Annotated in this window: 45 protein-coding genes (2 of these 45 cut by a window edge); 14 read left to right on the top strand and 31 right to left on the bottom strand. The window is 64.2% G+C overall.

All coding sequences use genetic code 11. The features are described 5' to 3' along the window. Window positions 1–312 carry the 5' portion of a hypothetical protein gene (locus ACZ9H4_RS27730; RefSeq protein WP_476121879.1) on the bottom strand. The gene continues 228 nt to the left of window position 1, outside the view, so 312 of the gene's 540 nt are visible here — the first part of the coding sequence; it begins with the start codon at window positions 310–312; its stop codon lies off the left edge, out of view. 244 nt (window positions 313–556) lie between these two features. Here ACZ9H4_RS27730 and ACZ9H4_RS27725 point away from each other — a divergent pair, with 244 nt between their 5' ends. Together ACZ9H4_RS27725 and ACZ9H4_RS27720 are read left to right on the top strand one after the other, a co-directional pair. Then, window positions 557–919, top strand: a complete 363-nt coding sequence (locus ACZ9H4_RS27725; RefSeq protein ID WP_408146971.1) for an MbcA/ParS/Xre antitoxin family protein — start codon at window positions 557–559, stop codon at window positions 917–919. Further along, on the top strand, window positions 916–1617 hold the full coding sequence (locus ACZ9H4_RS27720; protein WP_408146830.1) for an RES family NAD+ phosphorylase: 702 nt from the start codon (window positions 916–918) through the stop codon (window positions 1615–1617). Before ACZ9H4_RS27725 ends, ACZ9H4_RS27720 begins: the two co-directional genes overlap by 4 nt. Before the next feature lie 46 nt (window positions 1618–1663). Here ACZ9H4_RS27720 and ACZ9H4_RS27715 read toward each other — a convergent pair whose 3' ends face one another. The 4 genes from ACZ9H4_RS27715 to ACZ9H4_RS27700 all read right to left on the bottom strand — a co-directional run bounded on the left by ACZ9H4_RS27715 (window position 1664) and on the right by ACZ9H4_RS27700 (window position 6340). After that, window positions 1664–2401: a metallophosphoesterase gene (locus ACZ9H4_RS27715; RefSeq protein WP_408146828.1), complete on the bottom strand. Its 738-nt coding sequence runs from the start codon at window positions 2399–2401 to the stop codon at window positions 1664–1666. A 146-nt stretch (window positions 2402–2547) separates the two neighbouring features. Then, on the bottom strand, window positions 2548–3981 hold the full coding sequence (locus tag ACZ9H4_RS27710; protein ID WP_408327589.1) for a c-type cytochrome: 1434 nt from the start codon (window positions 3979–3981) through the stop codon (window positions 2548–2550). 18 nt (window positions 3982–3999) lie between these two features. Beyond that, a complete protein-coding gene (locus tag ACZ9H4_RS27705) occupies window positions 4000–5601 on the bottom strand; it encodes a GMC family oxidoreductase (RefSeq protein WP_476121876.1) in 1602 nt (533 codons plus the stop codon). A 103-nt stretch (window positions 5602–5704) separates the two neighbouring features. Continuing rightward, complete coding sequence (locus tag ACZ9H4_RS27700) at window positions 5705–6340, bottom strand: sugar dehydrogenase complex small subunit (protein ID WP_408146822.1); 636 nt, start codon at window positions 6338–6340, stop codon at window positions 5705–5707. Between the two features lie 384 nt (window positions 6341–6724). On the opposite strand from ACZ9H4_RS27700, the gene ACZ9H4_RS27695 reads away from it, so the two are divergent. The 8 genes from ACZ9H4_RS27695 to treY all read left to right on the top strand — a co-directional run bounded on the left by ACZ9H4_RS27695 (window position 6725) and on the right by treY (window position 26504). After that, on the top strand, window positions 6725–7387 hold the full coding sequence (locus ACZ9H4_RS27695) for a DUF1345 domain-containing protein (protein ID WP_408155721.1): 663 nt from the start codon (window positions 6725–6727) through the stop codon (window positions 7385–7387). Window positions 7388–7842: 455 nt separating this feature from the next. Further along, window positions 7843–11295 (top strand): maltotransferase domain-containing protein, encoded by a 3453-nt coding sequence (locus tag ACZ9H4_RS27690; RefSeq protein WP_476121874.1) that lies wholly within the window; start codon window positions 7843–7845, stop codon window positions 11293–11295. Next, window positions 11292–14759 carry a maltose alpha-D-glucosyltransferase gene (gene treS / locus ACZ9H4_RS27685; protein ID WP_408146816.1) on the top strand — a complete coding sequence of 1156 codons (3468 nt, stop codon included), beginning with the start codon at window positions 11292–11294 and terminating at the stop codon, window positions 14757–14759. Before ACZ9H4_RS27690 ends, treS begins: the two co-directional genes overlap by 4 nt. Continuing rightward, window positions 14752–16962, top strand: coding sequence for a 1,4-alpha-glucan branching protein GlgB (gene glgB / locus ACZ9H4_RS27680; RefSeq protein ID WP_408327581.1), 2211 nt, complete (start codon window positions 14752–14754; stop codon window positions 16960–16962). The genes treS and glgB overlap by 8 nt, the downstream gene beginning before the upstream one ends. A 118-nt stretch (window positions 16963–17080) precedes the next feature. Continuing rightward, window positions 17081–19300 (top strand): glycogen debranching protein GlgX, encoded by a 2220-nt coding sequence (glgX, locus tag ACZ9H4_RS27675; RefSeq protein WP_408146811.1) that lies wholly within the window; start codon window positions 17081–17083, stop codon window positions 19298–19300. Between the two features lie 168 nt (window positions 19301–19468). Then, entirely contained in the window at window positions 19469–21421 is a 1953-nt protein-coding gene (treZ, locus tag ACZ9H4_RS27670; RefSeq protein ID WP_476121871.1) for a malto-oligosyltrehalose trehalohydrolase, read from the top strand. Continuing rightward, window positions 21418–23643 (top strand): 4-alpha-glucanotransferase, encoded by a 2226-nt coding sequence (gene malQ, locus ACZ9H4_RS27665; protein WP_408327575.1) that lies wholly within the window; start codon window positions 21418–21420, stop codon window positions 23641–23643. The genes treZ and malQ overlap by 4 nt, the downstream gene beginning before the upstream one ends. Beyond that, window positions 23640–26504, top strand: a complete 2865-nt coding sequence (treY, locus tag ACZ9H4_RS27660) for a malto-oligosyltrehalose synthase (RefSeq protein ID WP_476121869.1) — start codon at window positions 23640–23642, stop codon at window positions 26502–26504. Before malQ ends, treY begins: the two co-directional genes overlap by 4 nt. 137 nt (window positions 26505–26641) lie before the next feature. Here the strand turns inward: treY and ACZ9H4_RS27655 are convergent, their stop codons facing one another. Together ACZ9H4_RS27655 and ACZ9H4_RS27650 are read right to left on the bottom strand one after the other, a co-directional pair. Next, window positions 26642–27985 (bottom strand): hemolysin family protein, encoded by a 1344-nt coding sequence (locus ACZ9H4_RS27655; RefSeq protein ID WP_408150375.1) that lies wholly within the window; start codon window positions 27983–27985, stop codon window positions 26642–26644. A 90-nt stretch (window positions 27986–28075) separates the two neighbouring features. After that, window positions 28076–28885 carry a sensor histidine kinase gene (locus ACZ9H4_RS27650; RefSeq protein ID WP_408150377.1) on the bottom strand — a complete coding sequence of 270 codons (810 nt, stop codon included), beginning with the start codon at window positions 28883–28885 and terminating at the stop codon, window positions 28076–28078. A 187-nt stretch (window positions 28886–29072) separates the two neighbouring features. Between ACZ9H4_RS27650 and ACZ9H4_RS27645 the strand changes: the two genes are divergently transcribed. Further along, window positions 29073–29414: an FKBP-type peptidyl-prolyl cis-trans isomerase gene (locus ACZ9H4_RS27645; protein WP_027803023.1), complete on the top strand. Its 342-nt coding sequence runs from the start codon at window positions 29073–29075 to the stop codon at window positions 29412–29414. Window positions 29415–29461: 47 nt separating this feature from the next. Beyond that, window positions 29462–30241 carry a helix-turn-helix domain-containing protein gene (locus tag ACZ9H4_RS27640; RefSeq protein ID WP_476121864.1) on the top strand — a complete coding sequence of 260 codons (780 nt, stop codon included), beginning with the start codon at window positions 29462–29464 and terminating at the stop codon, window positions 30239–30241. A 73-nt stretch (window positions 30242–30314) separates the two neighbouring features. On the opposite strand, the gene ACZ9H4_RS27635 is transcribed toward ACZ9H4_RS27640, so the two are convergent. The 24 genes from ACZ9H4_RS27635 to ACZ9H4_RS27520 form a co-directional block, all read right to left on the bottom strand. After that, on the bottom strand, window positions 30315–31505 hold the full coding sequence (locus tag ACZ9H4_RS27635) for an O-succinylhomoserine sulfhydrylase (RefSeq protein WP_408150381.1): 1191 nt from the start codon (window positions 31503–31505) through the stop codon (window positions 30315–30317). A gap of 302 nt (window positions 31506–31807) precedes the next feature. After that, entirely contained in the window at window positions 31808–33358 is a 1551-nt protein-coding gene (gene purF / locus ACZ9H4_RS27630; protein ID WP_408150382.1) for an amidophosphoribosyltransferase, read from the bottom strand. A gap of 176 nt (window positions 33359–33534) precedes the next feature. Further along, on the bottom strand, window positions 33535–34029 hold the full coding sequence (locus ACZ9H4_RS27625) for a CvpA family protein (RefSeq protein ID WP_121320202.1): 495 nt from the start codon (window positions 34027–34029) through the stop codon (window positions 33535–33537). A 7-nt stretch (window positions 34030–34036) separates the two neighbouring features. Then, entirely contained in the window at window positions 34037–34945 is a 909-nt protein-coding gene (locus ACZ9H4_RS27620) for an SPOR domain-containing protein (RefSeq protein ID WP_408150383.1), read from the bottom strand. Between the two features lie 29 nt (window positions 34946–34974). Further along, window positions 34975–36285, bottom strand: a complete 1311-nt coding sequence (folC, locus tag ACZ9H4_RS27615; protein WP_408150384.1) for a bifunctional tetrahydrofolate synthase/dihydrofolate synthase — start codon at window positions 36283–36285, stop codon at window positions 34975–34977. 283 nt (window positions 36286–36568) lie between these two features. Then, on the bottom strand, window positions 36569–37441 hold the full coding sequence (gene accD, locus ACZ9H4_RS27610; protein WP_042328998.1) for an acetyl-CoA carboxylase, carboxyltransferase subunit beta: 873 nt from the start codon (window positions 37439–37441) through the stop codon (window positions 36569–36571). A 78-nt stretch (window positions 37442–37519) separates the two neighbouring features. After that, entirely contained in the window at window positions 37520–38332 is an 813-nt protein-coding gene (gene trpA, locus ACZ9H4_RS27605; RefSeq protein ID WP_476121860.1) for a tryptophan synthase subunit alpha, read from the bottom strand. A 45-nt stretch (window positions 38333–38377) separates the two neighbouring features. Next, on the bottom strand, window positions 38378–39292 hold the full coding sequence (locus ACZ9H4_RS27600) for a DNA-methyltransferase (protein WP_476121858.1): 915 nt from the start codon (window positions 39290–39292) through the stop codon (window positions 38378–38380). An 11-nt stretch (window positions 39293–39303) separates the two neighbouring features. Further along, window positions 39304–40497 carry a tryptophan synthase subunit beta gene (trpB, locus tag ACZ9H4_RS27595; RefSeq protein ID WP_408150391.1) on the bottom strand — a complete coding sequence of 398 codons (1194 nt, stop codon included), beginning with the start codon at window positions 40495–40497 and terminating at the stop codon, window positions 39304–39306. Between the two features lie 59 nt (window positions 40498–40556). Then, window positions 40557–41282, bottom strand: a complete 726-nt coding sequence (locus ACZ9H4_RS27590) for a phosphoribosylanthranilate isomerase (protein WP_476121856.1) — start codon at window positions 41280–41282, stop codon at window positions 40557–40559. Beyond that, on the bottom strand, window positions 41279–42091 hold the full coding sequence (gene truA / locus ACZ9H4_RS27585) for a tRNA pseudouridine(38-40) synthase TruA (RefSeq protein WP_408328907.1): 813 nt from the start codon (window positions 42089–42091) through the stop codon (window positions 41279–41281). Before truA ends, ACZ9H4_RS27590 begins: the two co-directional genes overlap by 4 nt. Next, window positions 42088–44610, bottom strand: coding sequence for a motility hub landmark protein FimV (locus ACZ9H4_RS27580; protein WP_476121854.1), 2523 nt, complete (start codon window positions 44608–44610; stop codon window positions 42088–42090). The genes truA and ACZ9H4_RS27580 overlap by 4 nt, the downstream gene beginning before the upstream one ends. A 139-nt stretch (window positions 44611–44749) precedes the next feature. Then, window positions 44750–45871: an aspartate-semialdehyde dehydrogenase gene (gene asd, locus ACZ9H4_RS27575; protein ID WP_476121852.1), complete on the bottom strand. Its 1122-nt coding sequence runs from the start codon at window positions 45869–45871 to the stop codon at window positions 44750–44752. Window positions 45872–46220: 349 nt separating this feature from the next. Beyond that, complete coding sequence (gene leuB, locus ACZ9H4_RS27570) at window positions 46221–47288, bottom strand: 3-isopropylmalate dehydrogenase (protein WP_476121850.1); 1068 nt, start codon at window positions 47286–47288, stop codon at window positions 46221–46223. An 80-nt stretch (window positions 47289–47368) separates the two neighbouring features. Beyond that, window positions 47369–48022 (bottom strand): 3-isopropylmalate dehydratase small subunit, encoded by a 654-nt coding sequence (gene leuD / locus ACZ9H4_RS27565; RefSeq protein WP_408150402.1) that lies wholly within the window; start codon window positions 48020–48022, stop codon window positions 47369–47371. A gap of 86 nt (window positions 48023–48108) precedes the next feature. Beyond that, window positions 48109–48267 carry an entericidin A/B family lipoprotein gene (locus ACZ9H4_RS27560; protein ID WP_121320181.1) on the bottom strand — a complete coding sequence of 53 codons (159 nt, stop codon included), beginning with the start codon at window positions 48265–48267 and terminating at the stop codon, window positions 48109–48111. Window positions 48268–48272: 5 nt separating this feature from the next. Continuing rightward, the gene (leuC, locus tag ACZ9H4_RS27555; RefSeq protein WP_476121847.1) at window positions 48273–49682 is read right to left on the bottom strand and encodes a 3-isopropylmalate dehydratase large subunit; all 1410 of its coding nucleotides are present in this window, start codon (window positions 49680–49682) and stop codon (window positions 48273–48275) included. Between the two features lie 298 nt (window positions 49683–49980). Then, on the bottom strand, window positions 49981–51282 hold the full coding sequence (gene gltA / locus ACZ9H4_RS27550) for a citrate synthase (RefSeq protein ID WP_168664842.1): 1302 nt from the start codon (window positions 51280–51282) through the stop codon (window positions 49981–49983). Between the two features lie 83 nt (window positions 51283–51365). Further along, entirely contained in the window at window positions 51366–51638 is a 273-nt protein-coding gene (locus ACZ9H4_RS27545; RefSeq protein ID WP_042329019.1) for an FAD assembly factor SdhE, read from the bottom strand. A 1-nt stretch (window position 51639) separates the two neighbouring features. Then, window positions 51640–52344 (bottom strand): succinate dehydrogenase iron-sulfur subunit, encoded by a 705-nt coding sequence (locus ACZ9H4_RS27540; protein ID WP_408150849.1) that lies wholly within the window; start codon window positions 52342–52344, stop codon window positions 51640–51642. Between the two features lie 24 nt (window positions 52345–52368). Next, window positions 52369–54144 carry a succinate dehydrogenase flavoprotein subunit gene (gene sdhA / locus ACZ9H4_RS27535; RefSeq protein WP_408150847.1) on the bottom strand — a complete coding sequence of 592 codons (1776 nt, stop codon included), beginning with the start codon at window positions 54142–54144 and terminating at the stop codon, window positions 52369–52371. A 4-nt stretch (window positions 54145–54148) separates the two neighbouring features. Then, a complete protein-coding gene (gene sdhD / locus ACZ9H4_RS27530) occupies window positions 54149–54517 on the bottom strand; it encodes a succinate dehydrogenase, hydrophobic membrane anchor protein (protein ID WP_408150845.1) in 369 nt (122 codons plus the stop codon). A 3-nt stretch (window positions 54518–54520) separates the two neighbouring features. Beyond that, window positions 54521–54937 (bottom strand): succinate dehydrogenase, cytochrome b556 subunit, encoded by a 417-nt coding sequence (sdhC, locus tag ACZ9H4_RS27525; RefSeq protein WP_408150843.1) that lies wholly within the window; start codon window positions 54935–54937, stop codon window positions 54521–54523. A gap of 156 nt (window positions 54938–55093) precedes the next feature. Then, window positions 55094–55894 (bottom strand): GntR family transcriptional regulator, encoded by an 801-nt coding sequence (locus ACZ9H4_RS27520; RefSeq protein ID WP_408150841.1) that lies wholly within the window; start codon window positions 55892–55894, stop codon window positions 55094–55096. A 583-nt stretch (window positions 55895–56477) separates the two neighbouring features. Here ACZ9H4_RS27520 and ACZ9H4_RS27515 point away from each other — a divergent pair. After that, the gene (locus ACZ9H4_RS27515) at window positions 56478–57461 is read left to right on the top strand and encodes a malate dehydrogenase (protein ID WP_075304867.1); all 984 of its coding nucleotides are present in this window, start codon (window positions 56478–56480) and stop codon (window positions 57459–57461) included. A gap of 180 nt (window positions 57462–57641) precedes the next feature. Continuing rightward, window positions 57642–57671: the 5' portion of an HpcH/HpaI aldolase/citrate lyase family protein gene (locus ACZ9H4_RS27510; RefSeq protein ID WP_408150839.1), read on the top strand. 987 nt of this gene lie beyond the right edge of the window; 30 of the gene's 1017 nt are visible here — the first part of the coding sequence; it begins with the start codon at window positions 57642–57644; its stop codon lies off the right edge, out of view.

Here is a 57671-nt window from a genome sequence, read left to right as displayed (position 1 = left end):
ATGGGGCTTTTTAGCCTGCACCGTCACGATGGCTTTCGTGCCGGATTTGCACGCGGCCGATACTTTGGGGCAGCCCTTGACGTTGCCCTTCGCCGCGACCTTCTTCACTCCGCCATGCGCCGCGGCTCCGCCTGCCGACGCCACACGCGGCGCCTTATGCCCCGCAGCGCTCACCGCGTGCCTTGAACCCGTCTTTGCCTCGACCTTCGAACCCGCCTTGAGCTTGCCCGCCGCCCCCTTCTTTTTCTCCGGCTTCGCGGCATGCCTGCTCGCTTCGGGCGGATTCCAGACTTCCGTGTAACCCGCAGCCATAGCCGCCTCCGATACACACCAAACGGCGAGCGCCGCTGCTACTGCTCGAACCCACATCTGCTGCTTCTCCTGATCTTCGACTGCATAACGAGTCGGGATTATATTCTCTTGCAAAAATCCACATTTGGACTAATATCAATATTCAGTACACGTAGGGACTTACCCCCATATGGCTCACGCTGCCCGCCTCAACTCGCCCGAAGAGCCGATTCGCCGGCCCGTTTCGGCACCCACGTTCCCGCAGATGTCGGCGGCGGGTCTGCGCGCGTTTTTCAACATCGCGCGCGACTGGGACCTGAACGCCGACGAGCAGATCGTGCTGCTCGGCTCGCCGGGCCGCTCCACCTTCTTCAAATGGAAAGCGGCGCCAGAGACGGCGCGCCTCGGGCGCGACACGCTCGAGCGTCTGTCGCTGCTGCTCGGCATCTACAAGGCGCTGCAAATCCTGCTGCCGCAACCCAGCGCCGCCGACGCCTGGATCAAACGCCCCAACAGCGCGCCGCCGTTCGGCGGCCGCCGCGCGCTGGACCGCATGCTGGCGGGCAACATCAGCGATCTCGTGGCCGTGCGCCAGTATCTCGACGCAATGCGAGGCGGCTGGGCGTGACACAACCGCATTGGCAGGACCGCTGGCCACCCGCGCCGCTCGACTGGTCGCCCGCGTATCGTGTGATTCCGACGCGTTTTCCGGCCGTGAATCTGTTCGACCGGGTCGCCTCCCCCGAAGATTTCGACGCGCTGTACGCGCTCGAAGCAATGACTAACGACCGGCTGCGCACCGAAGTCGGCGAACTCGATCTGGTGCCGCGCGAAGAGCGCCGCTTCGGCCCGGGCTATGGCCCGATCATGGCCGCGTTGACGCATCTGAACCCGCTCGGCAGCCGCTTCTCCGACGGCACGTACGGCGTGTTCTACTGCGCCCGTTCGCGCGCCACCGCGATCGCCGAAACGCGCTATCACACGGGGAAATTTCTGCAAGCAACCGCCGAGCCGCCGATGCGGCAGCAGATGCGCCTCTACACGGTAGCGGCGCAAGGCAGCGTGGTCGATCTGCGCAACGATGCGTCACTCGATCTCGCCGTGCTCTCGCCGGACGATTATCTGGCCGGGCAGTCGCTCGGCCGCGCCGTGCGCGAGGCGGGTGCGCCGGGCATCGTGTATCCGTCGGTGCGAGACAGTGATGGCGAGTGCCTTGCCGCGTTCCGGACCACGCTGCTGCGCGACTGCCATCACGCGGCGTATCTGGAATACAACTGGAACGGCACGAGCGTGGATATGGTGTTCGAACTCAGCCAGGTCGGCTGACTGGCCGAATGGGTCGGGGCGAAGCCCCGCGGCCAACGCGCACGGATCAGGGCAGCGCCAGCGCGGCCGCCCCCTCGGCGCGCGCTTCCTCGACCGAAATCGACCAGCGCAGCAGAGCCTGCGGCTGCACGATCGTCAGCTTGCCGCCGGGGCCGAACGCGCCGGTGTCGATGAACACCTGCGAGCCGATCTGCGTGATGTCGCGCATCGGCGTGTGGCCGCAATAGGTCAGCGAGAGCCCGCGTTGCCGCAGCGGATCGGCGTTGCCTACCGCGAGCTCGCGTCCCCAGAGCAATTGCTGGCGGGTGTCGGCCGAAAAATTCCCGGCGTCGAGCTCGGCGTCGGTGCCGAAAAATTCGGCGTGCAGAATGTTGAAGCGCTCCTTGCCGCTGCCCACCACGCGCACGAGCGGCAGCGGCCGCAGCCGTTCCGCATAGTGCTGCAAGCGTTCGTCGGACAGATTCGCCGCCCACGCGCCGCCGATTCCATACCACCACTGACGCCGCAAACGCCCTTCTGCGACAGCGCAGAGCGTGTCTTCGTGATTGCCGAGCACGGCGAAAAACCACGGCTTCTCAAGCAGTGCCAGCGCCTGCTCGGAATGTTCGCCGCGATCGACCAGATCGCCGACCGAAAAGAGCCGGTCGCGCGCCGGATCGAACGCGATGAGGCGCAGCAGATAGCGCAACGCGTCGACGCAGCCGTGCAGATCGCCGACCACGAAGTCGCGGCCGCTCGCATTGGCTGCATGATGCTGAACTGGGTTGACGAGTACGGTGGACATTTGCTCATGATAATGCTGCATCCGCGAGTGCGTATGCGGGGTGCCTATCGTATCCTGGCGCCTCAGTGAGCAAAAATGACGTAAATCGACGCAAAAGCGGCGCATTTCCGGGCTTCCTTACCGGAAACGCACCAATCCGGCGCAGTCTATTGCGGGCGGGACGGCGGACGCAGGCTGGCGACCTGCTCGGCCGTCACTGTCGACTGGGGATTGCCGAACTGCCGCGTCACGTAGTTGGCGATCGCGGCCACCTGCGCGTCGGTCAACTGGTTGCCGAAAGCGGGCATCAGGACGTCCGCATGCTTCGTCGTGCGTCTGACGCCGTGCAGAATTACCTGCGCCAGATTGTCGGCGCCGCTCGCGCCGACCGTCGAATTGTGGATCAGCGACGGATACGCCCCCGGCGCACTCGCGCCTACGCCTTGCCCCGTCCAGCTGTGGCAGCTCGCGCAATTGGCGACGAAGAGCTGCGCCCCGTTCACTCCCTTTATCGCGGCGCCGCGCAGCGCACTGACGTCGTCGGCGGGATTGCCCCATTGGTGGCGCGGGCGCGCTTCGCCGCCGCTGACCGGTGGCACCGAGCGCAGATAGATGACGATCGAGCGCAGATCGACCCGCGACAGATACTGCGTGCTGTCGGCCACCACTTCGCCCATCGGACCGGCCGCATTCGCGCGGTCTGGTGCGGCGCCGGTCGAGAGATAGGCAATCAGTTCGTCATCGCGCCATTCGCCCACGCCGCTGATTTTGTCCGGCGTGATGTTGAACGCGTGCCAACCGGCCTGCACCGCGCCCGAGAAGCGCGCGCTCGATTTCAGCCCTTGCATGAAATTGCGCGGCGTGTGGCACTCCTCGCAATGCGCGAGGCCTTGCACCAGATACGCGCCGCGATTCCACTCGGCGCTTTGCTTCGGATTGGGAACGAAGCGGCCTTCGGTGAAATTGAACAGATTCCAGAACGCCATCAGCCAGCGTTGGTTGAACGGGAATTTCAGACTGTTCGCCGGCGGCGTGAAGTGGATCGGGGTGAGCGTGTTGAGGTAGGCGCGAATCGCCAGCAGGTCCTGTTCGGTGACGCGCGTGTACTCCGCATAGGGGAACGCCGGGTACAGCCGTTCGCCGCCCTTGCCGATGCCCTCGTGCATCGCGCGCAGAAAATCGGCGTCGCTCCATCGGCCGATGCCGGTGTCGGGGTCCGGCGTGATGTTCGGCGTCACGATGATGCCGAACGGCGTGTCGATCGGCAGCCCGCCCGCGAACGGACGCGACGGGTCCGCCGTGTGGCAGGCCGCGCAATCGCCGGCGCGCGCCAGGTAGGCACCGCGCTTGACCAGATCGATGCCGCCCGACACCACGGGTGTCGCGAGGGCAGGGGCCGGTTGCGACGCGTCGTCGGCGCGGGCCTGCATGATCGGCAATTCGTCTGCGGGCCGCGCTTTCGGCGCGTGCGCCTCATGCCACGCGACACCCAGTGCGAACAGCGAAAACGCCGCCGCCAGCATCGCACCATTGATGCGGCGACGCCGCGCACGCTGCACGTGCGCATCTTCGGGCGGCGCGCGAGAGGTGCTCTTCGTCATGGCGGCTCCCCGATCGGCTCAGATTTCGCGCTTGAGCTTGTCGGCCAGCTTCAGCGACAAGGCCGCGATCGTCAGCGTGCAATTCACCGACGCGGCGCTCGGCATCACGCCGCTGCTCGCGATGAACAGATTCGAGTGATCGTGCGTGCGGCAGTCCGCATCCACGACCGAATCCGCCGGATCGTCGCCCATGATCGTGGTGCCCATGATGTGGCTGTGGGGCACGAGAGAATCGTCGAACGTGATCTCAGTGCCGCCGAACAGCGCCGCGATCTGCCCATACAGGTCGCGCGTGTTGGCGGCGCTCTTCTTCACGTAATCGCTGATCGAGTAGTAGATCTCGGGCTGCGGGATGCCGAGCGCATCCTTGTGATCCGCCGACGGCACGACGCGATTGTGCGGCTCCGCCAGATGCTCGTGGAAGCTGCCGATGCTCAGCGTGCGTGCCGCGCGGTCACGAATCTGCCGGTCGAGTTCCGCGCCGGTGAGGCCTTTTTTCAGCAGCTCGGCGGTCACGCCGAGAGTCGGCACGCCATTCGACAGATGCAGCTTCTTCGCCGCGTAATCGGAGCGGAACGCGCCGTCGCGGAAGTTGACGATCGACGTCATCTCCATCGGGCCGCGGCCCGGCCACAGCGGTTCGTTGGCGAGGAAGCTCACGCTCGCGCCCGGATGGTCCATCAGGTTGCGGCCCACCTGGTCGGCGCTATTGCCGACGCCGCGCGGGAATTTGTCGGAGGTCGACATCAGCATCAGCTTCGGCGTTTCGATAGCGTTGGCGGCGAGCACGAACAGCTTGCCGCTCACGCGTGTGCTGTTGCCGCTCGGGTCCTTGTAGTGGACCGCCGTAATGAGCCCCTTGTTGTCCGCTTCGACGCGGTACACCACCGCTTCGGGAATCAGTTTCGCGCCGGCCTGCTCGGCCTTTTCCACGTGTATCACGCCGTTGTACATCGCGGCGATCGGGCAGATCGGCATGCAGTTGTTGTTGCCGCAGCAGATCGGCCGCGCATCGTATGGACGGCTGTTGCGCGCCATCGGCTCCGGCACGACCTTGAAGCCCTGCGCATTGAGCACGTCGCTAAAACGCTGATCCATGTAGGACAGCGGCAATGCGTTCATCGGATAAGGCTTCGAGCGCGGCGAGCCGAGATCGATCGCGCTGTCCGGCCCAGACACGCCCAGTTGCACCTCGGCCTGCGCATACCACGGCTCCAGCGTTTCATAGGGATACGGCCAGTCGCGTCCCACGCCATACAGCTTGTGCAACTGGAAGTCCGACGGCAGCAGCCGCCACGCGGCGGCGGCCCAGTGCCAGGTCGTGCCGCCGACCAACCGCACATACTGCGCGGCATACGGATGGTCGCCCTTCTGGATCAGATAATTGTTGGCGGGCGCGTACTCGGGATGCGGTGCGTAAGGTGTCGACGGATACGGCGTCGAGAAGTCCCACTTGGCCGGCGAGTTGCGGAAATTCTCGACGATCTGCCAGCGCGGAATGCGCGGCCCGGCTTCGAGCAGAATCACCGATGCGCCCGCCAGCGCCAGCTGATGCGCGACCAGTCCGCCTGCGACACCCGAGCCGACCACGACGATATCGGCGGATTGTGAGTTTGCCATCGCTGCCCTCTTTGCTGGCTTATTGTTGCTGGCTATGGCGCGTACCGGCGCCGCGTCGAACGGCTCGACCGAACGATGCGGCGCGCGCAAGCGCGCATGTCATTCAGCCGCTCAACGGCTTGCGTGTCCAGTAGAACGGCACGTCGCGGCAATAGGAGGGAACGGTCAGCACGTCCTTGACGGGGTCGAACATCAGCGCTTTCTCATACGCGATCACCTCGACACGCGGCAGGTCGCCGACGAGGCCCAGATACCACGCGCGCATGATCGCGCCGACCGATTCCGCGAGCGCCGGCTGCTCGGCCTGCAACGCCTGGGTGACGATGTCGGACGGCACGCCGCCATGACCTTGCAGCCACGTGTTGAGCGCGGCGACGTGCTGCGTGAACTGGCTGTCTGATCTCCCGAGCGCGCCGTAGACACGTTGGCCTAGCACAGCATCGAAGCCGGGGCGGCCGGTGAGACGTTGCGACAATGCGAGGAAGGCGTCGAGTCCGCCGCCTGCGGGCGGCGCGTCGGCGAGCGCCGGCGCGATCCACGAGAACGAACCCAATGAGCGGCCCGCGCCGCCAAACGCGAGCGCCGCCGAAGCGGCGCAGGCGCCGAGGACCCATGCTCTGCGCGAGGCCGAATACGAACAGTGAAGCGACGGTGACGGCGAAGACAAAGCGGATGACGATAACCCGGCGGGATGCGTCACGGCCTCGTGCGCATCGGTATCCTCAGGAACATCTGTCATGGGGACTCCCAGATGGTGAGTCATTTTTCAACGTGCAACGCTGCGCCAGTGTGACGCCGTTCGCGCGTTGCCTCGATTGTGCGCTTCCCCAACCCTGATCTTCCGACGCCGCTCAAACGGTCTTGTGTGCGCGCATGAAGCCATGCAAGCCACCTCGCCTCGCGCCGGTGACACCTCGTGACAGGTGATTCGCCTGCACGGTGCGGTGCTCGCTATGCGGCACATTCGCGGCCTGCGTTGCGCGACGCTCCCTGCCGGTTGCCTTTCAACTGAAAGCGGCACGCAAGGCCGCTGCGAGAGACTATAGCCGCGACCGACCGATTCGCCAAATGCTCGCCGGCACGCGAGTAGAATCCGCGACACCACGCCCTGGCCCCTGACTCCATGCTCACAAAATACTATCCGCAGGTTCTTCGCAATCGACCCAGAACGGTGATCGGCCTCGTCATCGGCATCGTGGTCGCGCTGATGGTGCCCATCCACACGAGTTCGACGGCGCGCGCGCTGATCGGCTGGGACGCCGCGGTCTGGAGTTACCTATTGATGATCTGGGTGCACATGGCCTTCGCCGACGAACATCGGGTCCGCGAATCCGCGGTACGCGATGACGAAAACGCTGGCGTCGTGCTGTTCGTCATCTGTCTGGCGACCATCGCGAGTATCGCGGCGATCGTGATGGAGCTGGCGTCGGCCAAAGGAACCGCCGGGTCGTCGAGCGCATGGCACTACCTGCTGACCGGTCTCACGCTGATCGGCGCGTGGTTTCTGATTCCAACCATTTTCACGCAGCACTACGCACGGCTCTATTACGACACCGATGCCAAGGAAACCGCGCTGCTGTTTCCCGATCACAAGCTCCAACCGAACTACTGGGACTTCCTGTATTTCTCGTTCACCATCGCCGTGGCATCGCAAACGTCCGACGTCGTGTTGCGCTCGCGTACGATTCGCCGCACCGCGCTCGCACAATCGATTCTGTCGTTTTATTTCAATGTGGCCGTACTAGGCTTGTGCGTGAATATCGCCGCGGGCCTGCTCGGCTCATAACGTGGGCTATGCGGCCTATGCGGCCCACCCGCACCCGCCCGCCGCCGCAAATTCGCCTTTTGCGGTAATCGCGCGGCCTGTCCTGCGCGCTGTGTAAAACCCGCCCGGCGCCCGACCGTTTTACACGCGAAGCGCGCGCCGCCACGCTTTCGCCGTGTCCTGTTCCCCGGCGCGCCTTCCTTCCAGGCGCGCGAATACCCCCCCCGATCCCAGCCTGCGCCGACTGGCACATCGTTTGCTCGGTCCTCCGAATAGTTCGGACCCGCCTCATGCGACCGGCCTCTGGCGTCAAAGCACCTTCGACTGGCAAGCGGCGTGACGATCTTTGCACTACATTGACCAGTACGCGCCCTCGCTTTTGCACCGCGCGGCATCCGGCTCTGGAAGCCCAATGAGCGCTGTGATCGCATGCCACTTGCATCCACACCGCAGCAGGACGAATCTGGAAACGACCGATGGAATCTCCAAACGGGTACGCGCCGCGGATTTACTTTTTTCATTCACTCCTGGTTGGGCCGCTCGATGCATGGCCCACGCAGTTCGCTCACGCAGCCGCGCTGGGCTTCGATCACGCGGTGATCGGCAGTCTCTTCGAGCCCGGACAGGCCGGCCACGGACAGGTGGTCGGCAACCACGCCCGGCTGCACCCGGTATTCGAGGCCGCGCAGCCGGCCACCGACGCGATCCGCACGCTCGCGGACGCCGCGCGCCAGAACGGCCTGACGCTGCTGGTCGATCTGGTGATCGACCGGATGGCCGCCGATGGCGCGCTGTACGCCGAACATGCAGGCTGGTTTCATGCATTCGAGTCAGACGAGGCGCGGCTCGATCCGCGCCACGTGCATCGCGAGGACAACGTCGCGTATGCGAACTTCGGCGACGCGGGCAGCCGCGCCGCGCTGGTCGACTGGTGGACGCAACAGTTGCTGGCGCTCGCCGACGCCGGTGTCGGCGGCTTCCGGTTCGATTCGCCGCATCGCGTGCCGGCGGCCGTCTGGCGGCAACTCGGCGACGCGCTGCGCCAGAAGCATCCCGACGTGCGTTTCCTCGCCGCGACGCCCGGTCTCGCGCGCGGCGATCTGCTCGGCCTCGCCGACGCGGGCTTCGACAGCGTGTTCTCGTCGGTGCGCTGGTGGGATTTCCGCTCGAGCTGGATGGTCGAGGAGCACGCGGCGCTCGCGCGCGCCGGCGCGCCGATTGCCTTCCCCGAGGCGCCGTACGGCACGCGGCTCGCCGCCGAGTTGAGCGACGTCCACGATGCCGCAATCGTCGAACGGGCTTACCGGCGTGCACTCTTCACGTCGGCCGCACTCGGCACCGGCTGGATGATGCCGATGGGCTTCGAATACGGCATCACGGAGCCGATGTCGCAAACGCGCGGCGACGCTTCGCAATTCGCGCTCGCCGTGCAGGCGAAGAAATTCGATCTCACCGAACGGGTCACGCGCGCGAACGAACTCGCTCGCACGACGAAGACGCTGCACGCCAACGGTGAATTGCGCCCGCTAAGCGGGCCAGGCGCGCCCGCCGCCCTGGTGTTGCGCGCCGACCAGCCGGATCTGCGCGACGCCGCCGAAGCGATCCTGATCGCCATCAATCCCGAACTCGGCGCGCCGCTGCGCGTCGATCCGGCGCGCTTCCTCGCGGGCGTGCCGGGCAACTTCACGCGCTTCGTGCCGCTGGATACGGCGGGGCACACCGAGCCCGCCGGCTTGACGCCGTTCACGCTCGCGCCCGGCGCCGTGCGCCTGTTCCGCGCGGTGAGCGAAAAGCCGATCCGCCTCGCGCCGCCCATCGACAAGGCGAACAGCAAGCGCAGCGGACGCAAGACCGTGCTCGAAGCGCTCGACGCGCCGCGCGTGGCGATCGAGAGCGTCACGCCCTCGGTCGACCACGGCCGCTTTCCCGCCAAGCGCACGGTGGGCGAGCGCGCCGAAATCAGCGCCGCGATTTTCGCCGAAGGTCACGACAAGATCGCCGCCGCCGTGATCTGGCGCGCCGCCGACGAAACCGCCTGGCACGAAGTGCTGATGGCCCCGGCGCAGCCCGCGGGCCTCGACATCTGGAAAGCGCGCATTCCGCTCGAACGGCTGGGCCGTCACGAATTCACGGTGGTCGCGTGGCGCGACGACTTCGCGTCACTCGTCGAGCACATCCAGAAGAAGCTGAAGGCGGGCCAGACCGTCGAGCTCGAACTCGACGAAGCCACGCACCTGTTCGCGCTGGTGCTCGCCGAAGTGGAGACGACCGAAGGCGCGGTCAAGGAACCGCTCGAACACATCGTCAAGCTCTTCACCAAGGCCGACGTCGACACGAAGCTCGCGCTGATTCTCGCGCCGACCACCGCGAAGGCGATGACCGCCGCGCGCCACCGGCCGTTCCTGAGCCGCGATCCGGTGATCTACAAGATCGACGCGGACCGCACCGCCGCGAGCTTCGCGAGCTGGTACGAGATCTTCCCGCGCTCGATGAGCGACGACGAATCGCGCCACGGCACCTTCGCGGACGTGACGACGAAACTGCCGCGCATCCGCGAGATGGGTTTCGACGTGCTGTATTTCCCGCCGATCCACCCGATCGGCCTCGCGAATCGCAAGGGCCGCAACAACACGCTGACCGCGCAGCCGGGCGACGTCGGCAGTCCGTATGCGATCGGCGCGGCCGAAGGCGGCCACACCGCCGTGCATCCGCAACTGGGCACGCTCGACGACTTCAAGGCGATGCTCGCCGCCGCGCACGCGCACGGCCTCGAAATCGCGCTCGACTTCGCGATCCAGTGCTCGCCCGATCACCCCTGGCTCAAGGAGCATCCGACGTGGTTCGCGTGGCGCCCGGACGGCACCTTGCGTTACGCGGAGAATCCGCCGAAGAAGTACCAGGACATCGTCAATCCCGACTTCTACGCGCACGACGCCAAGCCCGACCTGTGGCTCGCGCTGCGCGACGTGATCCTGTTCTGGATCGAAGCGGGCGTGAAGATTTTCCGCGTCGACAATCCGCACACCAAGCCGCTGCCGTTCTGGGAATGGATGATCGGCGACGTGCGCGCGCGCTATCCCGAGACGATCTTCCTCGCCGAAGCGTTCACGCGGCCGCGCATGATGAACCGGCTCGGCAAGATCGGCTTCTCGCAGTCGTACACGTACTTCACGTGGCGAGAATCGAAGCGCGATTTCATCGAGTACATGAACGAACTCACGAAAACCGATGCGCGCGATTTCTACCGGCCGAACTTCTTCGTCAATACGCCGGACATCAACCCGCGGCATCTGCAGTCGCAAGGACGTTCGGGCTTTCTGATTCGCGCGGCGCTCGCGTCGACGCTGGCGGGCCTGTGGGGCGTGTATAGCGGCTTCGAGTTGTGCGAAGCCGCCGCGTTGCCGAACAGCGAGGAGTATCTCGACTCCGAGAAATACCAGCTGCGCGCATGGGACTGGAACCGGCCCGGCAACATCACCGGCGAGATCACCGCGTTGAACCGGATTCGCCGTGCCAACCCGGCGCTGCAAACGCATCTCGGCCTGACATTCCTCACCGCGCACAACGACCACATCCTGCTGTTCGAGAAAGCGACCGAGGCACGCGACAACGTGATCGTCGTCGCGATCAACCTCGATGCGTTCAACGAACAGGGCGCGGACATCGAACTGTCGTGGGACACGTTCCAGCGCTGGCATCTGCACGATCATGGCGCGCTGGAAGTCACCGACCAGATGACCGGTGCGCGCTTCGAATGGCATGGCCGCTGGCAGCACGTGCAACTCGGCTCGGGCCAGCCGTTTTCGATCTGGCGCATCGCGCCGCTCGGCGGCCTGCCCGCCGAGCGGCCTGATGACGCCGACAGCGACCCCGACAGCGCCCATCACGCAGACGCTGGCAACCCAACCCCAACGGAAGGTGCGACATGAAGCGTGACGACTCAGCCCAATCCACGGTGCAGGCGCCAGTCGGCACGGCCCCGGCCCACACGGCCAGGCCGCGTTCGCAGCGGCGCGGCAAACCCGCGGCCCTGAGCGACGATCCGCTCTGGTATAAGGACGCGATCATCTACCAGGTGCACATCAAGTCGTTTTTCGATGCGAACAACGACGGCGTGGGCGACTTCCCCGGTTTGATCGCGAAGCTCGACTACATCGCCGAACTCGGCGTGAACGCAATCTGGCTGCTGCCGTTCTATCCATCGCCACGGCGTGACGATGGCTACGACATCGCCGATTACCGCAACGTGCATCCCGACTACGGCCAGCTTTCGGACGTGAGGCGCTTCATCCAGGAAGCGCACGCGCGCGGCATCCGCGTGATTACCGAACTGGTGATCAACCACACGTCGGATCAGCACCCGTGGTTTCAGCGCGCGCGCCGCGCGAAGCCGGGTTCGAATCACCGCAACTACTACGTGTGGTCCGACACCGATCAGAAATACCAGGAAACGCGCATCATCTTCATCGACTCGGAGCCGTCGAACTGGACCCATGATCCGGTCGCGGGCGCCTATTACTGGCACCGCTTCTATTCGCACCAGCCCGATCTGAACTTCGACAATCCGGCGGTGCTCAAGGAGGTGCTGCAGGTGATGCGGTTCTGGCTCGACATGGGCATCGACGGGCTGCGACTCGACGCGGTGCCGTATCTGGTCGAGCGCGAAGGCACCAACAACGAGAACCTGCCGGAAACGCACGCGGTGCTGAAGAAGATTCGCGCGACCATCGATGCCGAGTATCCGAACCGGATGCTGCTCGCCGAGGCGAACCAGTGGCCGGAAGACGTGAAGGAGTATTTCGGCGACGAAGACGAATGCCACATGGCCTTCCACTTCCCGCTGATGCCGCGCATCTACATGTCGATTGCGAGCGAGGACCGCTTCCCGATCACCGACATCATGCGGCAAACGCCGGACTTGGCCGCGTCGAACCAGTGGGCGATCTTCCTGCGCAATCACGACGAACTGACGCTGGAGATGGTCACCGACTCCGAGCGCGACTATTTGTGGAACACCTATGCGAGCGACCGCCGCGCGCGGCTAAATCTCGGCATTCGCCGCCGTCTCGCGCCGTTGATGGAGCGCGACCGCCGCCGCATCGAACTGATCAATTCGCTGCTGCTGTCGATGCCCGGCACGCCCGTGATCTACTACGGCGACGAACTCGGCATGGGCGACAACATCCACCTCGGCGACCGCGACGGCGTGCGCACGCCGATGCAGTGGTCGTCGGACCGCAACGGCGGTTTTTCGCGCGCCGATCCGGAGCAACTGGTGCTGCCGCCGGTGATGGGTTCGCTGTACGGCTTCGACGCGGTGAACGTCGAAGCGCAAAGCCGCGATCCGCATTCGCTGCTGAACTGGACGCGCCGCATGCTCGCCACGCGGCGCGCGAAGCAGACCTTCGGGCGCGGCACGATCCGTTTCCTGAAGCCGGAAAACCGCAAGATTCTCGCGTATCTGCGCGAGATACCGGGCGAGCCGCCGATCCTCTGCGTGGCGAATCTGTCGCGCGCGCCGCAGGCGGTCGAACTCGATCTGTCCGAGTTCAACGGCGCGGTGCCGATCGAAATGACCGCGGACTCCGTGTTCCCCGCGATCGGCCAGCTGACCTATCTGCTGACCTTCCCGCCGTACGGCTTCCTGTGGTTCATGCTGTGTGCGGGCGGCCAGCGTCCGACGTGGGCGCAGGCGCATTCGGAGCCGCTGCCGGAATTCGTCACGATCGTGATCCGCGAGGGTCAGGCCGGCCCGACGCCGGAGAACGTGCGCCTGCTCGAATCGGAAGTGCTGCCTTCATGGCTGTCCCGGCGCCGCTGGTTCGCGTCGAAGGATCAGAAGATGCACGCGGTGCGGCTCGCCGCGTTGACCACGATCCCGAACGGCGGCTTCGCGTTCACCGAAATCGAAGTGGACGTGGGCGACCACACCGAACGCTACGTGGTGCCGATCGCGATCACGTGGGGCGGCGAAACCACCACGCCGCTTTTCATGCAGCTCGCGTTGGCGCGCGTGCGGCGCGGCCGCAACGTCGGCCATCTGACGGACGCGTTCGCGCTGCCGATCTTTGCGCACAACGTGATGCGCAAACTGCGTGAACGCGCAGTGGTGCCGACCGTGCAGAAGAGCGAGATCAAGTTCCTGCCCACAGAACGTTTCGCCGAACTGGACAGCGTCGGCGAGCGGCCGGAGATTCGCTGGCTCGCGGCCGAGCAGAGCAACAGCTCGCTGATCATCGCCGATGCCGCCGTGCTCAAGCTGGTGCGCCGGCTCGTCAGCGGGATTCATCCGGAAGCGGAAATCAGCCGCTATCTGACCCAGCTCGGCTATGCGAACACCGCGCCGCTGTATGGCGAAGTGGTGCGCGTGGATCCCGAGGGCGTGCCGCATACGCTCGCGATCCTGCAAGGCTTCATCGACAATCAGGGCGATGCGTGGAACTGGTCGCTCGACTATCTGCGCCGCTCGGTGGACGAGCTTGCGATCGTCGTCGATACGGAAGCGGAGACGGCGCCGGACCGCGCCAACGAAGTGATCCTGGTGGAAGGCTATAGCGAGCTGGCCGGCATCATCGGCAGGCGGCTCGGCGAACTGCACGTCGCACTCGCGTCGCCGACCGACGATCCGGCGTTCGCGCCGGAACCGGCCGACGCCGCGCAAGTGAAGGCGTGGGTCGACGGCACGCAGACGATGCTCGCCGCCGCGCTCGATCTGCTCGCGCCGCGCATCGAACAGATGAGCGATCCGGACACCAAAGCGTTGGCGCAGAGCCTGATCGACCGCCGCGCCGCGCTCGTCGAAGCAGTGGACAAACTGGTCTCCGCCGACGCCGGCGCCTTGCGCATCCGCATTCACGGTGACTTCCACCTGGGCCAGGTGCTGGTCGCGCAGGGCGACGCGTATCTGATCGACTTCGAAGGCGAGCCCGCGCGTTCGCTCGAGGAGCGTCGGCAGAAGTCGAGTCCGCTGCGCGACGTCGCCGGTTTGATGCGCTCGCTGTCGTATGCGAGCGCGGCGGCGCAGTCCACCACGGAAGCCGCGCCGCAGCAGACCGCGGATCGCAAGCGTGCGCTGTTCGACCGCTTCCGCGCGCATGCGACCGATGCCTTCCTCGTCCAGTACCGCGCGGCGGTCGCGGATGCCCCCACCCCGCTGGTGGCGCCCGAAGCCGAACAGGCGCTGCTCGATCTGTTCCTGATCGAGAAAGCCGCTTACGAAATCCGCTACGAGGCGGCCAACCGCCCGACGTGGCTCAACTTGCCCGTACGCGGTCTCGCCGCGCTCACGAGCCGTCTGCTCGGCGACACCGGCACCCCCGTTCATCACGATCCATCCACCCAGGCGCCAGGCGCCGCCACACCGCCTACTCCGGCCGAGGGCGATTATGAGTGAGCATGATCCGGCCGCTGGCCTCCAACCGCTCGACATCGACGCGCTCGTCGAAGCGCGCCACCCCGATCCGTTCTCGCAGCTCGGGCTGCATTCGACGGACGCGGGTCCGGTGGTGCGTGCGCTGTTGCCGAATGCCGCGCACGTTACCGTGATTGCGCGCGCCGACGGCGCGATCCTCGGCGAGCTCGAACAGTTGCGACCCGGGCTGTTCGCCGGCCGCGTCACGTCGGCGGCGCCGTATCGCTTGCGGATCGACTGGCACGGCGTGGTGCAGGAAGTCGAGGACACCTACTCGTTCGGCCCGGTGCTCGGCGACGAACCGCTGGGCCGCCTCGCCCACGGCGACCCGTACGCGGTGCTCGAATGTCTCGGCGCGCGGCCGATGGAAGTGGACGGCGTGCCCGGCGTGCGCTTCGCCGTGTGGGCGCCGAATGCGCGGCGCGTGTCGGTGGTGGGCGACTTCAACGCGTGGGACGGACGCCGTCATCCGATGCGCTTGCGTCATCAGGCCGGCGTGTGGGAGTTGTTCGTGCCGCGCGTCGGCGCGGGCACGCGCTACAAATACGAGTTGCTGTCGCGCGACGGCCATCCGCTGCCGCTGAAGGCCGATCCGTGCGCGATGCAAACGGAAAAGCCCCCGGGCACGGCGTCGGTGGTCGCGCATGTCGACGAGGTCGAGCAGTTTCCGTGGACCGATCACGCGTGGATTCAGTCGCGCGCCGGGAAGCAGACCGCGCGCGCGCCGCTCTCGATCTACGAGGTGCACGCGGAATCGTGGCTGCGTGTCGCCGAAGAAGGTCAGCGCGGCCTCGATTGGGACGAACTCGCGGAGCGGCTGATTCCCTACGTGAAGAGCATGGGCTTCACGCATGTGGAATTCATGCCGATCGCGGAACATCCGTTCGGCGGCTCGTGGGGCTATCAGCCGCTCGGACAGTTCGCGCCGTCCGCGCGCTTCGGCAAGCCCGAGCAGTTCGCGCGCTTCGTCGACCGCGCGCACGAAGCCGGACTCGGCGTGATTCTCGACTGGGTGCCCGCGCACTTTCCGAACGACGCGCATGGCCTGATCGACTTCGACGGCACGCCGCTCTACGAGCACGCCGACCCGCGCGAAGGCTATCACCAGGACTGGAACACGATGATCTACAACCTCGGCCGCAACGAGGTGAGCGCGTTCCTGGTCGCGTCGGGGCTGGCGTGGTTAAAGCGCTATCACGTCGACGGCTTGCGCGTGGATGCGGTGGCGTCGATGCTGTATCGCGATTACTCGCGCGCGGCCGGCGAGTGGGTGCCGAACATTTACGGCGGCCGCGAAAACCTCGAATCGATCGCGTTTCTGAAGCGCCTGAATCACGAAGTCGGCTACGTGCCGGGCGTGCCCGGCGCGATCACGATCGCAGAGGAATCGACCGCGTGGCCGGGCGTGACGGCGCGCGTCGAAGACGGCGGCCTCGGCTTCCAGTTCAAGTGGAACATGGGCTGGATGCACGACACGCTGCACTACATGCAAGAAGACCCGGTCTATCGCCAATACCATCACCACAACATGACGTTCGGGATGGTGTACGCGTACTCGGAGCGCTTCGTGCTGCCGCTGTCGCACGACGAAGTGGTGCACGGCAAAGGGTCGCTGCTCGGCAAGATGCCCGGCGACAGGTGGCAGAAGTTCGCCAACCTGCGCGCGTACTTCGGCTTCATGTGGACGCATCCGGGCAAGAAGCTGCTGTTCATGGGCGGCGAATTCGGCCAGCTGGCGGAGTTCGATCACGACACGTCGCCGCATTGGCATCTGCTCGACGATCCGCATCATCACGGCGTGCAGCTGCTGGTACGCGATCTGAACCACCTGTACCGCAACGAGTCCGCGCTGCATCTGCTGGACAGCGAACCGGGCGGCTTCGGCTGGCTGATCGGCGACGACAGCGGCAACAGCGTGTTCGCCTACCGGCGCACCGACGGCGCGGGCCAGGAACTCGTGGTGGTCTGCAACATGACGCCGGTGCCGCGCGTCGGCTATCGCCTCGGCATGCCGCGCGAGGGACGCTGGGCGGAAGTGCTAAACACGGATGCCGGCGTGTACGGCGGCTCGAACATGGGCAACGGCGGGCTGATTCATACCGACGCCATCGCCAGCCACGGCTGGCCGCATTCCGCTTCGCTCGTCTTGCCGCCGCTCGCGACGATCGTGTTGCGCGCGGAGTGAACGACCTGCCGTAAGCGGGCGCGCGGCGTGTGCGGGTGTTGCACCCGCTTTGCGCCGCTCGCCCGTTGCATGAAGACCCAGGCTGGCGTTCATAAATCAGAACAGAGAAAGGGGAATCATGTCGCATGCAATGCCCGACCGGCTTCTGCCCGGCTCGCCGTATCCGCTCGGTGCGAGTTGGGATGGCCTCGGCGTCAACTTTGCAGTGTTCTCGGCGAATGCACAAAAAATCGAGCTCTGCCTGTTCGACCCCACCGGCCGCAAGGAAATCCGTCGCTTCACCCTGCCCGAATGCACCGACGAGGTCTGGCACGGCTACCTGCCAAATGCGCATCCGGGCACCGCTTACGGCTTTCGCGCGCATGGGCCGTATCAGCCGCACCAGGGACATCGCTTCAACCCGCACAAGCTGCTGCTCGATCCGTATGCGCGCAAACTGGTCGGCCAGTTTCGCTGGTCGGATGCGCTGTTCGGTTATCGCGTGCACTCGAATCGCGCCGACCTTTCCATCGACCGGCGCGATTCGGCGCCGGCCATGCCGAAATGCGTCGTGATCGACGAGGCGTTCGACTGGTCGCACGACAAACGCCCAAACGTGCCGTGGGGCGAAACCATCATCTACGAAACGCACGTGCGCGGCGCGTCGATGCTGCGCGCCGATTTGCGTCAGCACGAACGCGGCACGTTCGCGGCGCTGGCGTCGCCGGAGTTCATCGAGCATCTGCTGAAGCTCGGCGTGACCGCGGTCGAGTTGCTGCCGGTCCACGCGTTTCTCAACGATCGCTTCCTCGTGGAGCGCGGCCTGCGCAACTACTGGGGCTACAACAGCGCCGCGTTCTTCGCGCCGGAGCCGTCGTATCTGAGCACGCACCGGCTCGACGAAATGCGCATTGCCGTGCGCCAGTTGCACGCGGCCGGCATCGAGGTGATTCTCGACGTGGTCTACAACCACACCTGCGAAGGCAACGAGATGGGCCCGACCGTGTCGTGGCGCGGCCTCGACAATGCCAGCTATTACCGCCTGATTCCAGGCGACGAGCGCCACCATATCAACGACACCGGTTGCGGCAATACGATGAACCTGCCGCATCCGCGCGTGCTGCAGATGGTGATGGACTCGCTGCGGTACTGGTCGACGGCATTCAATATCGACGGCTTCCGCTTCGATCTCGGCGTAACGCTCGGGCGTGAGCAGCACGGCTTCGATCCCGGCTCGGGTTTTTTCGACGCGTTGCGCCAGGACCCGATCCTGTCGCAACGCAAGCTGATTTCCGAGCCGTGGGACATCGGCCCCGGCGGCTATCAGCTCGGCAACCATCCGCCGGGCTTCGGCGAATGGAACGATCGTTTTCGCGACACCGTGCGCCGTTTCTGGCGCGGCGACGCCGGCTTGCGCCCCGATCTCGCCGCGCGTCTGACCGGGTCGGCCGATCTCTTTAACCGGCGCTTCAGGAAACCGTGGGCGTCGGTCAACTTCGTCACGTCGCACGACGGCTTCACGCTAGCGGACGTCACCGCCTACGAGCAGAAGCACAACGAAGCGAATCGCGAAGACAACAACGACGGCCACAACGAGAATTGCAGCCGCAACTGGGGCGCGGAGGGCCCGACCGACGACCCCGCGATTCTCGACATGCGCAAACGCGTGGCCCGCTCGCTGATCGCCACGGTGCTGATGGCGCTCGGCACGCCGATGGTGCTGGCCGGCGACGAATCGCTGCGCACGCAGAACGGCAACAACAATGCGTACTGCCAGGATAACGAAATATCATGGCTCGACTGGGAGCGCGCGGCGTCGGCGGACGGCCGCCAGATGAGCGATTTCGTCGCGCGCGTGATCGCGCTGCGCAAACATCATCCGCTGCTACGCGAAACGCGTTTTCTGTTCGGCGACCGCGAAGTGTTGCCGGGCCTGTTCGATGTCGGCTGGTTCGACGAGCACGGCGATCCGCTCACCATCGAAGCGTGGCAGGACCCCGAAGGCCGCGCATTCACATTGCGTCGCGCCGGACCAGGTTTGAACGGCGAAACCGAAGTATTGTTGATGATGCTCAACGCAAATGAGGAAACACTGCGGTTTCAGCCACCCGCTCCACATCTGGAATGGCACGTGCTGTTAGACACTGCTGAACCGGATAGCGCGCCACATCGGCTGGCGGTGGCCGAGGTCGAGGTGGCCGCGCACGGGCTCGTGATGCTGGCCGCGCAACCGGTCGGCGAAGCGGATTGGCAGGCGGGCTGGAAAGCCGGCGCGCAGCATGGGCCGCGGCTCCTGACGGCATTGCCGCCCGATCCGGGCGCGCATCCGCCCAGCAGCGATACGTCGCCGAGCACTTGACGCCGGGCACTTGAGTAACGACGCGATGGCAGCCGCATCGCGGCACGAACAGCAGGCAGGACGGCACGCTCTGTCACGCGTGCGGTTTTGCGAACGCGCTCCGCGCGCACGACGCCAGGCGCCAGGCGCGTAGCGCGGTTCGACAGCACATTCGAATGGTGAAGAATCATGTCCGAAAGTCCGATTGATCCTCACGCGCATCATCACGCGCATTGCCTGCCGTTCAGCGCGCAGTTGCTCGGCGCGACGGGTTCGAAGCCGTGCACGCGGTTTCGTTTCTGGGCGCCGTCGTGCAAGAGCGTGCAGGTCGCGATCGAAAACGGTCCGGCGCAAGGCGCGCACGAGATGACGGCCGCCGGCAACGGCTGGTTCGAAGCCACCGTGGAGGGCGGTGCAGGCACGCTGTACCGTTTCCGGCTCGACGGCGAGCAGGCGGTGCCTGATCCAGCGTCGCGCTTTCAGCCGCAGGACGTGCACGGTCCGAGCGAAGTCATCGATCCGCGCGCATACCGCTGGGAACACACGAACTGGCATGGGCGGCCATGGGAAGAAACCGTGCTGTACGAGCTGCACGTGGGCGCGATGGGCGGCTATGCGGGCGTGCAGAAGCGCTTGCCGGCGCTCGTCGCGCTCGGCGTCACGGCAATCGAGCTGATGCCGTTGAACGATTTCCCCGGCAAGCACAACTGGGGTTATGACGGCGTGCTGCCCTATGCGCCCGATTCCGCGTACGGCCGCCCCGAAGAACTGAAAGCGCTGATCGACACCGCGCACGGTCTGGGCCTGATGGTTTTTCTCGACGTGGTCTATAACCACTTCGGCCCGGACGGCAATTATCTGCACGCGTATGCACGCTCGTTTTTCCGCGAGGGCACGCATACGCCGTGGGGTCCGGCGATCGATTTCAGCCGCAGTGAAGTGAGTGACTTCTTCACGGACAACGCTGTCTACTGGATCAACGAATACCGGATCGACGGTCTGCGCTTCGACGCGGTGCACGCGATCGACAATCACGCATGGCTGCGCGAGCTGTCCGAGCATATTCGCACGAAGGTGCAGCATGGCCGGCATGTGCATCTGGTGCTGGAAAACGAGCACAACAGCGCGAGTCTGCTGGAAACGCATTTCGACGCGCAATGGAACGACGACGCGCACAACACGCTGCACGTGCTGCTGACCGGCGAAACGGAAGGCTACTACCACGCCTACGAAGATCAGCCGATCCGCCGTCTTGCGCGCGTGCTGTCGGAGGGCTTCGCGTATCAGGGTGACCCGTCGCCGATTCACGACGGCAAATTGCGCGGCGAAGCGAGCGGGCATTTGCCGCCCACGTCGTTCGTGATGTTTCTGCAGAACCACGATCAGATCGGCAACCGCGCGTTCGGCGAGCGGCTTCGCAAGCTGACCTCGGACGACGCGTTGCGCGCCGCCACCGGCCTGTTGCTGCTGTCGCCGCAAATCCCGCTGCTCTTCATGGACGAGGAATATGGCTCGACGCAGCCGTTCCTGTTCTTCACCGACTACACCGGTGAACTCGCCGACGCCGTGCGCGAAGGACGCCGCCGCGAATTCGCGCGCTTCTCGTCGTTCAGCGATGAAAAGCGGCGCGCGCAGATTCCCGACCCGAACGATGTGAAGACGTTCGCCGCATCTTCGCCGCCTGCGCTTGCCGAAGCGCCTGCGCAAGGCGATACCGATGCCGATGCCGATGCCGATGCCGATGCCGATGCGAAAGACCGTCTCGACTGGATGCATTTCTATAAATCCGCGCTCGCCGTACGCGCCAAGCTGATCACGCCGCGCCTGAAACACAGCAAGGCGCTCGGCGCGAGCGTGCTGGGCACGGCGAACGGCGCCGATGCGAACGCGCTGGTCGCCCGCTGGAAACTGGGCGACGGCGAGACCTTGTCGATCGCGCTGAATCTGTCGAAGGAAAACGTCGCGTTCGAGCACGTCCCCGCCGGCAAGGTCATTTTCGAAACGCCGCCGCGCGTGCGCGAGCAGATCGACGCCGGCGTGCTGCCGGCGCACGCGTTCGTTGCATGGCTGAGCGGCGACGTCAGCGACTACGCCATCGGCCACGATGCCCGCGTCGCGGGTCAACAGGAGCGCCACGCGTGACTACCCGACGCCCCGGCGACACGATCGCCACCCTCGCCACTCGCGCCGGTTTCGAGGTCGAATGGCAGGACGCGCACCAGAAGACACAGCATGTACCCGAGAAGACCCTCGCGGTGCTGCTCGAACAGATGGGTCTGCCGTGCGGCAACGCGACGCAAATCCGCCACAGCACCGCTGCTTTGGAGGCCGAATCGTCGGGCCGCAAAATGCCGCCGCTGATGACCGCCGAGGTCGGGCGCGGCATCGCGCTGCACATCGCGGCGGTCAAATCGGGCAGCCACTACCGGATCGAACTCGAAAGCGGCTCGATCATCGACGGCCGTTTTACCGCGCCCAAAGGCGAAGAGGCCCTGCTCGCGCCGATCGACGAACCCGGCTATCACACGCTCGTGATCAACGAGCAACGCGTGACGCTGGCCATCGCACCCTCGCGCTGCTACACCGTCGACGACGCGTGGCGCACGCTGCATCCCGACGGTGCCACACCGACGCCGCCGTTGTGGGGTATCGCCGCGCAACTGTATGGCTTGCGGCGCAGCGGTGACGGCGGCATCGGCGACTATTCGGCGCTCGCGCGTGTCGCCGTCGACAGCGCGCAGCGTGGCGCGCATGCGCTCGCCGTCAGTCCGACGCACGCGATGTTCAGCGCTGAGCCGAATCGCTTCAGCCCCTATTCGCCGTCGTCGCGCTTGTGGCTGAACGTCACGCATATCGACCCCGCCGCGGTGTTCGGCACGGACGCCATGCGCGCGGCGCTCGACGCCGCGCAGGCCGGCGACGCCTGGTCGGCGCTCGAAGGTCTGCCGCTGATCGACTGGCCGGGCGCGGTCACGCTGAAGCTGAAGCTGCTGCGCGCGCTCTACGAACAATTCAGCACGCACGACCGCACACAGGACACGCCACGCGCGCTCGAATTCCACGGCTTCTGCGAGCGCGCCGGACGCGCACTCGAAGACCACGCGCGTTTCGAAGCGCTGCAAGCGGCGCAACTCGCGCAAGGCGGCAACGGCCATTGGCGCAACTGGCCCGAAGCGTTGCGCGATCCGCGCAGCCCGGAAGTGGAAGCGTTCGCCGACGCCAACCGTCACGAGGTCGATTTCCATCTGTTCCTGCAATGGCTCGCCGCGAAGGGTTTATCGCACGCGCAGCACGCGGCGCACGAAGCGGGTATGGCCGTCGGCCTCATCGCCGATCTCGCGGTGGGCTGCGACAGCGCCGGCAGTCACGCATGGTCGTATCGCGACGACATGCTGCAAGGCGTGTCGGTCGGCGCGCCGCCGGACCTGTTCAACCAGGCCGGCCAGGCTTGGGGCCTCACCACCTTCTCGCCGCGTGCGATGCGCACCCAGGGCTTCGCCGCGTTCATCGACATGCTGCGCGCCACGTTCGCGCACGCGGGGGGCATCCGCATCGATCACATTCTCGGCTTGCGGCGCCTGTGGCTCGTGCCCGAAGGCGAGAGCGCGCGCAACGGCGCCTACCTGCGCTATCCCCTCGAAGACCTGCTGCGCCTGATCGCGCTCGAATCGTGGCGGCATCGCGCCATCGTGATCGGCGAGGATCTCGGCACCGTGCCGCCCGGTTTTCGCGAGCGTCTCGACGATCACGGCATCGCCGGGATTCGCGTGCTGTGGTTCGAGGGCGCGCACGATGGCAACGGTTTCAAGCCGCCGCAGGAGTGGGATCGCAACGCGGTCGGCACCACCACCACGCACGATCTGCCGACCGTGGCCGGCTGGTGGCGCGGCAGTGACATCACCTGGCGCAACCGGATCGGGCAGACGATGGCGCGCGCCGACGGCCGCGACGCCGAGCAGGCCGCCCAGGAGGAGCGCGCGGCCGACCGCGCCGCGTTGTGGCGCGCGTTCCAGCAAGCCGGCGTGGCCGCGCCGCAGGTGGGCCCGCCGCCGCCCGACAGCGCGCCGGTCGATGAAGCGCTGGCGTTCGTCGCGGCGACGCCCGGGCCGCTCGTCACGTTTCCGCTCGAAGACTTGCTCGCGCTGGTCGATCAGCCGAATCTGCCCGGCTCGATCGACGAGCATCCGAACTGGCGCCGCCGCATGAGCCTGCCGATCGAGGAGATGTTCGCCGACGGCACCCTCGACGATCGCCTGCTGGCGGTGGATCGCGCGCGCCGCGCCGCCTCCGGCGTTCGTGCTCCTGGCGCGCCCCGTCCTTCCACCGCTGCCTCTGGCACTCCCCCGGAACCTGATACGCCATGACCGCCCCGCGCTCCACGCTGCGCCTCCAGTTCCATCGAGGCTTCACGTTCGACGACGCCGCGCAACACGTCGACTACTTCGCCGCGCTCGGCATCAGCCATTTGTACGCGTCGCCGATCACAACCGCCGAGCCGGGCTCGACGCACGGCTACGACACCGTCGACTACACCCAGGTCAGCGCCGAATGCGGCGGCGAGGCGGGCTTGAAGCGCCTCGTCGACAAGCTGCGCGCGCACAACATGGGGCTGATCGTCGACATGGTGCCGAACCACATGGGCGTCGGCGGATCGAGCAACGCCTGGTGGCTCGATATCCTCGAATGGGGCCGCCATAGCGCCTATGCGCGGCATTTCGACGTCGACTGGCATTCGCCCGATCCCGCGCTGCGCGGCAAGGTGCTGCTGCCCACGCTCGGCGCGGCCTACGGCGACGAACTCGCGGCGGGTCGGATCGCGCTGCGTTTCGCGGCCGCCAGCGGGCGCTTTTATATCGGCTACGGTCCGCATGTGTTTCCCGTGTGCCCGATCGATTACGCGTCGATCCTGCAAAGCGCCGACCGGGCCGATCTCAGCGCGCTCGCCGAACGCTTCCACGGACTGACGACGCAACCCACCGATCAGCCGCGCGCCGCCGAAGGGCGTGACGCACTGCGCGAGTTCGTCACGCAAAACGGCGAATCGGCCATCGAGTTCCTGTTGCAGGCGTATGCGCCCGAAGACCCGGTCACGCGCGACCGTTTGCATCGGCTGATCGAGCGGCAGCATTTCCGGCTTGCATGGTGGCGCACCGCCTCCGATGAAGTGAACTGGCGGCGCTTCTTCGATATCTCGACGCTGGCCGGTGTGCGGGTGGAACGGCCCGAAGTGTTCGACGCCGTGCATGCGCTGGTTTTCCGGCTGTATCAGGAACGCTTCGTGGACGGTTTGCGGATCGATCATATCGACGGTCTCGCCGAGCCGCGCGAATACTGCCAGCGGTTGCGGCAGCGGCTCACCGAACTGCGCGACACCGCGCCCTATGTGGTGGTCGAAAAGATTCTCGGCCGCGGCGAGCCGCTGCGCGACGACTGGCCCGTCGACGGTACGACCGGCTACGACTTCATGAACGACGTGGGCGCGCTGCTGCACGATCCGGCCGGCGCCGAACCGCTCGCGCGGACATGGGCCGAACTCACCGGCCGCAGCCCCCGTTTCGCCGACGAAGCGCTCGCCGCGCGCCGCAAGATTCTCGCGGAGAACCTCTCCGCGGAACTGGACCGCGCGGCGCGGGCGTTGCATCGCATCGCCCGCGATTCACTGACGACGCGCGACTTCACCTTCACCACGTTGCGCCGCGTGCTGACCGAACTGGTCGTGCATTTCCCGGTGTATCGGATCTATCCGCAGAGCGGCTTGCGCAGCGCCGCCGACAACCACGATTTCGAGCAGGCGTTGGCCGGCGCGCGAGCAGCGCTGTCGCGCGCGGACCATGTCGCGCTGGAGCGCGTAAACGCGTGGCTCGGCGGCAGTGCCGACGACACGCCGCCCACGCGGGCCGGCATAGCGCCGCAGCAGGCACAGAACGGTGTGCCGCCGAGTCATGCGAATTCCTCGCGGCGCACCGCGCAGACGTTGTTTTCGCAGTTGACCGCGCCGGTCGCCGCGAAGGCGATCGAAGATACCGCGTGCTATCGCTACGGCCGATTGCTGTCGCGCAACGAAGTGGGCTCGGACCCGGGCGAATTCGCGTTATCGGTCGAGCAGTTTCATGCGGCGAATCTCGAGCGTTCGCAACGCTTCCCGCACGCGCTGCTCGCCACGGCCACGCACGATCACAAGCGTGGCGAAGATGTCCGCGCGCGGCTCGCGGTGTTGAGCGAAATCGCCGACGATTGGGGCGCGACGCTGCGTGCATGGTCCACGTTGAATGCGCCGCAACGGCGCTCGCTCGACGGCAAGCCGATCAGCACCGTTGGCCCGGGTCAGGGCGCAAGCGCCGCGTGGGCACCCGGCCCCGCCGCCGAAGCGATGCTGTATCAAACGCTGGTGGGCTGCTGGCCGCCGGAACTGCAAGTGGACGACGAAGCGGCCGTGCGGGAACTGGCCGAGCGCGTCGCGCAATGGCAGTTGAAGGCGCTGCGTGAAGCGAAGCTGCAAACCAACTGGCTCGCACCCGACGAAGCGTACGAAGCCGGCTGCCGCGATTTTCTGTTCGACATTCTGGCGCCGCAGCGGCGCGATGGGTTCCTGAAGGAACTGTCTGCGTTCGTCGCGCGAATCAGCCGTGCGGGCGCGCTCAACAGCTTGCAGCAGACGGTGTTGCGGCTGGCATCGCCTGGGATTCCCGATCTTTATCAGGGCACCGAGTTATGGGACTTCAGCCTCGTCGACCCAGACAACCGGCGACCCGTCGATTTCGCCAAACGCGAGGCGTGGCTCGTCGAGACGCCGCCATCTGAATTCCTGCCGAACTGGCGCAATGGACGCGTGAAACTCGCGGTCATCCAACGGGTGCTCGCGTTGCGCGCGCATCTGCCGGAGTTGCTGAGTCAGAGCACGTATCTGCCGCTCGCGGTGCGCGGGGCGCATGCGTCGAATGTGATTGCGTTTGCGCGGCGGCATGGCAACGCCTGGGCGGTGGTGGTGGCGAGCCGGCTCGCCGCCGGACTGCTCGGCGACGATGGCGATCTGCCGATGGTCGATCCGGCGCAATGGGCGGATACGGCGGTGGCAATGCCGTCCGATCTGTCAGCGCGAGCGTTGTTCGACTGGCTGAGTCCGGCCGCGCCGAAGGTCGATGAAAACGGCCTGCTGTATCTGCGCGATGCGTTGGCAGCGATGCCGATCTCGGTGCTGGTCGAGGATGGGGTGCCGCGCAGTTGATGCTTGCGTGTTCTGCGAAAAAAAGGCCGTTGGAGTACGCGTGCTTCAACGGCCTTTTTTCGAATCCGGATGACGCCGTGGGCTTCGTCACCTGAAGCAAAGCGGGTGCGTCACCACTGCCGAAGCTGAGCAGCCGCTCAACCGCCCTCGTCGTCGAAGCTCTTTGGATAGACGCGCACGAGCACGATGCGCGGCCCTTTCATCTTCTTCACCACCACGTCGAAGCGGTCGAACTCCACGCGCTGACCTTCGGTAGGCAGATCGTTCAGCGCCTGGATCACGAGACCGCCCACCGACTCGGCCTTGCCCTCGTCGATATCGATCCCCAACGCGCGCTCCAGCGACACCACCGGCAAGCTGCCCTTGCCCATCAGCGTGCCGTCGTCCATGCGGGTCCAATCGGCGTCGCCCTGACGGAATTCGTCGTGAATCTGCCCCACCAGTGCGCCCAGCAGATTGTCGAGCGTCAGGAAGCCGATCGGCTTCGCGTTCTTGTGACCGACCAGCGCCAGATGCGGCGCGCCCTTGCGGAAGCGGCGAAACAGTTCGAGCGCCGGCATATCCGGTTTCACGTATTGCACCGGCCGCATGTAGCGGGAGAGATCGTCGAGCGTGCTGCCTGCCTGACGCGCGAGCAGCAGATCCTTCAAATGGATCATGCCGGCCACGCGCTCGCCTGACGCGTCTTCGAACAGCGGATAGCGGCTGAAGCGATGCCGCGCCACCACCTGCATGTTTTCGCGGATCGGCAGATCACGCCGCAAGCCGACCATTTCATAAGCCGGCCGCATCAGGTCCGACACGGTCATGCGCGAGAAGTCGAGCGAATGCGCGATGGTGTTCCACTCGTCCTGGCTGTAGGCGTCCTCCGGCGACCCGAGTCCGGTCGCGACGTTGGCGCGGCGACCGCGCAGGATCAGCTTGAGTTCGTCGGTGGAGTAGTGGGAATCGTGGCCGTGGTCGGCGTCGAGACCTGCGAGCCGCAGCACCGCGTTGGCGCTCGAGTTGAGCACCCAGATCGCCGGATACATCGCCCAGTAAAAGCCGTACAGCGGCATCGCGGCCCACAGCGACACCTTCTCCGCCTCGCGAATGGCCAGCGACTTCGGCGCGAGTTCGCCGACCACGATATGCAGAAACGAAATGCACGAAAACGCGAAGAACAGCGAAATGCCGTGGACCATCTGCTCCGATTCGACGCCGACGAGATGCAGAAGCGGCGAGATCAATTCCGCGAATGCGGGCTCGCCGATCCAGCCGAGCCCGAGCGACGCGAGCGTAATGCCGAGCTGACAGGCGGAAAGATAGGCATCGAGCCGCCCATGCACTTTGGCGAGCAGGCGTCCGCGCAGGCCGTGCCGGGTCGCGAGACTTTGCACGCGCGTCTGCCGCAGTTTGACCAGACCGAACTCAGCGGCGACGAAAAAGCCGTTGAGGGCAACGAGAAACAACGCACCGATAAGGGCGACGACCTGAATCAAAGCAAGGGGCTCCGGCAACAAAAGTTGTCAGTATAGAGGGCGCAAGCTCGATGAGAAGTTAATCGGATGCAAGAAGCCGGAGCCGCGCGCTCACTTCGGCGCCGTCGCGCTCAGCGGTACACGCAGCGCGAGCGTGGCGGCTTCGCCGTCGCTTACGTCACTTTGCTCGAAACTGCCGCCGTGCGCTTCCGCGACGCGCTTGCAGAGCGCGAATACCCATGCGATCCGCTTCGCCTCACGCGGCTCGCCGGCCTGCTTGCGGGCAAATGCTTCCAGCACGTGGGGCGACGCGGCGTCGTTCAACGCGGCTTCGTTCGCATCGTAGCTGATCGTGGTGTGCCACGCGCCCGGCTCGGCGCGCGTGCTCAGCGTGACAGCGGCGCCTTCCGCGCTCGCTTCGACGGCGAACGTGAGCATCACCCACAATGCGGCGGCAAGACGCTCGCGGTCGCCGTTCAGTTGCTCGGTGGAAAGTTGCGAGTCGAGCGTGATTTCCACGCCGCGCGTACGCGCGAGGTTCGTGCGGACTTCGTCGACGGTTTCGTCGAGCAGCGGATGCAGCGGAAACGGCGCATAGGCGAGCGCCAGCGATCTGGTTTCGGCGCGCGTCGCATCGACGATCGTCTCAAGCAGCTTCACCTGCTGATCCACGCCGCTGCGAATGCCCGCGACGGCGCGCTGCGCGTTGGGGTCATTCGCATCGAGCTTGCGCTCCAGCACGTACGCCCAGCTATGAATGGCATTCAACGGACCACGCAGATCGTGCGACACCAGCGACAGCACGTGATCGCGCATGAACAGCGCGGTTTCGGCGCGCAGACGCGCGGTGCGTTCGGATACGGCGAAGCCTGAAGAAGCCGGCTGTGCACCCCCGGCAGTCCCGGTTGAAGACGTTGTCACGATCGAGCCCTCTCAGGCAGTGCTGGGTGATAGAAAGAAGCCCCATTATAGGCAAGCTGTCCGGCTCGACCAGCCTGGCCGGACGGCCAGGTACGACGCAATCCGCGTGCCACGCGGCATTCCCGCGCGATGCGGCGTCAACACGCCTACAATGTCGGTTTTTACGTTTTTGACTAAGGAGCGACACATGTCGACTGTGACTACCGAATCCGGCCTGAAGTACGAAGACATCGTTGAAGGCACCGGCGCCGAAGCGGTGGCAGGCAAGACCGTCAGCGTGCACTACACCGGCTGGCTGACCGACGGCCAGAAGTTCGACTCGAGCAAGGACCGCAACGACCCGTTCGCTTTCGTGCTGGGCGGCGGCATGGTCATCAAGGGTTGGGACGAAGGCGTGCAAGGCATGAAGGTCGGCGGCACGCGCAAGCTGACCATCCCGCCGCAACTCGGCTACGGCGTGCGCGGCGCGGGCGGCGTGATTCCGCCGAATGCGACGCTCGTGTTCGAAGTCGAACTGCTCGGCGTTTAAGCGGTTCGCTGCTTTTTGCCATTGCGCATCGTCGACCGGTCAGCGCCATGAGTCACGCCGCCGCCACCGTTCCTAGCGTTTCGCTGCGCCGCTACGGCGCGATCGAAGCGTCGGACGTGCACGACTTTCATCAGGTCGTGCTCGGACTCGACGGCGCAATGGTGATGGCGGTCGACGGCGTCGCGCAGCAAATCGACGCCGGCTCCGCATGGCTGATTCCGGCCGGTGCGCGGCACGATTACGCCGGGGTCGGCGAAAACCGGCAGTTGGTGCTGGATTTGCCGGCTAGCTCGCTCGCCGTGCCGGAACGTTTGTTCGACCGCGCACGCGCCGTAAGCATCGACGCGACGCTCACGCAGCTCGTGCACCGGATCGCGGCGCACGCGACCGGCGGCGCGCAAGGCGACGATCTGGACAGCCGGCGTTTCCATTGGGATGCAGCCGCGCGCCTCGGCGCTGCGTTGGTGGCCGACACCGGCACGACGGCCGGCGCGCAGGCAATCGGCGCCGGTCTCGACTTCGCGCGAATCGACCGCTGGCTGCGCGCACATTTGTCGGAGCCATTGCGGATCGCCGATCTCGCCGCGCATTGCGGTTTCGGCATGCGGCGTTTTCACCAGCTTTTTATCGACGCGTTCGGCGAAACGCCGCATCGCTATTTGCAACGGCTGCGGCTCGACACGTCGATCACGCTCCTTGCGGACCCGCGTCTTTCGTTGACCGATATCGCGTTGGACATCGGCTTCAGTGACCAAAGCGCGTACACGCACGCATTTACGCGACGCTTCGGGCTGGCGCCCGGTCAGTGGCGCGCGCTGCGCCACTGAGTTTCATTGCGCGAGCCGCCTGATAGTGCGGCCCGAGCGCCGCTGCAACCGGCGCTCTTGCGTCAGGCGCAACTCAACCCGCCAGACCCCGCTCCAGATCGCCGCGAATATCCGAGGCATTTTCCAGACCCACGGCAAGACGGATCAAACCTTCGCTGATGCCCGCCGCCGCACGCGCTTCCGGCGTCACGCGACCATGCGTGGTGGTGGCCGGATGCGTGATGGTCGTACGCGTATCGCCGAGGTTGCCGGTGATCGAGCAGATCTTCGTGCTGTCGATCACGCGCCAGGCGTTCTCGCGCATCTGCTCGGGCGTATCGCCCTTCAGTTCGAACGACAGGATCGCGCCGCCCGACTTCTGCTGACGCATCGCGAGCGCATGCTGCGGATGCGATTCGAGCCCCGGATAGAAAACGCGATTCACAGCCGGATGCGTCTCCAGCCAGCGCGCGATTTCAAGCGCGTTCGCCGATTGCTTTTCAACCCGCAGCGACAGCGTCTCCATGCCCTTGAGCAGCACCCATGCGTTGAACGCGGAGAGCGTCGGCCCTGCGCTGCGCACGAACGGAAATACCTTTTCCATGATGAATTTCTTCGAGCCGACCAGCGCGCCGCCCAACACCCGGCCCTGACCGTCGAGGAACTTGGTGGCCGAGTGCATCACGACGTCCGCGCCGAGCTTCAGCGGCTGTTGCAAGGCCGGGCTGCAGAAACAGTTGTCGACCACGAACAGCGCGTTCGCTGCTTTCGCGATCTTGCTGATCGCTTCGATATCGGAGACTTCGGTCAGCGGGTTCGACGGCGTTTCGAGGAAGAACATCTTCGTCTCGGGGCGCACGGCGTTTTTCCACGCGTCGAGATCGGTCGGATCGACAAAGGTGGTCGTAATGCCGAACTTGCTGAAGATCTGCGAGAACATGCCGAGCGTCGAACCGAACAGCGCCTGCGAGCTCACCAGGTGGTCACCGGCCTGCAACGCGGACATCACCACGGACATGATCGCGGCCATCCCCGACGCCGTTGCCATACACGCTTCACCGCCTTCGAGCGCGGCGAGGCGGTCCTGGAACATCGACACGGTCGGGTTCGTGAAACGCGAGTAGGTATAGTTGTCTTCGGAGTTCTTGAAGCGCTCGGCGGCGTCCGCGGCACTCGCGAACACGAAGCTCGAGGTCAGGAAGATGGCTTCCGAATGCTCGTTGAAGTCGCTGCGCACCGTGCCCGAGCGGACTGCCAGCGTATCGAAGTTCAGGGAGTCGTCCATGATGTTGGTTCTGGTTCCAATGTTCGATGGCTGCGTTCGACGCGTCTCGCCTGTGAAGCCACGCGCGACGCCAAACGGCAGCAACAAAAAAGCCCGCTTTGCGTCGGCATAAGCGGGCTTCATGTGCGGGGAAAGCTGGAGCGGAGGCGGATGTGTGCGGCTTTTCCACCTGTCGCTTTAGCTGTTTCGGGTTGCCCCGCGTCCGCAAGCTGAGATCAAATCGACGCAAGCCGCCATGCTAACACGCGCGTAGCGTGGCGTGCAGCACGCCGCGCTACGGGAGCCGGTCGAGCAAACCGCGCTCAACCTACCGACAGTTGCAGATGCAGTTGCGAACGCGCCGGAGTGCCGCCGTCGATCGCTTCGCTCGCGGCGTCGCGATCCGATTGCGAGGACGGTGCGAGACGCGCGGTTTCGATGCGGTCGAGATACTCGGTCGTCACGTCGCCGGTCACGTAGTTGCCGTCGAAGCACGACGCTTCGAACTCACGCAGCGCCGGGTTGATGTCGCGCACCGCCTGCTTCAGCGCTTCGACGTCCTGATACACGAGGTGGTCTGCGCCGATCATGCGCGCGACTTCGTCGTCCGTGCGGCCGTGGGCGACGAGTTCGCCGCGCGTCGGCATGTCGATGCCGTAGACGTTCGGGAATTTCACCGGCGGCGCCGCCGACGCGAAGATCACCTTGTTCGCGCCCGCATCGCGCGCCATCTGCACGATTTCGTGCGAGGTGGTGCCGCGCACGATCGAGTCGTCGACGATCAGCACGTTCTTGCCCTTGAACTCGATGCCCATCGCGTTCAGCTTCTGGCGCACCGACTTCTTGCGCACTGCCTGGCCCGGCATGATGAAGGTACGGCCGACATAACGGTTCTTGAAGAAGCCTTCGCGGTACTCGACGCCCAGCTTCTTCGCAACCTGCATCGCGGCCGGACGGGACGAATCGGGAATCGGCATCACGACGTCGATCGCGACGTCCGGCAGTTCGCGCTTGATCTTCTCGGCGAGGTAGTCGCCCATGCGCAGACGCACGTTGTAGACCGGCACGCCGTCGAGCACCGAATCCGGACGCGCGAGATATACGAGTTCGAAAATGCAGGGATTCAGGCTCGGCGCCTTCGCGCATTGCTGCGAGTGCAGCTTGCCGTCGATGTCGATGAAGATCGCCTCGCCCGGCGCCACGTCGCGCACGAACTCGAAGCCGATGCCTTCGATCGCCACCGATTCCGACGCCAGCATCCACTCGACGCCTTCCGGCGTTTCCAGCTTGCCGAGGCACAGCGGACGGATGCCGAACGGGTCGCGGAAGCCCAAAAGGCCGTAACCGGCGATCAGCGAGACGATCGCGTACGAACCCCGCACCCGGCGATGCACGCCCGACACGGCGTTGAACAGCGCGGCCGGATCGAGTTGCAGGCCGGAGCTAGCCAGCTGCAGTTCGTGCGCGAGCACGTTGAGCATGACTTCCGTGTCGGAATTGGTGTTGATATGGCGCCGATCGATGCGGAACATCTCATCTTTCAGTTGCTGCCAGTTGGTCAGGTTGCCGTTGTGCGCGAGGATGATGCCGAACGGCGCGTTCACGTAGAACGGCTGGGCTTCTTCTTCGCTCGACGCCGAACCGGCGGTCGGGTAACGGACCTGACCGATGCCAGTCGTGCCGGGCAGGCTGCGCATGTTGCGCGTGCGGAACACGTCGCGCACCATGCCGTTGGCCTTGTGCATGTGGAAGTTGCTGCCGTTCGCTGTCGCGATGCCGGCGGCGTCCTGACCGCGATGCTGCAGGAGCAGCAGGCTGTCATAGATCAGCTGATTGACCGGAGAGTGGGAAACTACGCCTACGATGCCGCACATGGCATGTCCTTCAAAGGTACGAAATTCGTCGTGGCGACCGGTGCCTGCGTTACCGAGCCCCCAAGGGGACTTCCTTCGGGGCGTACGCGATGTTTTGCGGACAGTACGCGCTGTTACGCTAAGGCAGCCGGTTTGCGCCGGAGTCCTGCTGGTTCCTCTAACCGCTTGCCTGATCGTCAAACACGGACGTAGGCAGCAAGCGTCTCGGGAAGCAGCGGTTTCATTACGTGCACGCCCTCGACCGCATAGGGCCGAAGCAGGGCGTTGCGCCAGAATTCCTGTTCGGGCAGTTCGGTCAAGCCGGCAAGGGCGACCAGAACCAGCACCAGAATGACCCCGCGTACGAGGCCAAACATCAAACCGAGCGAGCGGTCCACCCCGCCCAGGCCCGTGGCCTGCACGATGCGGCTCAGCAGCGCGCTGACCACGCTCGTCACCAGCACCACGCCGATCACCACCAGCGCGAACGCCAGCAGCCACTGGGTCAATGCGCCGCCGGGCCAGTGAGACGGAATATACGGCACGACGTAACCGACAAACTCGCAGGCAATGAAGAATGCCGCGATCCAGCCGATCAGCCCGAATATCTCCGACAAAAAACCCCGCCACGTGCCGCGCAACGCCGACAAACCGATCACCGCCATTACAGCGTAGTCGAAGGCAGTGAACATCGCTCGCTTACTGCGCTGCGCCGTTGTTCGCGCCCGACGTCAGGCCGACCTCCCGAACCTTCGCAATCGCGGCGGATGCCGCCGCCCGATCGGCGAATGGGCCGGCGCGCAGCAGCGTCAGCGTCGTGCCATCTGCCTGCTTGCGATGTTCGGTATATGCGGGCACGCCAGCCGCTTTCAACTTGGTTACCCAGTTACGCGCGTTGGCATCGTTCGCGAACGCGCCGAGTTGAACCGCGAAACGGCTGCCAGGCGGCGATGCCGGCGTGCCCGAATTCGCGTCCGCACTGGCGGCGGCGTTGTTGATCTCGTCGTCGCTCGGCGCTGCGGCGCGCGGAGCCGGCGTGCGGACCGCCGGCTTGGCCGGCGCCGAGGGCGCAGCCGGGGCGGTATTCGCGGCGACAGCCGGTGCGGGCGCCTGCGGTTTTGCCGCGGGCGTGGCGTTGGCGTTAGTGGTTGCGTTGGCGCTCGGCTTTGTCGAGCCGGGCTGATCCGTCTTGGCGGTTGCCGCCGGCGCGAGGCTGGAAGCGGCGAGCGCCGGCTCAGCAGGCGTCGGGTTGTCCGGTGCTACGCCGGCCTGCGTGTCTTCGGGGCTCTTGTGAGCCACCCTCGGCGCGGGACGGTTCGGAATGTCGATGGAAATGTCGTCGGTGACGGGCTTGGGATGCGAGTCCAGCACCATGGGCAGGATGATCACCGCCGCCACGACCAGCGCGATCGCGCCGACCAGCCGGCGCCGCGCCCGCTGCTTTTCCGGCAGCGTAGGGTCGAGCAGCATCGCGTCGGCGTCGACGGTGCGCTCCGTGCGGCGGGTTCGCCGCTCCACACGCTCGCCACGGGCAGCCCGGGTGGAACTGGTGTTTGCGCCGCGCCGGGTGGGCGCGTCGTCTTTCTTGCCGAACGAGAAAATTCCCATGAATCGCTTGGTTCGAGCCTGGCGCCCGTTCAGTGTTGCTGCGATTTACGGTAAGCCATGACGCCGGCTACCGTATAGAAGCTGCCGAAAACCACGATTCTATCATTCTCTGACGCTCGTTTTAGCGCGTCTTGGAAAGCCTCGGCAGGTGACGCGTAGCGCGTCACGCTGCTATCGGCGCCCTCGCCCACACCCTGCTCGCGCAAGGCCGTTTCGAGGTCTTCCGCCGACGCCGCCCGCGGGGTCGGCAGATCGGTCACGCACCAATGGTCGACCTCGCCTTTCAGGTGACTCAGGACGCCGGCAATGTCCTTGTCGCGCATCGCGCCGAATACCGCGTAGGTGTATGGAAAAAAGCCCATGTTGCCGAGGTTTTGCGCCAGCACGGCGGCTGCATGCGGATTGTGCCCGACGTCCAGCACGATGGCCGGTTTACCGGGCAGCACCTGGAAACGCCCCGGCAGTTCCACGTTGGCAAGACCGAGCCGAATATCCTGTGCCGACACCGGCAGACGGTCGCGCAGCGCTTCGAGCGCAGCCAGCGCCGCCGACGTGTTGATCAGCTGGTTCGCACCGCGCAGCGCCGGATAGGCAAGCGCCGAACGCCGCATGCTCGGGCCGACATAGCTCCATTGCTGGCGCTCGCTGCCCGCCTGACCTTCATAGCGGAAATCGCGGCCGAAGAGCCACAGTTCGGCGCCGATCTTCTCAGCGTGATCGATCAGCGATTGCGGCGGCACCGGATCCGCGCAGATCGCCGGCTTGCCTGAGCGGAAAATCCCGGCTTTTTCGAGCGCGATCTTCTCGCGCGTGTCGCCGAGATAATCCGTGTGATCGATATCGATGCTCGTGATAATCGCGCAGTCCGTATCGAGGATGTTGACCGCGTCGAGGCGGCCGCCCAGGCCGACTTCGAAAATCACCACGTCCAGCCCGCGCGAAGCGAACAGGCTCATGATCGCCAGCGTCGTGAACTCGAAGTAGGTCAGCGAGACCGGCTCGGCGAGGCTCAGACGTGCGGCTTCGACTGTTTCGAAATGCGGCAGCAGGTCCGCGTCGCTGGCCATTGCGCCGTTCACCCTCGCCCGCTCGTTGAACGACAGCAGGTGCGGCGACGTGTGGCACCCAACCGTGAAACCGGCGCGCAACAGAATGGATTCGAGGATCGCGCACGTCGACCCCTTGCCGTTCGTGCCGCCGACCGTGATGACCGGACAGTCAAACGACAACTGCATCGCGTCGCGTACCTGGGAGATGCGGCCCAAACCCATGTCGATGCCGACCGGATGCGCGGATTCAAGGTGCGTGAGCCACGCGTCGAGGGTGGGGAATGTGGTCATCGAGTGAATCGCGAGTGAATCGGTTAGGCAGTGTACGGATGGCGCGGGCGTTGCAGCTGCGGCTGTCGAAGGCGTAGCGTGCCGGGCGCATTATGTGCGGAAAATCGGGTAGGACAGCCACAGCCGCCACCGCTTTGCGAGATCGTGATTATCCCGGAAATGACAGCGCGCCGCTTGATGACTCACGCGGCGCGCCATTTTCTTGACTGCTTTGTTCGCCGCGCACGGTGGGTGCTGCACGGTAGCGCGGGCAGTCGACCGTTCAGCTTCGTGCGCCCTTTGCTTATGCGACCGCGTCCGCCGGCTGGTGGCTCAACAGCGCCAGCAGTTGCGCGATCTCTTCACGCAGCTTGCGACGATCGACGATCATGTCGACCGCGCCCTTCGTGAGCAGGAACTCGGCGCGCTGGAAGCCTTCCGGCAGCTTCTCACGCACGGTTTGCTCGATCACGCGCGGGCCGGCAAAGCCGATCAGCGCCTTCGGCTCGGCAATCACGACGTCGCCGAGAAACGCGAAACTCGCCGACACGCCGCCCATCGTCGGGTCGGTCAGCACGGAGATGAACGGCAGCTTGGCTTCGGCAAGCTTGGTCAGCATGGCCGTGGTCTTGGCCATCTGCATCAGGGACAACAGGCTTTCCTGCATCCGCGCGCCGCCCGAAGCGGTGAAGCAGATGAACGGCACTTTCTGTTCGAGCGCGTTCTGCGCGCCGCGCGCAAAGCGCTCGCCGACTACCGAACCCATCGAGCCGCCCATGAACGAAAACTCGAAGCAGGCGACCACTACCGGCAGCGTATGGATCGCGCCGCCCATGACGACCATTGCGTCGGTTTCGTCGGTATCGTCCATCGCCTCTTTCAGGCGGTCCGGATACTTGCGGCTGTCCTTGAACTTCAGCGCGTCGACCGGGACGATTTCCTGGCCGATTTCGTAGCGGCCTTCCGGATCGAGCAGGCCGTCGAGCCGCTCACGCGCGCCAATGCGCATGTGATGGTCACACTTCGGGCAGACGTGCAGATTGGCCTCGACGTCGTTGCGGTACAGCACGGCTTCGCACGACGGGCACTTGATCCACAGGCCTTCCGGAATCCCCTTGCGGTTCTTCGGGTCGGTTTGCTTGATTTTCGGCGGCAGCAGCTTATCGAGCCAGCTCATATTGAATCCTTCTGGGTCAGCGGTCGCGCAAACGGCGGGACGAACCCGCCGTTCACACTACAGCGACAAAAATAACTGTTATCGGGCAGTCGCGACGCTATCGAGCGCCTCGCGCACTTCAGCGATGAAACGCGTGAGCGTTTCGGCAGCGGTGTCGGGTGCTGCCTGTTCGAGCAATTGAACGATACGGCTGCCGATCACGACGGCGTCGGACACCTCGGCCACCGAACGCGCGGTTTGCGCGTCGCGGATACCGAAACCGACGCCCACCGGCAGGGGTACGCGCGACTTGATGGCCGGGATTTTACTCGCGATGCTGGAAACGTCCAGATTTGCCGCTCCGGTCACCCCTTTCAGCGACACATAGTAGACGTAGCCGCTCGCAATCTTGCCGACCTCAGCGATGCGCTCGTCCGTCGAGGTGGGCGCGAGCAGGAAGATCGGATCAATGCCCGCGGATCGCATCTGTTCAGCAAAGTTGGCGCACTCTTCCGGTGGATAGTCGACAACCAGCACACCGTCGACGCCGGCTTCCTTGGCGGCCTTGGCGAAGGCTTGCGTGCCCATCCGCTCGATCGGGTTGGCGTAGCCCATCAGCACCACCGGCGTCTTGTCGTCGGTTTCGCGGAAGCGCTTGACGTCGGCAAGCACATGGCGCAGCGACACGCCTTGCGCCAATGCGCGTTCGGACGATTGCTGGATCACCGGGCCGTCAGCCATCGGGTCGGAAAACGGTACGCCGAGTTCGATCACATCGGCGCCGCCTGCGGCGAGCGCGTGCATGAATTCGACGGTGCGCTTCGGGTCCGGGTCGCCGGCCGTCATGAACGGAATCAGGCCTTTCTTACCTTGGGCGGACAGCGCGGCAAACGTGTTCTTGATACGGGACATGGAAATATTCTCGGATTGGGCTACTGCGCGCTCATTGCACGCGGCTCATTGCACTTCGGTCTGCCGTTGCGTTCTGGCTTTGGCCTTGGCCCGACGAGGCACGGGTGGCGAAGCGGCGGCGCTCACGCGCTCGCGCGCTATCGCGCAGTAACTTTCATTGATCTCATAGCCGACGAATTCGCGCTGCTGACGGGCGCAAGCGACTGCGGTGGTGCCGCTGCCCATGAACGGGTCGAGCACGCGGCCGCCCTTCGGACAACTGGCCAGCACCATTCGCTCGACAATTTCCAGGGGTTTCTGGGTCGGGTGAGCGACGCGTTCGGCGTGTTGCCGATGCAGCCGCGATACCGACCAGACATCCTTTGGATTATAGCCAAGCTCCAACCACTTGCTGCCCTCGAACAACTTGCGCGAACGCGCCTTCTTCGTGACTGCATCGTACGGGATGCGGACGGGATCGAGGTCGAAGAAATAATCCTTCGATACCGCGAAAAAGCCGATGTTGTCGTGCACCGAGGTAAACCTGCGCACGGTACCGCCCATGCTCGGTACGCGCCGGTCCCAGATGATTTCGTTGATCATTGTGAGTTTTGTCTTCAGAAAGCTGAAGATTTCCGGCGAATACTGCCATGTGCAGAATATATACAGCGAACCCGAGGGCTTGAGCTTCGGAATAGCCAACTCGAGCCAGCCACGCGTCCAGGCGAGAAATTCCTCACCTGTGCGCATGTCGGAGTCGTTGCCGTAATCCTTGCCCAGCCCGTAAGGCGGATCGCAGACGATCAGGTCGATCGACGCGTCAGGAATGTTCGCCACATCGGTCAGAAAATCGCGATTCAAGAGCTGAATGCCGGCGGGCACCTGCGCCAGTAACGGCTCAGGTGCCGCGGCCGCCGCTACTTCGGCGGCCGGATCCACTGTTTCAATCGCCGGCTGCGGCTCGTCGAACTCGTCGCGCATCGTCGCGGCGCTCAGAACTGAATGCCCGATCGCTCGGCGACCGTATGCATGTCCTTGTCGCCGCGACCCGACAGGTTGACCAGAAGGATCTTGTCCTTCGGCAGCGTCGGCGCGAGTTTGGTGGCGTACGCCAGCGCGTGACTGGATTCCAGCGCCGGAATAATGCCTTCGATGCGACAGCAATCGTGGAACGCCTTGAGCGCTTCTTCGTCGGTGATGCCGACATATTGCGCGCGATTGCTGTCCTTTAGCCACGCATGCTCGGGGCCGACGCCCGGATAGTCGAGGCCCGCCGACACCGAATGCGTCTCGATGATCTGGCCGTTTTCGTCCTGAAGCAGGTACGTGCGGTTGCCGTGCAGCACGCCTGGGCTACCCCCGATCAGCGAGGCCGCGTGACGGCCGGTTTCGAGACCGTCGCCCGCCGCTTCGACACCGATCAACTGCACCGAAGTATCTTCGATATACGGATAAAAGATACCCATCGCGTTCGAACCGCCGCCAACGCATGCAATCACGGCATCCGGCTGCCGACCGGTCAGCTCGGGCATCTGCACCTTGCATTCATCGCCGATCACGCGCTGGAAGTCGCGCACCATCATCGGATAGGGATGCGGCCCAGCGACGGTGCCGATGATATAGAACGTGCTTTCGACGTTCGTCACCCAATCGCGCATGGCCTCGTTCAGCGCGTCTTTCAGCGTGCGCGAGCCCGATTCGACCGGCACGACGGTCGCGCCGAGCAGCTTCATGCGATAGACGTTGGCCGCCTGACGGCGCACATCTTCGGCGCCCATGTAGACGACGCACTCCATGCCGAAGCGCGCCGCGATGGTTGCGGTGGCCACGCCGTGCTGGCCGGCGCCCGTTTCCGCAATCACGCGCGGTTTGCCCATGCGCTTGGCCAGCAACGCCTGACCGATCACGTTGTTGATCTTGTGCGCGCCGGTGTGGTTCAGATCCTCACGCTTGAGGAAAACCTGCGCGCCGCCGAGCAGTTCGCTCCAGCGCTGAGCGTGATAAATCGGCGACGGACGGCCGACGAAATGCTTCAGTTCGCGCTCGTATTCGGCGACGAAGTCAGGATCTTTCTGGAATTTCTCGTACGCTTCACGCAGCTCGTCGAGGGCGTGAACCAGCGTTTCGGCGACGAACACACCGCCAAATTGGCCGAAATGGCCTCTTTCGTCAGGCAAGTTATACATGGTGATCACTCTTCTCAGTGTGGCGTGCGGCTCTCGGATAAGAAAACCGCCGGCCTGAATCATTCGGCATCCGCTGCGCGCACCGCGCGTACGAATGCCGCCATCCGGGCGTGATCTTTCACGCCCTTGGCGCCCACAACCTCGATGCCGCTCGAGACATCGACCGCGTAGGGGCGCACGCGATGGATCGCATCACTGACGTTTTGCGCGTTCAACCCACCACTCAAAACGGCCCGACGCGCGAGCTCTGCTGGAATAAGTGACCAATCGAAAACCTTCCCGCCGCCGCCGTAGCCCTCGACATGGGTGTCGAACAGAAGACCACTGGCTGCTGAATAATTGAGAGCCGATTTTACCAAATCGGCCGGCTGAGTATCCGCCCCAACGCGCAACGCGCGCAACCAAGGCAAACCCGCAACGCTGGCGAGCGCTTCGCACTGCTCCGCGGTCTCGTCGCCGTGAAACTGCAGCAGCGTGAGTCCGACGTTGCTCACCACTTCGCGAACCCAATCCGGCGTCGCGTTGACGAACAGGCCGACCACCGACACGAACGGCGGCACATCGTGCACCAGTTCGACCGCCTGTGCGACGCTGACCGAGCGCGGGCTCGGCGGATAGAACACTAGGCCGATCGCGTCGGCGCCGAGGTCGATCGCCTGGGCGACGTCCTCCGGCTTCGACAGCCCACACAGTTTGATACGCGTGCGATGCGGCACGCTGTGTTGTTGTGCGGCGGCGCCTGCATTGGCGTCGGCGGGGTTCGGCAGATTTTCGCTGACTTTCATGTTTCCGGTTGCTCGGTCCATACGGTACTCCACGGCACGCTACCCGTTTGCGGCGCGGGCACGGCGAATTGCTCAGGATAGCCCACTTGCGCCAGATACAAGCCGTCCGGCATGAAAGTCGGCGCGGCGCAATCGCGTCTGCGGCTCGCGAGCACGTCGATCATCCATTCGGGCGCGCGACGCCCGCGGCCGATTTCGATCAGGCAGCCCATCAGGTTGCGCACCATGTGGTGCAGGAACGCATTCGCGCGGAAACGGAAATGAACGAAGTTACCGTGCTGTTGAACGTCGATCCGATATAGATGCTTGATCGGCGTTTTCGATTGGCATTGCGACGAGCGGAACGCCGAAAAGTCGTGTTCGCCGATCAGATGGGCGGCACCGGACCGCATTGCGTCGACGTCGAGCGGCACATGCACCCAGCCGGCTCTCTTTGCCAGCATCGGCGAACGCACCGGGCTCACGTAGAGGACGTAGTAATAGGTCCGCTCGAACGCCGAAAAGCGCGCGTGGAACTCGTCGGGCATCTGCTGGGCCCACTGCACGCCGATTGTCTTCGGCAGGAACGAATTAGGGCCGCGCACCCACGAAATATCCAGACGGTCGAGATCGGTGTCGAAATGCACGACTTGCCCGAGGCCATGCACCCCCGCATCCGTGCGGCCCGCCACGACGGTATGCACGGGCGTCTGCGCGAATTCGCGCAATGCCCGTTCGAGTTCGTCTTGCACCGTATTGCCGTGCGATTGTGACTGCCATCCGCCGAATGCCGCGCCGTCGTACTGGACGCCTAATGCAATTCGCTTCACGACAACGGCGCCAGCGTCGAGAGCAGCGCGCGGGCCTCGGTGCGCGTAGCCGGATCGTTCGCTTCGATCACTTCGTTGATGAGCGAACGCGCGCCGGACAGATCGCCGAGTTCGATGTACTCGGAGGCCAGGTCCAGCTTGTTGCGAGCAATGCGGACGAGATCGGCCTGCGTGAATGCCTGCAACGGCTGCGCCGGACTCGGCGGCAGTTCGAGATCGAAGTCGAGTTTCAGCGCACCGAAGCCGGCCGCGCCGAGGCCTGCGACGGCCGCGTGGCCTGCCGTGCCTGCGGCGATTTCGTCGGCGATATGCGGGGCGTCGTCCGGTTCGTGAGAGGCAAGAGCTTGCTGCGCGGTCGTTTCGGGCGCCGCGACCGGTTGCGTGGTCAGCGACGCGGGGCTCTGTACGCTGTCGGCAGGTGATTCGATGCGCGGCGGTAGCGGCATGTCGAGACTGCTAAACGCGTCCACAGCCTCGCGCGGGAACTCGGTCGACGCGGCGGACCCAGGCTGGGGAGCGCGCGCCGCTGTCTCGGGGAATGCATCCCCCGACACGTCTGGGTTAGGCTGGCCGAGCGGCGAAGTCGTGCGGGGCTCGATGTGTTGTTGCGCGAAATCGATCACAGGTGATGGGACGTTCAGATGATTCTGCGGCTCAGTGGCCGGTTCTTGCGGTGTGGCCGGCATGTGGGCAGCCGGCTCGTCATTCAATTGCAGGCCGTGTGCGGCGTTCTCTACAGGCAACGCTTCGTCGTCGATCGGTTCCAATGATGTCAGCGGCAGGGCTTCGGCGCCGAGTGCCGCGGCGGCTGCGAGGCTTGCCGCGGTGGTTGCATTGGCCGGGCTTTCCTGCGCCGCGGCGGGCGGCAGAGGTTCGGCTGTCAAGTCGCTCTCGGCGCGTGCAAAGGCATCCGTGGGAGGGTGTGACAGATCGAAGGATGTGGGCGATGCAGTTTGTTCTTGCCCGAAGGGTTGGGGCGGGGTGGAGTCTTGTACTGGGGTTTCTGTATGGGATTCGTGAATGAGGGGCTTGTGTTCTGCTTCGGCTCGGTCGGCCGCTGCTTGTTGTTCTGCTGCTTGTTGTTCTGCTGCTGCGCGCTCTGCAGCTACGCGTTCTGCAGCCGCTTGTTCTGCCGCTGCGCGTTCTGATTCGGCGCGTTCTGTCGCCGTACGTTCACCTGCCGCCTTGTCCGCTGCTGCCTGTTCTGCTGCCGCTAGTTCTGCTGCCGTTCGTTCCGCCGCTGCCTGTTCCGCCGCTGCCCGTTCAGTTATCGCCAATGCCGCAGCCTGCTGCGCAGCGGCATCATCATCCGCGCCTGACGCTTCGCGCACAGGCGCCTGCCCGCGATCCGCAACGCTATCCTGTGGGTCGCCTGCTCGCGTCGACGCTGCCACTTCGCTGTCGGCCGACGCCACGCCTTCACGCTTACGCCGACGCATGCGCAACGCCGCCAGCAGCACAACCAATGCTGCGCCAACCGCCGCCGCGATGCTCAACTCCTGCTGCGACACCCCGCCATTGTTCGGCGCGAGGGGAACCGCCGCAGCGCCATGATCAGATGCCGCCGATGTGGCCGGCGCCGCCCCGGCCGCTGGCCTTGCAGCGCCCGCTGCCGCCGTGCCGCTGGTAGCGACCGGCGCACCGCCGATACCGTGCTTCTGCAACTCCATCAGCACGCGGTTTTTCAGCGCGAGCAATTGCTGCAGGCTGGAAACCTGCGCACGGGGTTGCGATGCCGATTGCGCAGCACCAGGCGCCGGAGCCATGCCGGCAGCCGGCGTCGGGACGCTTTCGGCTGGCGCACTCGCTGGCGGCTGGATCGATCCGGACCACTCATGCACGTCGCTGGCCGGCGCCGCAGCCATCTGCGAACCCGCAGCCGGCGCCGACGTAGCAGCGCCGCTCACAGCCGCGCTGGCCGGCGCGGGGGAGCTTGCCTGTGCCACTGCACTCGCCGTACCCGTCACCGCAGGGGCAGCTGGCGCCGGAGCATGCGCCGCGGCATTTGCCGCACTCGCCGCACTTGCTGCCGCCACATCGACCTGCGCGGCACCACTCGCCGCCCCAACCGCCGCCGCATTCGGCGCCGACGCACCCGCGGCCCCTTGAACCCCCACCGACGACGCCGCCAAAGCCCCGGACGCGTCCAGCGCCGGCACGATCAACACCGCCCCCACGCGCATCCGGCTCGGGTCATGTGCCATGAACGCGCTCGGGTTCGCGTCGAACAACGCGCGCGATGCGCGCACGAGCGTTGCCCGGTCGTGCGACTGCGTGACGGCGATGGCCACGTCGTTCAACGACTGCCCTGGCCGCACCGTGTATTGACTGCCGGCCGCATACGAAACGGACGCGGCGTCCGGCGCGCTCGCGGCATCGCCTGGCGCGGCAACTGCGCTGCCCACGCCCGCGCCGGCCAGCGCAAAGGCCAGAGCAGCCGCGGCCGCCGGACGCCGTGTCAAACGGTCCTTATCCTGATGAGTGAACATAGCCCGAATGGACGAGAATCGAAGGTTCATCGGGACTCCTGGCGCGTCAGCGCGCAGCCCTTTTTTGCGGTTGGAAGGAGACAAGATAATCGGAGCACACAATGAAAAAAGCGCCGCGCAAGCGCGACGCTTCTTGAGTTTTCTACGCGTCGTGACCGCGTAGTTTACTTTACTTGTCGAGCACAATGCGAAGCATGCGACGCAGCGGTTCGGCCGCACCCCACAGCAGCTGATCGCCGACCGTGAAGGCCGACAGATATTCCCCGCCCATCGCGAGCTTGCGTACCCGGCCGACCGGCACCGTCAGCGTGCCCGTCACCACCGCCGGGGACAGATCGCGCATCGACGCTTCGCGCTCGTTCGGCACGACCTTGACCCAGTCGTTGCCCGACGCGAGGATGCTGTTCACTTCGTCCAGCGGCACGTCCTTGTTCAGCTTGATGGTCAGCGCCTGCGAGTGGCAGCGCATTGCGCCGATCCGCACGCACAAACCGTCGACCGGGATCGAGCCCGGGGTGCCCATGGCCGGCTTGCCGAGAATCTTGTTGGTTTCGGCGCCGCCCTTCCACTCTTCCTTCGACATACCGTTGCCGAGGTCCTTGTCGATCCACGGAATCAGCGAGCCGGCGAGCGGCACGCCGAAGTTGTCGGTCGGCATGCGGTCGCTGTTCATCGCGCTCAGCACGCGACGGTCGATGTCGAGAATCGCCGACGACGGATCAGCCAGGTCTTCCTTGGCCGCGCCGTACAGCGTGCCCATTTGCTGCAGCAGTTCGCGCATGTTTTGCGCGCCCGCGCCGGATGCGGCCTGATACGTCATGGCCGTCATCCAGTCGACGAGGTTTTCGCGGAACAGCCCGCCCAGCGCCATCAGCATCAGGCTGACCGTGCAGTTGCCGCCGATGAAATTCTTCTGGCCCTTGACCAGTGCGTTCTTGATCACGTCGAGGTTGACCGGATCGAGAATGATGACCGCGTCGTCCTTCATGCGCAGCGACGAAGCCGCGTCGATCCAGTAACCGTTCCAGCCCGCCGCGCGCAGCTTCGGGAACACTTCGTTCGTGTAATCACCGCCTTGGCAGGAGATGACCGCTTCGCACTTCTTCAGGTCTTCGATGCTTGTCGCATCTTTGAGCTTGGTCTCGTTTTTGGCGAACGACGGCGCGTTGCCGCCCGCGTTGCTGGTGCTGAAAAACACCGGTTCGATCAAGTCGAAATCGCCTTCCTGTTGCATACGTTGCATCAGGACGCTGCCGACCATGCCGCGCCAACCTACGAGACCTACGTTCATGACTTCATACCCTTCGAATGGAAACTTCCCCGCATCTTTGCCCGCAGTGACCGCGCGGGGAAGATGAGCGGGCACGACGGACGATCAGCGTTTCGTGATCGTTTTCGGGGTAATCGTTTTAATGGTAATGGCGAACTCAACCACACGGGCCGCTGTGCCGTGCAGTTTGGAAATCGAGGAGATTTGGGAAATCTGCGCCATCGTTACAATATACACGAAAACCGGAATCTGGCGACGTCATTCGCCGCTGTCGCCCGCGTTGTGTTGCACGCGAATCGGCCTGTTTCAAGGCCGATTCGCGTTTTAAAGGCCGTTTGACGACCTGATGACTGCCTGGGCCCGATGCGCTTTACAGCGCTGCAACGACCGCGTCGCCCATCGCGACCGTGCCGACCTGCTTGCAACCAGGCGTGAGGATGTCGCCGGTGCGATAGCCCTGCTCGAGCACCTTCTTCACCGCGTTTTCGATACGATCCGCCTGCTCCGCCCTGTTCAGCGAATAGCGCAGCATCATCGCCGCCGACAGGATGGTCGCCAACGGATTAGCCACGCCCTTGCCGGCGATATCCGGCGCGGAGCCGTGCGACGGCTCGTACAAGCCCTTGTTGTTCTTGTCGAGCGACGCCGACGGCAGCATGCCGATCGAACCTGTCAGCATGGCGGCTTCGTCGGAGAGGATGTCGCCGAACATGTTGCCGGTGACGATCACGTCGAACGACTTCGGCGCCTTCACCAGTTGCATCGCGGCGTTGTCGACGTACATGTGCGACAGTTCGACGTCAGCGTATTCCTTCGACACGTCGATCATCACGTCCTTCCAGAACTGCGACGTTTCGAGCACGTTGGCTTTATCGACCGAAGTCAGCTTCTTGCCGCGCTTTTGCGCCGCCTGGAACGCGACGTGCGCAATGCGGCGCACTTCCGGTTCCGAATAACGCATCGTGTCGAAGCCTTCCTTCGCGCCGGCGAACAGACCGTCCGGCGCTTCACGCACGCCGCGCGGCGCACCGAAGTAGATGTCGCCGTTCAGTTCGCGCACGATCAGGATGTCGAGACCCGACACGATCTCTTCCTTCAACGACGACGCGCCGGTCAGTTGCGGATAGCAGATCGCCGGACGGAAGTTCGCGAACAGCTGCAGGTGCTTGCGCAGGCCGAGAATCGCCTGCTCCGGGCGCAGCGCGCGTTCAAGCTTGTCATACTTCCAGTCGCCGACGGCGCCGAACAGGATCGCGTCGGCTTCCTTCGCCAACGCCAGCGTCGCATCGGGCAGCGGGTGACCCTTCGCTTCGTAGCCCGCGCCGCCAACCGGTGCTTCTTCGAGTTCGAACTTTTCGCCGAGCACGTTCAGGACCTTGACGGCCTCCTTGACGATTTCGGGACCGATGCCGTCGCCCGGCAACACTGCGATCTTCATGCGAATTCCTTGATGATTTTCTTCGAGACTGTTGAGCGTGATTCAGCGCGCGGGCCGAAGCCCCTCGCGCGCCTCATGCATTAACCGACGATGCGGTGGTTCAGCCACGGCTGCTTCGCGATGCGCTCCGCTTCGAACTGGCGAATCTTGTCCGCGTGACGCAGCGTGAGGCCGATGTCGTCGAAACCGTTCAACAGGCAGTATTTGCGGAAGCCTGCGACGTCGAACGGATACTCCGCGCCGCCGTCCGACGTGCGCACGACTTGCGCTTCGAGGTCGACGGTCAGCTGGAAGCCGTTGAACGCGTACGTTTCGTTGAACAGGTGATCGACTTGCTGTTCGGTCAGCACGATCGGCAGCAGGCCGTTCTTGAAACAGTTGTTGTAGAAAATGTCGGCGAAGCTCGGCGCGATCAGCGCGCGAAAGCCGTACTGCTGTAGCGCCCACGGCGCGTGCTCACGCGAGCTGCCGCAGCCGAAGTTCTTGCGTGCCAGCAGCACCGAAGCGCCTTGATAACGCGGCTGATTCAGCACGAAATCCGGGTTCAGCGGACGCTTCGAGTTGTCCTGCCCCGGCTCGCCGTGGTCGAGGTAACGCCATTCGTCGAATGCGTTCGGACCGAAACCCGTGCGCTTGATCGACTTCAGGAATTGCTTCGGAATGATCGCGTCCGTGTCGACGTTCTCGCGATCGAGCGGCGCCACGACGCCGGTGTGTACGATGAATTTATCCATGACGCTTGCGCCTGTTTCAAGACCGGGCGATGCGAGCAACAGCTGGAAAGCCGCCAGCCGCATCGCCGGCAAAAATCAAAAACCGCTTATTTCTCAGCGTGATTGCTGATCGAATTGCCGAGGTGCGACATGTCCTGGCCGAATCCGTGCACCGTGTTGCAACCGGCCAGACCGAGCAATAGCCCAGCCAGCGTACCGAGTGCGAAGCGGCGCAATAGAGTGCTGCGATTCATGTTCTTCATCATGCAATTTACCCAAGCTTGCGAATATCGACGAAATGCCCTTCGATCGCCGCAGCCGCAGCCATCGCGGGACTCACGAGGTGGGTACGGCCACCGGCGCCCTGACGACCTTCGAAATTACGATTCGACGTGGACGCGCAACGCTCGCCCGGATTCAGCCGGTCGGCGTTCATTGCGAGACACATCGAGCAACCCGGCTCGCGCCATTCGAAGCCCGCATCGATAAAGACCTTGTCGAGGCCTTCACGTTCCGCTTGCGCCTTCACGAGCCCCGAACCCGGCACCACCATGGCCAGACGGATGTTCGATGCGACGCGGCGGCCCAGCTTCTTCACGACGTAAGCCGCGGCGCGAATGTCTTCAATGCGCGCGTTGGTGCACGACCCGATGAAGATTTTATCCGGCTTGATCGACTCGATCGGCGCATTCGGTTCGAGCGCCATGTACTTCAGCGCGCGTTCCATCGCATCGCGCTTGACCGGGTCCTTTTCGCGTTCCGGGTCCGGCACGCGGCCGTCCACGGCGGTGACCATTTCCGGCGATGTGCCCCACGTGACTTGCGGCACGATTTCCGCTGCGTTCAGTTCGACCACGCGATCGAAATGCGCGCCGTCCTCGGACTTGAACTGCTTCCAGTACTCGACCGCGTGATCCCACTCGACGCCTTCCGGCGAGAACGGACGGCCCTTCAGGTACTCGATGGTGGTGTCGTCGACCGCGACCATGCCGGCGCGTGCACCCGCTTCGATCGCCATGTTGCAGACCGTCATGCGGCCTTCCATGGACAACGCGCGAATCGTCGAACCGCCGAATTCGATCGCGTAGCCGGTGCCGCCCGCCGTGCCGATCTTGCCGATGATCGCGAGCACGATGTCTTTCGCGGTACAGCCGCGCGGCAGCGGGCCGTCGACCTTCACCAGCATGTTCTTGCTCTTCTTTTGCAAGAGCGTTTGCGTGGCCAGCACGTGCTCCACTTCCGACGTGCCGATGCCATGCGCGAGCGCGCCGAACGCGCCGTGCGTGGACGTGTGCGAGTCGCCGCAGACGATCGTCATGCCCGGCAGCGTAGCGCCCTGCTCCGGCCCGATGATGTGCACGATGCCCTGGCGCAGGTCGTTCATCTTGAACTGCGTGATGCCGTAGGCGTCGCAATTCGAATCGAGCGTGTCGACTTGCAGCCTGGAGACCGGATCGGCGATGCCGTGAGTGCGGTCCGTGGTCGGCACGTTGTGATCCGACACCGCCAGGTTCGCGCTGATGCGCCACACCGGGCGTTCAGCCAGCTTCAGGCCTTCGAATGCCTGCGGGCTGGTCACTTCGTGCAGCAGATGACGGTCGATATAGAGAATCGTCGTGCCGTCTTCTTCCGTGTGGACCACGTGCGTGTTCCACAATTTGTCGTAGAGAGTCTGTGCCATGGTATGCGGGGGTAGTAATGACTGCGGGCTGACTGTGTCAGTCGATTATGCCACGCAGCGCCCCGTCGTGGGCCGTTGATACAGCGGAAAAACCGATAAAAAACAGGGAGTTGGGTAGTAGTGCCGATACCTGTATCGACGTTACCCGGCAGCGGGCGCGCCGTTCCCGTCGACGGTTTCAGCTCAAAAACAAAACGCCCCAACGGTGAACCCGTTGGGGCGTTTTTCCTTCAGCAGACTCCGCGCTCGCTCGTAGCCAATCAACCAACCGCTAAGAACCAGGCAGACTCAAAGCCGATCAACGTTGCGCGATCGGCTTCGCTTCACGTTGCGTGTCGCCGATGAACAGCTGACGCGGACGGCCAATCTTCTGTTCCGGATCAGCGATCATTTCGTTCCACTGTGCAATCCAGCCGACCGTACGTGCCATCGCGAAGATACACGTGAACATCGACGTCGGGATGCCCAGCGCGCGTTGCACGATGCCCGAGTAGAAGTCGACGTTCGGGTACAGCTTGCGCGACACGAAGTATTCGTCTTCCAGAGCGATTTTTTCCAGTGCCATGGCCAGCTTGAACAGCGGGTCGTCGTGCAGGCCCAGTTCTTCCAGCACTTCGTGGCAGGTTTCGCGCATCAGCTTCGCGCGCGGATCGTAGTTCTTGTAGACGCGGTGACCGAAGCCCATCAGCTTCACGCCCGAGTTCTTGTCCTTCACCTGCTTGATGAACTCAGGAATGTTGTCGACCGAGCCGATTTCTTCCAGCATGTTCAGCGCGGCTTCGTTCGCACCACCGTGCGCCGGGCCCCACAGACATGCGATACCGGCAGCGATACACGCGAACGGATTCGCACCCGACGAACCGGCGAGACGCACGGTCGAGGTCGATGCGTTCTGCTCATGGTCCGCGTGCAGGATCAGGATACGGTCGAGCGCGCGCACCAGCACGTCGTTGACCTGGTAGTCTTCGCACGGGTTCGAGAACATCATGTGCATGAAGTTCGCGCTGTACGACAGGTTGTTCTTCGGGTACGCAAACGGCTGGCCGATGCTGTACTTGTACGCCATCGCGACGAGAGTCGGCAGCTTTGCGATCATGCGGATCGCCGACACTTCACGGTGACGCGGATTGTTGATGTCGAGCGAGTCGTGATAGAACGCCGACAGCGCGCCGACTGCGGCGACCAGAATCGCCATCGGGTGCGCGTCGCGACGGAAACCGCGGAAGAAGAAGTGCATTTGCTCATGCACCATCGTGTGCTTCGTGACGGTGTTCACGAATTCTTCTTTCTGCTTCGCGTTCGGCAGTTCGCCCTTGAGCAGCAGATAGCAGCTTTCGAGGAAGTCGGCGTTTTCCGCGAGGTTGTCGATCGGGTAGCCGCGGTACAGCAGCTCGCCCTTGTCGCCGTCGATGTAGGTGATCGCCGAATTGCACGCCGCCGTCGACATGAAGCCCGGGTCGTACGTGAACTTGCCGGTCTGGCCGTACAGTTTGCGAATGTCGATTACATCCGGACCGAGCGTGCCCTTGTAAATCGGCATTTCAACGCTCGGCGAATTGTCGCTGAACGATAGCGTGGCTTTAACATCTGACGGGGTCATAGCACATCCTCAATCGAAGTATGGATACAGGGTTTCGATAATCGCACGCCTGGACAACGGACTCGCCGCGGACTGGCGGGCGCTCAAGCGTTGCGCAGTAGCTCCAGCACCCGGATCACATCCGGGTCGGCAAGCTCGCCTTCCGGTTCCTTGCGTACGAGCAGCAAGTCCATCAGGTCGTTATCGCTCAGCTCGAGCAGGCGCGTGAGAGCGCCCACGTCGGCATCGCTGAGGTCATGCTCATATCGGCCGAAAAAACGTTCAAAGATCAGATCGTTTTCCAGCAGGCCCCGCCGCGCGCGCCAGCGAAGGCGCGCACGGCGGAGAGGGTCGGACTGATGCGATGTTTCGTCCATCTCAGACAGCGCGGCGAACCATCAATTCCTTGATCTTGCCAATCGCCTTGGTCGGGTTCAGGCCCTTCGGGCAAACGTCGACGCAATTCATGATGGTGTGGCAACGGAACAGACGGTACGGATCTTCCAGGTTGTCGAGGCGTTCACCCGTCGCTTCGTCACGGCTGTCCGCGATGAAACGATAGGCTTGCAGCAGGCCGGCCGGGCCGACGAACTTGTCCGGATTCCACCAGAAGCTCGGACACGAGGTCGAGCAGCTAGCGCACAGAATACATTCGTACAGGCCGTCGAGCTCGTCGCGTTCTTCCGGCGACTGCAGACGTTCCTTTTCCGGCGGCGGCGTATCGTTGATCAGATACGGCTTGATCGAGTGATACTGGTTGAAGAAGTTCGTCATGTCGACGATCAGGTCGCGAATGACCGGCAGGCCCGGCAGCGGACGCAGCACGATCTTTTGCGGCAGGTCGTTCATGTTCTGCAAACAGGCCAGACCGTTCTTGCCGTTGATGTTCATTGCGTCCGAACCGCACACGCCTTCGCGGCACGAACGACGGAACGACAAGGTCTCGTCCACGGCCTTCAGCTTGAGGAGCGCGTCGAGCAACATGCGTTCGTGCGAGTCGATTTCGATCTCGTACGTTTGCATGCGCGGTGCTGCATCCTTGTCCGGGTCGTAGCGGTAAATTTCAAAAGTACGCTTTGCCATTTCTGAATTCCTTTGACTGGTGCCTTAGAAGGTACGCGCTTTCGGCGGCACGGATTCGACGGTCAGCGGTTGCATGTGAACCGGCTTGTAGTCGAGGCGGTCGCCTTCGCTGAACCACAGCGTATGGCGCAACCAGTTTTCGTCGTCGCGATGTTCGAAGTCGTTCTGAGCGTGAGCGCCGCGGCTTTCCTTGCGCGCTTCGGCGGAGACCATCGTGGCGCGTGCCACCTCGATCAGGTTCGCCACTTCGAGCGCTTCAATACGAGCCGTGTTAAACACCTTCGACTTGTCCTTCAGATGGATGTTGTCGACACGTTCAGCCACTTCACGGATGCGCTCGACGCCCTTGGCCAGCAATTCCGACGTACGGAACACGCCGGCGTGAGCCTGCATCGCGCCGCGGATGTCGTTGGCAACGTCCTGCGCGTACTCGCCCGACGACGACTTGTCGAGCTTGTCCAGACGCGACAGCGCGAAGTCGGCAGCGTCGGCCGGCAGCGGCTTGTGCTCCTTCATGTCCTTCACGTGCTTGACGATATGGTTGCCGGCCGCGCGGCCGAACACCACCAGGTCGAGCAGCGAGTTCGTGCCCAGACGGTTCGCACCGTGCACCGACACGCACGAGCATTCGCCCACAGCGTAAAAACCGTTGACGATTTCTTCGTGGCCCTTCGCCGTACCGACGACCTGACCGTTGATGTTCGTCGGGATGCCGCCCATCTGGTAGTGGATGGTCGGCACAACCGGAATCGGTTCTTTAATGCAATCGACGTTCGCGAACTTCATCGCGATTTCGCGGATCGACGGCAGACGCTTCATGATCGTCTCGGCGCCGATGTGCGACAGGTCGAGCAGCACGTGGTCCTTGTTCGGCCCCACGCCGCGGCCTTCCTTGATTTCCTGGTCCATCGAACGCGAAACGAAGTCGCGCGGCGCCAGATCCTTCAAAGTAGGCGCGTAGCGTTCCATGAAACGCTCACCGTTCGAGTTACGCAGAATGCCGCCTTCGCCGCGCACGCCTTCGGTAATCAGCACGCCCGCGCCGGCCACGCCGGTCGGGTGGAATTGCCAGAATTCCATGTCTTGCAGTGCGATGCCCGAACGCGCAGCCATGCCCAGGCCGTCACCGGTGTTGATGAACGCATTAGTGGATGCCGCGAAAATCCGGCCCGCACCGCCCGTGGCGAACAGCGTGGTCTTGCCTTCGAGGATGTAGACGTCGCCGGTTTCCATTTCCAGCGCGGTCACGCCGAGCACGTCGCCGTCGGCGTCGCGGATCAGATCCAGCGCCATCCATTCGACGAAGAATTGCGTCTTGGCCGCGACGTTCTGCTGGTACAGCGTGTGCAGCAGCGCGTGACCGGTACGGTCAGCCGCCGCGCAAGCGCGTTGCACCGGCTTTTCGCCGTAGTTCGCGGTGTGGCCGCCGAACGGGCGCTGATAGATCGTGCCGTCCGCGTTACGGTCGAACGGCATGCCGAAGTGTTCGAGTTCGTAGACGGCGTTCGGTGCTTCACGGCACATGAACTCGATCGCGTCCTGGTCGCCGAGCCAGTCGGAGCCCTTGATCGTGTCGTAGAAGTGATAGTGCCAGTTGTCTTCGCTCATGTTGCCAAGCGATGCGCCGATGCCGCCTTGAGCAGCGACCGTGTGCGAACGCGTCGGGAACACCTTGGACAGCACGCAGACCGACAGACCGGCGCGCGCGAGTTGCAGCGAAGCGCGCATTCCCGAGCCGCCTGCGCCGACGATAACCACGTCAAACTTGCGACGCGGCAGAGAATTCTTGATTGCAGCCATTCTTTTACACTCTCCAGAGAATCTGCGCAGCGTAGCCCGCACATGCGAGCAGCCAGACGATCGTCAGCGCCTGAAGCGTCAGGCGCACGCCAACGGGCTTCACATAGTCCATCCAGATGTCGCGGATACCAACCCACGCGTGATAGAACAGCGACAGCAGCGTGACAAACGTGGCGAGCTTCATCCATTGCGTCGCGAAGATCGACGCCCAGCCTTCGTACGAGAAATCGTGCGCGCCGAAGAACCACGCGAGCAGGATCACCGTGTAGATCGCCATCACGGTGGCGGTGATGCGTTGCGCGAGCCAGTCGCGCAGACCGTAGTGCGCGCCGACGACGAGACGCTTCGAACCGATTCGGTTATTAGCTGACATTTTTTAGAATGCTCCGAACAGTTTTGCCGCGAATGCGATGGTGAGCAGCGACGATACGACGATGACCACGATAGAGGTCGACTTGCCTTTTTCCTTCGACACCGCATTGTGGTTGGTGTCCATCATCAAGTGACGAACGCCGGCGCAGAAGTGAAACAGGAAAGCCCACGCGAGAACCAGCGTGATGAGCTTGACGATGATGTTGGAGAGGAAACCTTTGAAGACTTCGAAACTCAATTCGGAAGTCAGGCTCTGATCAAAGAGGTACAGCAGGAACGGAAGAAAAACAAACAGCAGACCACCGCTCACACGGTGCAGAATCGACACTCGCCCCGCTAGTGGGAGACGGTATGCCGTCAATATTTGCCCAATACCGATGTTCCGGAATTCCGGCCTCGGTTTTTTTACCGCTTCAGCCATGCTAGACCCCTACTATGTAGTCACACTAATCCGCAATTTTAGCGCCTTTTTATATCGCGCTGCAGCGAAAACCACGACAGGTCCGTTACAGCACGCGCGATAAAGCGCCGTCAAACAGGCGCGCGGGTGGGACGCCGCGCCTGGATTCAGCCCGATTCAGCTCAGATCGTTCTGATAGTAGTACCCGGTTGTGACATACCAACCTCGCCGGACTTCAACCGGGCGGTCCCCGTACGTAAAGGACACGCGCTCGACCGACAGCAGCGGAAAACCCGCGGGCACGTGCAGCAGGTCGGCCACCGACGGCTCGGCCGCCACCGCGCGGATCTTCTCCGTCGCGCGGATCATGCGGGTGCCGAACTCCGTCTCGAACATCGCGTAAAGGGGACCCTTGTACTCCGACAGCCGTTCGAGCGTGAGGCCGCGAAATACGGCGCCAGGCAGCCAGATTTCATCGAGCACGGTGATTTCGCCGTCGAACTGCAGCAAGCGCTTGATCAGCACGACCGGATCGGACGGCTTCAGATCGAGTTGCCGGGCGATGTCCGCCGACGCGCGCAAGCGCCGGCACTCGAGCAGGCGACTCACGTGCGGGTGTTCCGCGCCGTCGTCGGCCAATAGCCTCAGGAAGCGGAACTGGGCGCGGTCTTCGTTGTGCGTTGCAACAAACGTGCCCTTGCCCTGGCGGCGCACCAGCAGGTTGTCGGCGGCAAGCTCGTCGATCGCTTTGCGCACCGTTCCCTGGCTGACCTTGTATCTCGCCGCCAATTCGACTTCACTAGGAATGATCTCACCGGGCTTCCACTCGCCGCTTTCGAGGCTCTGCGTAATCAACCCCTTGATCTGCTGATATAAGGGACTGAAAGTAGGCGACGCGGCGGGAGCGGCAGCAGATACACCCTCGCCTGCGGCCCCTTGGCCGTTCGGGTTCGTGGTGTTCGCCGGGTTCGAATTCATCCGCGCATTTCATCATAAAGGGCTGGGGCGCGTCTAGGGTTTTCCCCGCGATAGATGTGTCTTATATAAGACATAAGATAATGTTGACTTTGCGCTTCACGGCTCCTACACTCCTTGTCGAGCAAGGGTTTGCGGGATTTTCGGCGGCTGTTTTCAGGCAGCGCCGCAACGCGCCGGCAGCCACTCTGCACCATGCTGTTCCCTCGCAGTTCAGGTTTCGATTCGCCGCCATCCGTTGGTCCGACGCTTGCCGAAACGCGCTGTTTGCAGGAGCCCGCACCGTGCAGCGGCTACCCCGGCGCCTCGCTGTCCCAGTCCCGCTCTCTCAGGAAAATGCCGGGCCATCCCAAGGTTTTCCTGCCCTTCCGGGGGCCTGGCGCGAAGCGCCCGAGGAGAGCGTCCAGTAGCTCGGTAGTACAGGTTTCCGGCACGGCGGTCTTGCCGCAGCGCGCCGCCCGGTCTCGGCAGATCTAGAGGCCGCACGCGAACAGTGAATTCCGCCGTGTTTCATAACGCTTCGCTGAACGCGCATATAGAATGGCGTTTTCCCTAGCGTCTAACGCATCGTCCTGGAGATTTCTCAATGGCTAAGCCCGCAAAGCGCGTTGCCGTCACCGGCGCCGCAGGTCAAATCGCTTACTCCCTGCTGTTCCGCATCGCCAATGGCGACCTGCTCGGCAAGGATCAACCGGTCATCCTGCAACTGCTCGACCTGCCGCAAGCGCAAGGCGCCGTCAAAGGCGTCGTGATGGAACTGGATGATTGCGCATTCCCGCTGCTGTCGGGCGTCGTGATCACCGACGACCCGAAAGTTGCATTCAAGGATGCAGACGTGGCCCTGCTGGTCGGCGCGCGTCCGCGTTCGAAGGGCATGGAGCGTAAGGATCTGCTGTCGGCCAACGCGGAAATCTTCACCGTTCAGGGCAAGGCGCTGAACGATGTCGCAAGCCGCGACGTGAAGGTGCTGGTGGTCGGCAACCCGGCCAACACGAACGCGTACATCGCGATGAAGTCGGCGCCGGATCTGCCGAAGAAGAACTTCACCGCCATGCTGCGTCTGGACCACAACCGCGCGCTGTCGCAACTGGCGGCCAAGTCGGGCAAGCCGGTCGCGTCGATCGAAAAGCTGGCCGTGTGGGGCAACCACTCGCCGACCATGTACCCGGACTTCCGCGTCGCCACGGCAGAAGGTCAGGACCTGACCAAGCTGATCAACGACGAAGAATGGAACCGCAACACGTTCATCCCGACCGTCGGCAAGCGCGGCGCGGCGATCATCGAAGCGCGCGGCCTGTCGTCGGCGGCGTCGGCAGCTAACGCTGCAATCGACCACGTGCGTGACTGGGTCCTCGGCACGAACGGCAAGTGGGTCACGATGGGCATTCCGTCGGACGGCTCGTATGGCATTCCGGAAGACATCATCTATGGTGTGCCGGTAACGTGCGAAAACGGCGAGTACAAGCGCGTGGAAGGTCTGGAAATCGACGCGTTCTCGCGTGAAAAGATGGACGGCACGCTGCAGGAACTGCTGGAAGAGCGCGAAGGCGTTCAGCACCTGCTCGGCTAAGCACTCCATGCCGATGAACCGGAACTCCGAAGCGTTACCGCGGCGGGTTCCGGTTTTTTTCGTGCGAAGGGAGCGTTTCGCAGCTGATTCGAACGCGTTTTGCCACCACGTGACCGCGGTCCGGCAGAACCCGTCCGAATCGGATTTTCTCCATCCTCTACCCACACCCTGACGCCGAAGATGCGCGCCCTCACACCCGCCGAAGTGCTG

Source organism: Paraburkholderia sp. TE9906 (assembly GCF_056279605.1).
This window is presented reverse-complemented; position numbering and strand designations above follow the sequence as displayed.

Excerpts from the sequence above, each read along its gene's own strand:
- purF (WP_408150382.1), bottom strand. The coding sequence starts at position 33,358 with ATGTGCGGCATCGTAGGCGTAGTTTCCCACTCTCCGGTCAATCAGCTG.
- ACZ9H4_RS27520 (WP_408150841.1), bottom strand. The coding sequence starts at position 55,894 with ATGAATTCGAACCCGGCGAACACCACGAACCCGAACGGCCAAGGGGCC.
- sdhD (WP_408150845.1), bottom strand. The coding sequence starts at position 54,517 with ATGTCAGCTAATAACCGAATCGGTTCGAAGCGTCTCGTCGTCGGCGCG.
- ACZ9H4_RS27710 (WP_408327589.1), bottom strand. The coding sequence starts at position 3,981 with ATGACGAAGAGCACCTCTCGCGCGCCGCCCGAAGATGCGCACGTGCAG.
- asd (WP_476121852.1), bottom strand. The coding sequence starts at position 45,871 with ATGAACGTAGGTCTCGTAGGTTGGCGCGGCATGGTCGGCAGCGTCCTG.
- sdhA (WP_408150847.1), bottom strand. The coding sequence starts at position 54,144 with ATGGCTGCAATCAAGAATTCTCTGCCGCGTCGCAAGTTTGACGTGGTT.
- folC (WP_408150384.1), bottom strand. The coding sequence starts at position 36,285 with ATGACCACATTCCCCACCCTCGACGCGTGGCTCACGCACCTTGAATCC.
- gltA (WP_168664842.1), bottom strand. The coding sequence starts at position 51,282 with ATGACCCCGTCAGATGTTAAAGCCACGCTATCGTTCAGCGACAATTCG.
- glgB (WP_408327581.1), top strand. The coding sequence starts at position 14,752 with ATGAGTGAGCATGATCCGGCCGCTGGCCTCCAACCGCTCGACATCGAC.
- ACZ9H4_RS27545 (WP_042329019.1), bottom strand. The coding sequence starts at position 51,638 with ATGGACGAAACATCGCATCAGTCCGACCCTCTCCGCCGTGCGCGCCTT.
- ACZ9H4_RS27515 (WP_075304867.1), top strand. The coding sequence starts at position 56,478 with ATGGCTAAGCCCGCAAAGCGCGTTGCCGTCACCGGCGCCGCAGGTCAA.
- leuB (WP_476121850.1), bottom strand. The coding sequence starts at position 47,288 with ATGAAGATCGCAGTGTTGCCGGGCGACGGCATCGGTCCCGAAATCGTC.
- leuD (WP_408150402.1), bottom strand. The coding sequence starts at position 48,022 with ATGGATAAATTCATCGTACACACCGGCGTCGTGGCGCCGCTCGATCGC.
- glgX (WP_408146811.1), top strand. The coding sequence starts at position 17,081 with ATGTCGCATGCAATGCCCGACCGGCTTCTGCCCGGCTCGCCGTATCCG.
- treS (WP_408146816.1), top strand. The coding sequence starts at position 11,292 with ATGAAGCGTGACGACTCAGCCCAATCCACGGTGCAGGCGCCAGTCGGC.
- trpA (WP_476121860.1), bottom strand. The coding sequence starts at position 38,332 with ATGTCCCGTATCAAGAACACGTTTGCCGCGCTGTCCGCCCAAGGTAAG.
- ACZ9H4_RS27580 (WP_476121854.1), bottom strand. The coding sequence starts at position 44,610 with ATGAACCTTCGATTCTCGTCCATTCGGGCTATGTTCACTCATCAGGAT.
- ACZ9H4_RS27600 (WP_476121858.1), bottom strand. The coding sequence starts at position 39,292 with ATGCGCGACGAGTTCGACGAGCCGCAGCCGGCGATTGAAACAGTGGAT.
- ACZ9H4_RS27620 (WP_408150383.1), bottom strand. The coding sequence starts at position 34,945 with ATGGGAATTTTCTCGTTCGGCAAGAAAGACGACGCGCCCACCCGGCGC.
- ACZ9H4_RS27560 (WP_121320181.1), bottom strand. The coding sequence starts at position 48,267 with ATGATGAAGAACATGAATCGCAGCACTCTATTGCGCCGCTTCGCACTC.
- trpB (WP_408150391.1), bottom strand. The coding sequence starts at position 40,497 with ATGTATAACTTGCCTGACGAAAGAGGCCATTTCGGCCAATTTGGCGGT.
- ACZ9H4_RS27695 (WP_408155721.1), top strand. The coding sequence starts at position 6,725 with ATGCTCACAAAATACTATCCGCAGGTTCTTCGCAATCGACCCAGAACG.
- ACZ9H4_RS27625 (WP_121320202.1), bottom strand. The coding sequence starts at position 34,029 with ATGTTCACTGCCTTCGACTACGCTGTAATGGCGGTGATCGGTTTGTCG.
- ACZ9H4_RS27635 (WP_408150381.1), bottom strand. The coding sequence starts at position 31,505 with ATGGACGACTCCCTGAACTTCGATACGCTGGCAGTCCGCTCGGGCACG.
- ACZ9H4_RS27715 (WP_408146828.1), bottom strand. The coding sequence starts at position 2,401 with ATGTCCACCGTACTCGTCAACCCAGTTCAGCATCATGCAGCCAATGCG.
- ACZ9H4_RS27590 (WP_476121856.1), bottom strand. The coding sequence starts at position 41,282 with ATGAAAGTCAGCGAAAATCTGCCGAACCCCGCCGACGCCAATGCAGGC.
- treZ (WP_476121871.1), top strand. The coding sequence starts at position 19,469 with ATGTCCGAAAGTCCGATTGATCCTCACGCGCATCATCACGCGCATTGC.
- ACZ9H4_RS27700 (WP_408146822.1), bottom strand. The coding sequence starts at position 6,340 with ATGACAGATGTTCCTGAGGATACCGATGCGCACGAGGCCGTGACGCAT.
- sdhC (WP_408150843.1), bottom strand. The coding sequence starts at position 54,937 with ATGGCTGAAGCGGTAAAAAAACCGAGGCCGGAATTCCGGAACATCGGT.
- ACZ9H4_RS27540 (WP_408150849.1), bottom strand. The coding sequence starts at position 52,344 with ATGGCAAAGCGTACTTTTGAAATTTACCGCTACGACCCGGACAAGGAT.
- leuC (WP_476121847.1), bottom strand. The coding sequence starts at position 49,682 with ATGGCACAGACTCTCTACGACAAATTGTGGAACACGCACGTGGTCCAC.
- treY (WP_476121869.1), top strand. The coding sequence starts at position 23,640 with ATGACCGCCCCGCGCTCCACGCTGCGCCTCCAGTTCCATCGAGGCTTC.
- ACZ9H4_RS27705 (WP_476121876.1), bottom strand. The coding sequence starts at position 5,601 with ATGGCAAACTCACAATCCGCCGATATCGTCGTGGTCGGCTCGGGTGTC.
- ACZ9H4_RS27725 (WP_408146971.1), top strand. The coding sequence starts at position 557 with ATGTCGGCGGCGGGTCTGCGCGCGTTTTTCAACATCGCGCGCGACTGG.
- ACZ9H4_RS27690 (WP_476121874.1), top strand. The coding sequence starts at position 7,843 with ATGGAATCTCCAAACGGGTACGCGCCGCGGATTTACTTTTTTCATTCA.
- ACZ9H4_RS27640 (WP_476121864.1), top strand. The coding sequence starts at position 29,462 with ATGAGTCACGCCGCCGCCACCGTTCCTAGCGTTTCGCTGCGCCGCTAC.
- ACZ9H4_RS27645 (WP_027803023.1), top strand. The coding sequence starts at position 29,073 with ATGTCGACTGTGACTACCGAATCCGGCCTGAAGTACGAAGACATCGTT.
- accD (WP_042328998.1), bottom strand. The coding sequence starts at position 37,441 with ATGAGCTGGCTCGATAAGCTGCTGCCGCCGAAAATCAAGCAAACCGAC.